This is a genomic window from Sinomicrobium soli (genome assembly GCF_003285545.1).
Lineage (GTDB): Bacteria > Bacteroidota > Bacteroidia > Flavobacteriales > Flavobacteriaceae > Sinomicrobium.
The window spans coordinates 1-57,671 of the sequence record NZ_QLNV01000019.1 but is presented as its reverse complement, the minus strand read 5'-3'; the positions used below and the strand labels follow the sequence as shown (position 1 = coordinate 57,671).

Below are 57,671 nucleotides of genomic sequence, written 5' to 3'. Positions count from 1 at the left end.
CCCGGTAATGAGAACGGCCCCTTGTTGTTCCGGCGCCGGGGTCTGCTGTGCCTGCAGCAGCGACATGCCGCACAGTATAAAGAATATGTTTAGCGTATTGATCGTATTCATGGTTTGGTTTTTTAGTTTGGTTTATTGTCATTCCGGCGCAGGAGAACCCCGAAGGGCTCAACGCAGTTAAATCTCCGGGCTTTCGGTACTGTTGTTGAATTTCCTTTGGGCCGGGGCGGAGATTCATCCCTGCCGGCCGAATGGCCGGACTCCGCTGCGCTCCCCCGATGCCCGGGACAGGCTGTTCTGAATGACAGCCTTGTATTAAAGGCCATACACCTCGGTATCGCAGTGAAAGTGTTTTTCCGCCTTCTGTTCCGGGGCCCGGGTCTTCATGCCCTTGTTTTTGGCCTCGATCATCTGGTTGATAAGTGTATTTCTCTCGCGTACCATATCCTGTTGCGCCTTTTGCATCAGGGAGTAATCGTAATAGGGCACTCCTTCTATATACGTCTTCTCGGCAACGGCATAAACCGAAAGCGGGTGGTCGCTCCACAGTACCAGGTCGGCATCCTTGCCTTCCTTGATACTTCCGGTCCTGTGGTCGAGGTGCAGCATTTTTGCCGGGTTTATGGTAATCATTTTCCAGGCTTCCTCTTCAGGTACCCCGCCGTATTTCACGGTTTTTGCCGCTTCCTGGTTCAGCCTTCTCGACATTTCGGCATCGTCGGAATTGATGGCCACGTTCAGTCCCTGGCTTTCCATAATGGCGGCATTGTAAGGTATCGCATCGTTGACCTCAAATTTATAGCCCCACCAGTCGGAGAAGGTGGAAGCCCCCAGTACCCCGTGGGCCTTCATCTTATCGGCCAGTTTATACCCTTCCAGGATATGGGTAAAGGTATTTACGGTAAAACCGAATCTTTCGGCCACTTTCATCAGCATATTGATCTCGCTTTGTACATAGGAGTGACAGGTGATAAAGCGCTTTCCGTCAAGGATCTCCGCGAGGGTTTCCATTTCATAGTCAAAACGGAAAGGCTTCCCGCTTTCTTTGGCTTCGGCATATTCCCGGGCCCGTTGAAAATAATCGGCATATACCTGTTCGACCCCCATTCTCGACTGTGGGAAACGGACGGTCTGTGCGGAACCCCAGTTCGACTGTTTTACATTTTCCCCGAGGGCAAACTTGATGAATTCCGGGGCGTTTTCATAGATAAGCCTATCGGCCGGAAGTCCCCATTTGAGTTTGATAATGGCCGAGCGTCCGCCTATGGGGTTTGCCGAACCGTGAAGCACCTGTATGGTGGTCACCCCGCCGGACAGGTTGCGGTAGATATTGATGTCGTCGGCATCGATAACATCTTCCATAGACACTTCGGCCGACGAATTATGGCCGGATTCGTTGACCGATGCGGCGGCGATATGGGAATGTTCGTCAATAATTCCCGCCGTAAGGTGTTTTCCGGTCGCATCGATAACCGTGGCTCCGGAAGCCGGAAGGTCTTTGCCGATACGGGCGATCCTGCCGTTTTTTACCAGTACGTCGGTCTGTTCCAGTATCCCCGTATCTTCGCTGGTCCATACCGTAGCATTCTTAAACAATACGGATTGTGTTTCAGGCAGCCTGGTAAAACCGTAGGCCTTGTTCGGGTAAGTTATGGGAAGGCGTTGGGGGATAAAACTGTCTTTTTTGTCCTTGTCCCCGGGAGTATGGGGCTTCTGCCTCGCGGCTGTCCAGCGGCTTTCGGTGCCCCCGGCGGTTATGGCCTTTCCTTCCAGTTGCTTCTCATCTTTTACTTTTCCTGTAAGACGGGTAAACCCTTCCTTGTCTTCCGGGGTAAAAAACAGGTTTATCCAGCCGTTTTTATAGGTTATTTTCGATTTCAGTGCAGTGGTATCCGATTTCAGTTCCGCAGACGGTTCTTCGATACTGCCTTTCAGGGTGAGGGTGTATTCCTCTCCGGCTACCGAAAGCCGGTATTGTCCCCTGATATCCCGGGTGCCCATATCGGTAATGATATGCTTTTGACCGAGTACCCAGTTCTCATACAGGGTGGTCTTTTCATCAAAAATGTCCCCGGAAGTGATCAGGAAATTGGCATAACTCCCTTTGTCCAGCTGCCCGATATGTCCGGCCTGTCCGAGCAGTTGTGCCGGTACGGTGGTCAGCGCTTTGAGGGCTGTAGTCTTGTCCAGGCCGTAATCAATGGCCCTTTTCAGGTTGGTTTTGAACCCGGAGGTGTTTTTAAGCCCGTTTAAGGTAAGGGCAAAGGGAATACCGTGTGCTGCCAGGGCGGCCGGATTTCCCGGGGCCTGGTTCCACAACCGCATATCGGCCAGGGCCACCCGCTGTGCCAGCATGGGATCGGTAACGTCATAGGCATCGGGAAAATTGAGGGGAAGTATAAAGCGCGCACCCGTAGCCTTGATCTCATCGATACGCTGGTATTCGTCAACACCCCCTTTAAGGATGTATTCCAGGCCGAACTCCTTTGCGATTTTTGCGGCCCGAAGGTCGTTCTGGTAACTTCCCGTTTCAAAGATCTGCGGCAGCGTCCTGTTGCGGACCAGGGCTTCGAGTGAGAGGTCCCTGTTATCGGCATGTCCGCCGGCATACCATTCCGCATCCCGGTACAGTTGCCGTATCAGTGCCATGGCGCCCATAAGCGAAGTCGGGTAGTTCTGTGCCGAGGCCACACTCTTGGAAAAGGAGAGGTGCTGTGCAGTGTTCTGTTGCAGGATACGCTGGTCGTAGGCATCGGCAGAATCCAGTGCAACCAGCATTCCCGTGCCCCTTATGATACCGTCGGGAACATGTGTGTTGACCACTCCGAACCCGTATTTGATCAATTCACGTGCCCTGGCATTATCGAAGGTAAAATGATCACCGGCCTCCTTTTCCGGCATTACATGGTCGTTCCAGTAATACCCTTTTCGGGAAGCGTCGTACTGCGGGGTACGCCCCCGGGACGCGGGACGGGAGGGTTTCTGTACCCCGAAATCACTGTAGATATCGATAAAAGAAGGATAAATGTACTTGCCGTCCAGGTCAGTAATCAGGCTGTTATCCGGAACAGATACCTTTTTGCCGGCAGCCACAACCTTTCCGCGGTGGATAAGAAGGGTGCCTCCTTCGATAACCCTGTCGGGGGTTACGTAGATAGTGGCATTGGTAAAAGCCGTATAACTGTTGTCGGTGGTCCTGACACCGTCGTTTTTCGGGAAGTATTCCTGCGCATAAATAGTTATCGAGCACAGCACTGCCATTAAGAAGAGGGGTAATCGTTTTTTCATGGATTACTTGAATTAGTGTTAGTTGCTGCCCTAAAAATACTATAACTCTTACTATTTCCGCAATGAAGGGGGGAATTTAACTTTTTAGTTCTTAGTTCTTAGTTCGTAGTCTGTACTTGTAAGCCGGGGGCTTCGATATACCGATCACTGCGTTCCGGCACTCAGCCACCGGCCACCTCCCTAACATATTCTTAAAACATTATTAACCATAACATCATTTAGTCATTTTTCAGGAGTTATATTTTTGTTTTGATAAGTTTTACTTAATTTAACATCCGGATTCCTAAAATGCTACCTTGAAGAAAACAGATATAAATATAAGCCGGGAGGCCTTTAACGATCTTCTGAAAAAGGATTATAAGAGGGCCTTTGAAATTCTTTTCAGGTTGTATTACGACAAGCTTTACCATCTGGCCGGGGCGTATACGGAAGATCCGGAAGACGCCAGGGAGATCGTACAGGATGTGTTCTGCAAGCTCTGGCAGAAGAGGGAAGATATCCACAGGATAACGAGCAGCTTTTTGTATACCATTACCAGGAACGCATGCCTGGATTACCTGAAACACCGCAAGGTAGTCCTGGAGCAATCAAGAGATATCTACGACAGGGAACTGTCCGACCCGGTGAAATTTGTGCAGAACGAAGCGGCTTCAGAGATACTTCAGCAGGAACTGGAGCACAAGATCCGGCAGAGCATTGCGGCCCTTCCCGACAAACAGCGCCAGGTTTTTGTGAAAAGCCGGTTCGAAGGCATGAAAAACCGGGAAATAGCCGAAGATATGGGAATTTCGAAAAGAACTGTCGATACCCATATTCATCTCGCCATCAAGTTTATGCGGTTCCAGCTGAGGGAATTCATGACTTTATTCTGATTTTTTTTACCCTTCCGTTACGTATCCTCTTCCTTTTAGTCGTTTATTATATATACAGTTCTTAGTTCTTAGTTCTTAGTTCTTAGTTCTTAGTTGTTAGTTGATTCAAACTATAAACCATAAACTACGAACTGCAAAACTGTTAACAGATAGCAGCGTATCGCGATAACGTATGGAAAGAGAAAAGATACTACATTATCTTAGGGGATTGGCTTCTGAAGAAGAAAAGAAGGAGCTACTGCGTTGGGTCAACCGCTCGGAAGCCAACAGGGATTATTTCTATCGCGTAAAGGCGGCATATGTGGCTTCGCGGTTTCCGGATTCTTCCGGAGAGGCGGATATGGACAGGGAATGGCAGGTTCTGCAACGGTCGGTTACCTTTCGCAAAAGGGCTGCTTTTCATATACTCCGCTATGCGGCTGTTTTTGTCGTCATGCTGGGGCTGGGTGCCCTGGCCTATACACATCTTTCCGGTACCGGTCAGGAACGGCAGCAGGGTGAAGACATCCCGGAAGGGGCCATTACCCTTCGGCTGGATAACGGTAACGTAAAGATCATACGGGAAGACGGCAGTGTCGTGGTAGAAGATCCTGCCGGAAATGTAGTGGGAAAACAACAAGGCAAACAGCTGGTGTATACCGGTGGCCCTTCTGCGGGTGCAGATCACAGGCCCCGTTTAAATACCCTTACGGTGCCTTATGCCAAAACGTTTGATCTCGTGCTTTCAGACGGCACACGGATCACCCTGAACTCGGGGACTTCCATCACCTATCCGGATCGTTTTGCTCCGGGAGGAAAACGGGAGGTGACCCTTGAGGGAGAGGCCTATTTCAGGGTGGCAAAGGACAGTTTACACCCTTTTGTGGTAAATTCGGGAGATATGAATATCAGGGTGCTGGGCACCGAATTCAACGTGTCGTCTTACCCGGAAGACAAGAGTATCAATACCGTACTTGTAGAAGGGGCCGTAAGTATATACGAAGCCAGGACAAAATACAGTACGGCCAGGGCCGTAGTATTGCAACCGGGACAGATCGCCGTATGGGATAAGGCGCGTAAAAGGGCAGAGGTGGGGGAGGCCGATGCCGATCTGCATACCGCGTGGATCAATGGCCGGATCATTTTCAGGCATACTCCTTTCGAGGATATCGTCAAAAAGCTGGAACGGCATTACGACGTGGTGATCGTCAATGAGAATACTGCGTTTGAAGACAAAAACTTTACCGCCAGTTTTGATGTGGAGACCATTGAGCAGGTGATGGAAGCTTTTGGTTCCGGTTACGGACTGAAATACCGTATGGAGGGAAATAAAATAATTATTGAATAAAACCAAACCGACAATTGCCTATGTAAATAACCGCCTGCCATTTTAGGGATAGTAAGAAAACTATCGTTACCAATGATCATAAAAAAATCGGAAAATGCGCCAACATTTTCCGATCGATAAACAGTGTGATCAAAACCAATTAATCACTTAAAGCACTTCAAAAGTATGAAAAAACTGTGTAAGCCTGAAAAGTATTCTCTTTTCAGGCTAAAGAGCCATTTGAAAATGAAACTTACCCTGTTGTTACTGACCGTCTCCCTGTGTCAGATCCACGCCAATTCCACCTATGGGCAGAATACGAAAATTACGCTTCACTATAAGCACGTTGCCCTGGAAAAAATACTCCACCGTATCGAATCGCGTACACCGTATAAGTTTATGTATGACGACAGCGACCTGGACTACACCAGGAAGGTGTCGGTAAAAGCGGATAATGAGGTTCTCTCCGTAGTATTGAAAAGACTTTTTAAGGATTTTGATGTCAGTTACAAGCTGCTTGGCAGCCAGATCATCCTGTATCCCGCACCGTCGGCAACGGTGCCGGCCGTACAACAGGAGATAGAGATCAGGGGGAGTGTAACCGATGCGTCCGGCGTTCCCCTGCCCGGGGCCACCGTTCTGGAAAAAGGGACCAATAACGGGGTAACCACTGATTTTGACGGGAATTTTAGCATTAAGGTATCCGGGGAAGGGTCGGTACTCCAGGTATCCTATCTCGGTTACCAGGAGCAGGAAGTACCTGTCGGGGAACAGCGAAACCTGAGTGTCGCATTGGAGGAAAACAACACCGCCCTGGACGAAGTGGTGGTGGTAGGATACGGCACCCAGCGGAAAGTAAATCTTACTGGTGCTGTAGACCAGGTGGGGGAAGAGGTATTTCAGAACCGTCCCGTTCCCAATGTTTCACAGGGACTGGTAGGGGTGATCCCCAACCTCAATATCCGTATGCTGGACGGAAAACCCACCCAGTCTCCCGAGTTTAACGTTCGCGGAACGACCTCCATAGGACAGGGCGGGAATGCCCTGGTACTGATCGACGGGGTGGAAGGAGACCCCCGTATGCTGAACCCCAATGATATCGAAAGCGTATCGGTATTGAAAGACGCCGCCTCCGCTTCCATATACGGGGCGCGAGCTGCATTTGGTGTGGTACTGATCACTACAAAATCGGTAAAGGAGGGCAGGACCTCCATTAATTATACGACCAATTTTTCGATCAAGTCCCCTACCACCATACCCGATAATATTACGGAATCCTACCCCTGGGCCCGGAATTTCAACGATGCCTGGTCTAACTGGAATGACAACGGGAACACACCGACCGCGATCAACAAGACCATGCCTTTCTCGCCCGAATACCTGGCCGAGATCAAGCGCAGGTGGGAAGACCCGTCGCTTCCCCGGTATGAAATAGACCCGGAAACAGGGGAGTATGTGTATTTTTACAGTACAGACTGGTACGACGTACTGATGAAAGACCGGTTCCTGGCGCAGGACCACAACCTTACCTTTTCAGGGGGGAACGACAAGGCCGCGTTTTACCTGAGCGGAAGGTATAATGACCAGGAGGGGTTGTTCAGGTATAACCCGGATGATTACGAGATGTACAACCTCAGGGCGAAAGGGAGTATCCAGCTTACCGACTGGTTTTCGGTAGAGAACAATATGGAATTCTCGAAGATGAATTACCACCAGCCCCTCAATGTCGGCGAGGGAAGCGGTATCTGGCGTAATATGGCCGATGAAGGACACCCGCTGGCGCCCCTGACGAACCCTGACGGTACGCTGTCGTTTCCCGCGGCATATACCGTAGGGGATTACTATATCGGGCGTAATGGTACGGATACCGACCGGAGGTTTCTGAAGAACCAGATCTCGGCCAAAGCCGAATTCCTGGATAAAAGCCTGGTATTAAGGGGAAATTTCACCTATCAGACTACGGATATCGGGCAGAAACGAATACGGGTACAGGTGCCTTACAGCCGCTATGAGGGTGTTGTCGGTTATACGGGGACCAATACCAACGATATAGAAGAACGAAGACAGACTACCGAATATATAGCCACCAACCTGTATGCCGATTATACCAGGACTTTTTCGGAAGTTCACAACGTACACCTTCTGGCCGGGTTTAATTATGAGCAGTCACTTTACAAAAATCTCCTGGCGCGGCGCAATGGTATTGTCTATGAAGATGCCAATGACATTAACCTCGCCCTGGGACAAAGTGTGGTTACGGAAGGAGGGTATCAGAAATGGAGAATAGCCGGGGGCTTTTTCAGGGTCAATTACAACTACCGGGAGCGTTACCTGCTCGAGGTCAACGGCCGTTATGACGGTTCTTCCAAATTTCCTACCGATCAGCAATGGGCATTTTTTCCGTCGGCTTCCGTGGGATGGCGTATTTCCGAAGAGCCGTTCTGGAAGCTTGACCAGGGAATTATTTCCAACCTGAAACTGAGGGCTTCTTACGGTTCCCTGGGCAACGGGAACATCGATGCGTATTCCTTCCTGGAGAACTTTTCCATCAGTCAGTCCGGCCGTATCATTAACGATGCCCGCCCGCAGCAGACCAGTCAGCCGGGAGTTATTCCCGCCGGCCTTACCTGGGAAACCTCCACTACCGGGAATATAGGTCTGGACTTTTCCATGCTGGACAGTCGCCTGAGTTTTACGGGCGACCTGTACCGCAGGTGGACCAAGGACATGTTTACCGTGGGGCCGACCCTGCCGGCCGTTTTCGGGACCGACGTACCCAAAGGGAACTATGCCGATCTCGAAACTACAGGCTGGGAAATTGCCGTCAACTGGAAAGACCGTTTTTATGTCAATGCCAAACCGTTTAATTATGGCATAGGGGTCAATATGTCCGATTCCCGGGCCATTATCACCAAATACAATAACGAGCGTAAGATCCTTACCGATTATTATGAAGGGCAACGGGTCGGTGAAATATGGGGGTATCGTGTAGAAGGGCTTTTCCGTACGGAAGAGGAAATAGCCAATGCCCCGAGCCAGTCGAACCTGCAAAGTACCAATACCCGGAAAAATTATGTAGGTGACCTCAGGTATAAAAACCTGGACGGGGACGATATTATCTATCACGGGGAAAATACGGTGGATAATCCCGGGGATAAAACGATTATCGGTAATTCCGAACCGCGATATATTTACGGGATCAACCTGGATGCCGACTGGAACGGTATTTTCTTCTCCGCATTTTTCCAGGGCGTGCTTAAACAGGACTGGTTCCCTTCCAACGAATCGCGTTTCTGGGGGCAGTACAACCGGCCTTATAACCCGTATCCGGCCTGGCATGAAAATAATATGTTCCGCGAGGAACTGGGGAATTTTGATGCCTACCTTCCGCGGCTGGTGGGGTACAGCCAGCTCAATGATCACCCCAATGACCGCTATTTGCAGAATGTGTCCTATATCCGGCTGAGAAATATTCAGCTGGGATATACCCTGCCGGAACATTTCGTGTCCAGGTTCGGGGCGTCGGAGGCCAAGATATATATATCCGGAGAAAACCTGTGGACCTGGTCTTCCCTGTACAAATGGACCAGGGATACCGATGTGACCAATATTTACGGTTCAGACCGTGACCTGAGCGGAGGGAACAGCGGGGACGGGTATAATTACCCGATGCTGAAAGCCATTTCTTTCGGATTATCAGTCAACTTTTAATAATGAAAATATGATGAAGTTATATATATACACAGTCATTGCATTCATCCTGCTATCATTTTCAGCCTGTAACCTGGATGAAGCCCCCGTGGCTACTGCCGACAGGGATGCCATATTCGGGTCTGCCGGCGGGATGGAACTGTATGCCAATTCGTTCTACGATAACCTGCCCGGAACCGATACCGGGATATTCGCTATAGATAATACCTCAGACTATGTGGCCCGTAACGGGGTGGGGGATTACCTGGTGCCCAATGCCCTGAACCCGATAACCAGTAGTGGCTGGGGCTGGGATGAGTTGAGAAATATCAATTATTTTATAGAAAATGCGGAGACCAGCGAAGTAGAGGAAAAAGATCATTATATCGGGCTGGCCCGGTTTTTTCGAGCCCTGTTCTATTTTGATAAGGTAAAGCGTTTCGGAGATGTTCCCTGGATAGACCGTACCATCGATGTCAATGATTCCACTTCCCTTAACGCTCCGAGAGACAGCAGGTTTGATGTGATGGAAAATGTGCTGGAGGATTTGAACTATGCCATTGAAAATATTACACTGACCACCGATCCTTCCTGTACCCGTATTACCCGGAATGTGGCCAGGGCGTATAAAACGAGGATCTGTCTTTACGAGGCTTCTTTCAGGAAATATCATACCGGGTACGGCCAGCAGGGTACGGCCGGTGTGTGGTACCAGGAGGTGATAGACGAAGCCAACAATATCAATGGTTTTACTCTGCACGAAGCTGCTGATAAGGAACGGTCGTACCGGGAAATATTCATCACGCCCGCCCCTTTTGCCGACGAGACCATACTCGCCGTGGCGCTGGATCCTTCTTTACAGGTATTCAGTTCGGCAAACCGGCGTTTTATAAGCCCTACCTATGGCGACCGTCCTTCGCTGACCCGCAGGTTTGTGAATACTTATCTGAAACTGGACGGAACCCCCTTTACTGCAGATGCCGGCTATGAGACCACGACTTTCCGGGAAGAGGTAAAGGACCGGGACCTGCGTCTGAAGCAGACGATCCGCCTGGGTGATTACCACCGTACTGAGAACGGGGTACCCGTGATAGCTCCCCCCAGCCTCAGCCAGTCCTATACAGGATATCAACCCATCAAATGGTGTTATGACGAACGTTTTCCGTACGACGACGAAAGCCGTAATGACAACGCCCATATTGTCATGCGCTGGGGAGAGGTGCTGCTCAATAAGGCAGAAGCCCTTGCCGAACTGGGCAAGATGAACGATGCCGAATGGGCGGCGACTATCGGGGCACTGCGTGCCAGGGCGGGAATTACCGGTCCTTCTCTGACAACAATGCCCACTGAAGCCGATCCGTACCTGGTGGATTATTACCTCGGGAAGTTTACAGACCCGGTACTGCTGGAGGTGATGCGGGAAAGGGCCGTGGAAATGACTTTTGAAGGACTGCGCCCCGACGACCTGAGGCGCTGGCATATCGGCGAACTTTTTGAAGAAGCTTCCATGAACGGGATCTATGTTCCCGAACTGGGGGAACAGGACCTGAATGGCGATGGTATTATGGACGTGTGTTTCTACCAGGGAAACAGGCCCGAGCCTTCCAATTCGTCGGTGGTCATGATAGATGTTTCCCCGGATTCGTCATCAGGCAGGCGCAGGCTTTCGGAAGGGACTCATGGCGAGTTGATCTACAATCCGGGCGAACGGCAATGGGAAGACAGGAAATACCTCTATCCCATCCCCCAGTCCGACCTGGAACAAAACCCCGGACTGGGACAAAATCCTGACTGGGAGTAAAAGGAGCCACCTGCAACTTTTAACCTGTAAACCACAAACCATAAAAAATTTATCCACATGAAACATAAACTAACAGCTTTTTTTCTCTGTTTAATGATCCTTCCCGTGTTTGCACAGCACAGGGAAGATATCCGGGTGGCCAGCTATAACCTGCGTATGGATACCGCCCGCGACAGCCTGAATGCATGGAACTATCGCAAGGAGAACGTAAGGGGACTTATACGCTATCACGATTTTGATATCATCGGTACCCAGGAAGGTTTTTTGCATCAGTTGAAAGACCTCCTCGAACTGCAGGAATACGATTATTCCGGGGCCGGACGGGATGACGGGAAGGAAGCGGGAGAGCATTCCGCCATTTTCTACAAAAAGGACCGTTTTGAAAAAGAGGATTCCGGTGATTTCTGGTTGAGCGAGACCCCGGATGTTCCGGGAAAGGGATGGGATGCCACCTGTTGTAACCGTATCTGTTCCTGGGTAAAGCTGAAAGACAAAAAGACCCGGAAAACCTTCTATGTATTTAATGTACATTTCGATCACCAGGGTGTTGTGGCCCGAAAGGAGTCGGGCAAACTGATGGTGGATAAGATAGCGGAAATTGCGGGGGATGCACCTGTGATCTGTACCGGAGATTTTAATTCCACCCCGGAAACGGAGCAGATCGGGCGTATGAGTGCCGTTTTGCAGGATGCGTTTTCTGCTACGGAAACCCCTCCTTACGGCCCCGTAGGGACTACCAACGGGTTCCGGTTCAACGCTCCCATGAAAAACCGTATAGACTATGTGTTTGTAAGTAAGGATTTTAAAGTAGCGCAATATGCCGTCCTTACGGATTTCAGGGAGCAACGGTATCCCTCCGACCACCTGCCTGTTGTGGCCCGTGTTTATTTCCGGGAATAGGCTGTAATCAGGTTACCTGCATAACCGGTTGTAATTCGAATTGCAGCCGGTTTTTTTGCTTTCCCTGTCGAGCCCTGATAAAGAACAGGCCGCAAATGCGCTGTAGATGCCCGAAGCCGGTGTCAGTCGGTGACGACCTTTTCAGTGACGTTCCGGCCGGACTTGAAATCCCGGCCTTCGAAGAGCACATAGTCGGCTTTGGCGTTGATGTCGGAGGTCTTGTCCCTGAGTTGTACAAACATCCGGTCGAGGTACATTTTCCGGTCGTTGACGGTAAGGTAAACTTCCGGTTTTTTACCGGCATCCAGGGTGAGGTAAAACCTGGGTTTTTTAGAAGCCGCCAGGTGCAACTCAAAAAGCCCGGGCTCCAGGAGATCGGCAACCATGCCATAGGCGAGCTTTTTCTGAATGAGGTTAAGCGGCTTTTTTATGCCTCCCTGGGTATAGACGATCCGGTATTCCTCTACGGGGTCGCTGTTATCAAGCCTGTTACCATCCATCCTGGCATCGTAGACATAAGTGTTGTGATTGTTGCTGTGCTGGATATAGAAAAGCCGGGTAGGAGTGGCTTCGGGAACAGGATAATCGGCCTGGGCATGTGCCGGGAGTATGGAAATAAAGAGAAAAAGGGAATACAGGAAAAGCGGTATTTTCATAATTCGACCCGGTTTTATCGATTCCATATGTCTTATAAATTTTTGACAAATGAAAGTGATCCTTTTCAAATGTACGAATATTTTGAGTATAAATTTAACTTCTCCCGATACGGTTTGTCAGGTCTTATTTTTATAAATTACGGGCCGTTACGGAACATTTAATTCTACTTATAATTTATAAAACCAATATTGATGATTACATTAAAGAAAAGCTTATTGCCTGTTCTGCTGTTTTGCCTGAGTCTTACCGCTTTCTCGCAGGAACTCCGTGTGGCGAGTTACAACCTGCGCTACGACAGTCCCGGTGATTCCCTGGACAACTGGAAATACCGCGAAAAAACGGTGGCCGGGCTGATCCGGTTTCACGATTTTGAAATATTCGGTACCCAGGAAGGGCTCAAACACCAGCTGGAACAACTCAAATCCGACCTTCCCGGGTATGAGTATACCGGGGTGGGACGCGACGACGGAAAGGATGCCGGGGAACATTCGGCCATTTTTTACAAAACGGATAAATTCGAACTGCTGGACAAGGGCGATTTCTGGCTGTCTGAAGATACACGCTTGTAGACATTCCCACATATATTTGTTTTTCATTTTTTGTACAAGCTGAAAAAAAATACGTTCTTTACGGTACCTGCCAAATCTTTCCTGTTAATACCCGGAACGAATTATGAATAGTATCTGTACAACCCGGAACGGATTACTTTTTTTCACCGTATTTCTTTTGATAGCCTGGAAGATTCCGGGGGCTAATGGCCTATTAATTAATGGTGTTGAAGCAGATACGACCATCTGGCATAAGGATTCGCCCGACATACATTACAGGGTTATGGCAATGGATAATTCTATGGGATTGTCAAACAGTTCCGTAAACTGTATATTCCGGGATTCAGATGGTCTGCTATGGCTGGGAACCTGGGACGGACTCAATATTTTCAACGGCCGTGAATTAAGGATATTCGTTCCCTCTCTCCAAAACCGGGATGCTATCAGTAATCAGGTTATTCTCAAAATCGGGGAAGATGAGAAAGGCAATCTGTGGATACTTACCATGTATGGCATCAACCATTATATAAAAAAAGAGGACCGGTTTCAGCACTTTTTCTTTCAGCAGGAAGATACCTTACCGCACTCCCGTCCAGAATATAATTTTGCCATAAACAGTGAAAAACAGATAGTTTGTGCTGCCAAAGGCTGGGGACTGGGATATTTTTCGGGAACCCGTTTTGTCCGGATTCGGGATGAGAGGGGAAGTTTCCAGCATGAGCTGTTGCAGCACTATTCCGTGAAAAAAATGGAATTTGTACAGGAAGGAATGCTGGCTTTGCTACTGGACAACGGCAGCTTATACCTTTTATCAGTTCACAAAAATGCTTCCGGGGAGATGGAAATTTCACAAAGCCTTTCCGTAGGAGAACACATAAAGGAGTTTGAACGCTCTGGAAATGACATGTTGCTGCTGGAAGAAGACGGCATGGTACGGCATTTCAGAATATCCGGAAGGAAACCAGAAAAGGTACTTAACGGTATATCAGGTTTTAAGGGAAGGATATCAGAAGGGGTGGTCATGCAGGGAGATGAGGGATACCTGCTTTTTACTGATGACAGGAGAATGGTTATCCCTGCATGGCTGAAGTTACTCGACAAGTATAATGTCAATACCATTTATCGGGATAAAGACAATATATTATGGATTGGGACCGATGGAGACGGCGTTCTGAAGGTACGTGAAGAATATGAGGTTTTTCATAAGGTGGACACCCAGGGCATCAGCCAGTTAAAACGATCTATCGTAAGGGCTTTTGAGAGGGATATGCAGAATAATTTATGTATAGGAACTAAGGGAGAAGGACTGATTGTAGTCCCGGAAAGTGATTTCCGGAAACTGCCGGGAGGCAGCTATAGGACTTTCAATAACAAAAATAGCGGGGCAAACAATTTTATCTATGCACTTAAGGCCATAGATGAGGGTTTGATCCTGATCGGTTCTGACGGAGAAGGTATCCAGGTATACGACATCCGAAGGGGGAAGGTGATTCCATGGAAAGAGATATCCGGAGATAGACAGGGATATTATTTTGGGTCGGTATACGCTATATATCAGGATGATGAAGGGTATATATGGTTGGGAACCAACGGATACGGTCTGGTAAAGTTAAGTCTTTCCAGGCAAGGAAACGGTGTCGTTGCAGATGTGCTCCGGGTTTTTAATACGCAGAACAACAGTCGGCTCAAGAGTAATATCATTTATGCCCTGACGGAACGGAACGAAGACCAGTTATGGGTAGGGACCCGTCTGGGCGGATTGCACCTTTTTGATAAAAACAGGGAAACTTTTAAGGTGTATACCCACGACCCCGGAAATGACAATACCATATCCAGCAATGACATCCTTTATCTTTATAACGATCGTCGGGGAAAGCTTTGGATAGGTACCAGTCTGGGACTAAACGGCCTCGGTTTTCAGGAAGGGGCCCCGGTATTTGAAAAATATACCATCAGGGATGGCCTGGCCAATAATACAGTGCATGGTATCGTACCGGATACTGATGATAACCTCTGGATTACAACGAATTTCGGATTGTCTCATTTTATAAAAGAAGAGGAAAAGTTCGTGAACTATTACCAGGGAGACGGACTTCAGAATAACGAATTTGCAGACGGAGCCGTATTTTATGACCGCTACTCCGGTCAAATATTTGCTGGGGGTATCAGAGGATTCAATTATTTTGATCCTTCCGAGATACTCCCCCTTTCTGCCACGATACCCGATCTGTATATCGAAAAGATCGCAGGGCCCAATACATCCATACCTTATTACCGTTCGCTCCTTGTAAAACCGGGAACACAAAATGTTGCCGACCTCGACCTTAAATACAATCAGAATTTCTTGAATATATATTTATCTGCCCTGAGCTATATCCGGAATGATAAGATACAGTACGCCTATCGCCTAAATGAATTCGATATGGACTGGAACCATATCGAAAATACCGGGAAGATATCCTTTACCAATATCCCTGCAGGGACTTATGGTTTATGGTTAAAATGGACCAACGAGGATGGAATATGGTCTGAGCCTGTGGAAGCCATACGGCTAAAGATTCACCCCCCCCTGTGGAAAACCGATGTGGCCTATGTCTTTTACGTTCTGCTGATATCTGCTTTTTTGTGGTTTTTGTACAGTTACAACCAAAAAAAGCAAAGGTTGAAACAAAACATACTGTTCCAGAAAAGAGAAGAGGAGATCCATCAGAACAGGCTGACCTTCTTTACCAATATAGCGCATGAACTTCAGACTCCACTTACCCTGATGATGGGGCCTGCCCATAAGCTTACCGGGATTATCAAAGGGGCAAAAGCTCACAGCTATCTGGATATGATCAGGAATAATGCTTCAAGGATGTTGTTCCTCATACAGCAATTGCTGGAGTTCCGTAAGGCAGAATACGGCCACTTGGAGGTCATGGTTCGCAGATTTGATACAGCCGGCCTGTTGTCACAGCTTGTCGGGCTCTTTGATGAATGGGCAAAACAGAAAGATATCCGTTATCAGGTCAATATACTCGAGCCATTGAAAGGATGGTATGATAAAGACAAGATGGAAAAGATCATTTTCAATCTCCTTTCCAATGCTTTCAAATATACCCCGGAAGGAGGTGATGTACAGTTTGCAGTACGAATGATAGACGAAGGAGAAAAAAGGATAAGGATCAAGGTCTCGAATTCGGGAAAGGGTATCCCCGGGGATAAGCTGGACTCCCTGTTTGACCGTTTTGCGTCTACTGATATTGTAAAAAAACAGGATATTTATCCCGGTGCCGAAAATGAAATTGTCCGTACGGGAATAGGCCTGGCTTACATCAAAAAGCTGACAGACGCCCTGAAGGGGACAATCCGGGTTAAAAGTGTCAGAGATAAAAAAACAACCTTTACCATAGAACTGCCTTGTGCAGGGAGTTCCTTTACCCCCCTGCAGCGACAGGTTTCTTCCGAAGCGGTGTATATTTCCTCTCATCTTAAAAACTTATTTGACACCAATATAGATTTTCCCGATGCTACCAGACCCGTTACCTTGAAACCCGGAGAAGAGAACCGGAAAACGGTAATGCTGGTGGAAGACCAGTACAACGTTCATCACTTTATCCGGTCGCTCCTCCGGGAGAAATATGATGTGATTTCTGCCTATAGTGGTGAAGATGCCCTGCTGAAATTAAAGGAAGCATCCCATCCCGATCTTATCGTAAGCGATATCTCGATGGCCGAAATGTCCGGTATTACATTATGCCGTATGGTAAAAAGTGAAGTGGAGACCTGTCAGATCCCTTTTGTATTGCTTACTGCAAGGGATTCTTACGCCACCATGGCAGAAGGTCTGGAAAGTGGGGCAGACGCCTATATCCCCAAACCTTTTCATCCCGATTACCTGATGGAACAAATTGAGAAACTACTCAGCAGGAACAAACTGATACGGGACCATTTTCTCAACAATCCTTCCGTAATTACCAGCATAAAGGTACCGGATGATGAAACTGAAAAGTCTAGGGCAGAACGGATTGTTGAACTAATCCGGGAAAACATGGCCAGGGAAGACCTTGCGGAAATCCTGGAGCAGGAACTTGGCATGAGTTCTTCTACCTATTACAGGACAGTAAGGGAATTGTTCGACCAAACTCCTGGGACACTGATCCGGACCGTAAGACTTAAATATGCAGCTACCCTGTTGCGTGAAAGTTCCTTGAATATTTCGGAGATATGTTATCGCACCGGTTTTAACAACAGGTCCTATTTCTTCAGGGAATTTAAGAAAATGTACAATACATCGCCTAAAAATTATAAAATCAGGAATAAATAAGTGTTTAAAATGCTGTAATACATGTTTTTGCATTGTTAGTGTACATTCTTGAAGAAATAGTATATTCTTTTTTTTGCTCAAAAATATATGTTTGTTAAGAACTTTTTAACAACTACAAATCAATCTAACCTGAGCAAAATGAAAACTGAAAATTTATTCTTTCCATTCCTCGACTGTTTGTCTTCGATAAACTGTTCCGGGATTATATAATACCGGTATCATCCGGGGATTCATGTAAACACCGGATTTGTCAGAAATACTTAATGACTAATTAAAATCATCAATGAGAACTACAAAAGACAGTGAATGCATGCGTTTGGGGTGCATTCTGAACACACCTTATGTCAGACCGGGGCTTTTGCTTGGGCTTGTATTGATTGCGTTTTCTGTGCATTTACGGGCGCAGCAGGACGCTACACCTTCACAGCTTCTTGCTGTTTCGGGAATCGTAACAGACTCTGTAGGGGTACCTCTGCCGGGGGTGACCGTAATGTTGAAGGAAAGTCCTGAAAAGGGAACGGTAACCGATATGGACGGGCATTATTCCATAAGTGATGTAAATGCCCGAAGTACGCTGGTTTTTTCTTATATAGGATTCGAAACCCGCGAGTATGCTGTAAATAGCCGTGAAGCCATCGATATTGTAATGCAGGAGAGCGTTACGGCGCTCAACGAGATCGTGGTAGTGGGATACGGTGTACAGAAAAAAGCTTCGGTGACAGGGTCGGTGGCCTCTATCAGGTCGGAAGAACTCAAGCGGGTAAAAGTACCCAATGTAACCAATATGCTGGCCGGGAGATTACCTGGTTTACGGGCTGTACAGCGCAGCGGGGCGCCCGGAGATGACGGGGCTTCTATCGATATCAGGGGATACGGTGGCATGCTGGTCATTGTCGATGGGGTACAGCGCGATTTTTCTCAACTTGACCCTAATGATATCGAGTCGATCTCCATTCTTAAGGATGCATCGGCAGCCGTTTACGGGTTTAAGGGCTCTAACGGAGTCTTGCTGGTTACCACTAAAAAAGGGAATCCTGGAAAACCCAGGATTGAATATAACGGTTATGCCGGTTTGCAGGAAGTAACCCGTTATCCGGGAATGATGAACGCCTATGAATACGCTTCTCTTTATAATGAAGCTATATACAATACCAATCCGTGGACGGGCATTCCGGCTTACACCGTGGAACAGCTTGAATCTTACCGGAACGGGCATACGGGTACACGGTGGTGGGATGCCATGACCAGAGATTATGCCCCCCAGACTGCTCATAATCTCAGTGTAACCGGAGGGACAGAAAAAGTGAAATATTTTACTTCTGCCGGATTTTTGGACCAGGAAGGAATCCTTAAGTCGGAAGACTGGAATTACAGGCGGTATAATGTGCGTTCCAACATAGATATGGAAGTAGCCAAAGGACTTACCGTTTCACTAAAACTGAGCGGGCAATTCGATAAGCGCGAACGTCCCTATGACGCGGATAATCTTTTCCGCCAGGCCCAGATGGCTGTTCCTACCTACAGTGTATATGCCAACGGTAACCCGAACTACTGGCAGGCTGTGGGAGACATGGCTAACCCCGTGCATACATCTTATAGCTCCAATTCCGGGTATGAGAACAGGATGAGGAGAGAATTTAACGGTTCCCTGGCCCTCGATTGGAATATTCCCTGGGTGGAAGGGTTTAAAGCCAGGGCCATGATGGCTTATGACTACCGCAACAAGGAATGGAAAACCTGGCAGAAAGAGCTTTCGGAATACACATATGATGCAGCAGCAGATATCTATGAAGAAAAAATACTTCGTGCCAGGGCCCGTCTGGAATCTAAATTTGAAAATTATTATAAGCCTACCTACCAGTTTTCCCTGAATTACAACAGGAATTTTGAGGAGATTCACGATGTGGGAGCCATGGTACTCTGGGAGATGTACGATGATAGGTTGACATGGCTTTCGGGGGCCAAAGATTTTACTATGGGATTGATTGATGATCTGGATTACGGTGATACCGAAAACCAGGCTACCGGAGGGCGTTCAGTAGAAACCGCCCACGCCGGATTAGTGGGAAAATTTAATTATGCCTTTAATAACCGTTACCTGCTCGAACTCAGTTTCCGGTATGACGGGTCGTACAAATTCATGACAGAAAAACGCTGGGGGTTTTTCCCTGGGATTTCTGCCGGATGGAGGCTTTCTGAAGAGTCGTTTTTCCGGGAACTCATGCCTGATATGGATAACCTGAAGATCAGGGGATCTTATGCAAAAGTAGGAGATGAAGGAGATTTCGATGCTTACCAGTACCTAAGCGGTTATGAGTATTCCGGGTCGTATGTGCTGGGGAGCAACGGGCTGTCTACAGGATTGCGCAACAGTGGTATGCCCAATACATGGCTTACCTGGTATGAATCGGAGATTGTGAATTTCGGCTTTGAATTCTCGTACAAGAGAGGCTTGGTCAGCGCTGAATTTGATTGGTTCAGGAGGCATCGAACGGGACTTCCGGCTTCCAGACAGGGGTCGTTACCTACTACTTTCGGAGAATCATTCCCCCAGGAAAATCTGAATTCCGACATCAATACCGGCTTTGAGTTCAGGCTGGGCCATAAAAATGAAATAGGTGCGCTTAAATATAATGTTTCTGCAAATTTCTCCGTGACTCGTATTAAAAATGACTACATCGAGAGAGCATTGCCCACCAATAGTTTTGATAACTGGCGCAATAATACCAATGACAGGTATAAAGACATCCGCTGGGGGAAACAGGTTATAGGACAATTCGGTTCTTACGAAGAAATTCTCAATGCGCCTATTCAGGATAATAACGGAAATAAATCGCTCCTTCCCGGCGACCTCCGGTTTGCCGATATCAACGGGGATGGGGTCATTGACGGGAAAGACGATACGGTAATCGGTCATGGCAGTACACCCCGGATGTACTATGGTTTAAACCTGGGAGCAACCTATAAGGGATTCGACATGAACATGTTCTTCCAGGGAGCAGCCGGGCATGATATGTATATCAACGGGGATATCCTGGATCCTTTCATACAACAGGGGCTGGGTAACGGATTGGCATTGATGACTGATCGCTGGCATCGGGCTGATCCGTCAGATCCCTATAGTGAGTGGATCCCCGGACAGATGCCTGCTGCCCGGGTTACGGGGCTGGAAGCCAATCGATCGGGAAATACCTGGTCGTTGCACAAGGCAGATTATCTGCGCCTGAAATCCATAGAAATAGGATACACCCTTCCGGGAGACCTGGTAAAATCGTTCGGACTGCAGGGCCTACGATTCTATTTCAACGGAAATAATGTACTCACCTTTACCAAAAGAGAGGGCCTTATGCAATATATAGACCCGGAAAACAGCAGCAGTATGGTGAGGTACTATCCGCAGCTTAGAACATTCAACTTGGGAGTAAATATAACGATGTAAATACTGGAATATGAAATTTCGATCTTACATAAAACCGTTTTTCTGTATGCTGATACTGTCGTTGAGCAGTGCCTGTGACAACTATCTTGATCGCGAAGACACCAGCGGTATTATAACACCGGATAAAATATGGGATAATCCCGTGGCCATAGAAGCCGTGCTGGTAAACCTTTACGACGGACTTAAACTGGATGATTTCGATACGTGGTTCAGCAGTCGTTGGAGGCTCATAAACGCTACCAGTCTCTCCGATGAGGCCCAGGGGTCGTACCAGAAAGACTGGCTGTTCAGTAACGCAGCCGAGGTGTGGACTTATAGTGAATATGTGTTTGAAGACAAGTTTTCCGACCGTTACGTACACATACGCCGCAATAATGACTTCCTCTACCAGCTGGAACAGGCCGTAGTGCTTACGGAAGAGGAAAAAAATGTATTGTCTGCAGAAGTACGCTTCCTGAGAGCCCTTCAATACTTTTCCCTGGCCAAACGCTACGGGGGGGTGCCACTGATTACCGAACCACAGGAGTTTACGGGGGATACGGAGGCTTTGCAGGTCCCGAGGAACACAGAAGCGGAGACCTATGACTTTATCATTGACGAATGCCGGGAAATTGCAGAAATACTGCCTTCTGTACGGGGTGCAGAGGGAGAATACAGGGCTACCCGGGGCGCTGCCCTGGCCCTGATGTCGAGAGCCGCTCTTTATGCCGGTACCATAGCCAGGTATTCTCCCGGTGCTGGCCTGTCGGGCGAAGCGGTATCCAGGGGCCTGGTATGTATTCCGCAATCTGAGGCAGAGCGGTTTTTTACTACGTGTTATGAGGCTTCCACAACATTGATCACGGATGGTGTTTATAAACTGTACGACAGCAACCCGGATAAGGTAGAGAACTTTTACGAGTTGTTTTCCAATAAGCTGAACGGTAATAACGGAGAGTATATTTTTCAGAAACAATACAATGTTGCCGGAGGAAAGGGACATGCCTGGGATAAACTGAATGCCCCCTTCTCATACCGCGGTGATGGCTGGGGATGCGGGATGGCCCCGACACTGGAGCTGGTGGAAGCCTTTGAATATACCGATGACAGTGACGGAACACTCCGGATCAGAGATAATCATGGTATTCCCATAAGTTATGACAGTCCGTACGATATTTTTGAAAATAAGGACCCCCGGCTTTTCGGGTCGGTATACCTTCCCGGATCTCCCCTGAAAGGCAGTACTGTACAATGGATTCGGGGCATTATTGACGGACAGAATGGCTCCGGGCAGAAATACCAGGCGCAGAACCAGCCGGACAAGGACAATACGGTAATTATAGACGGGGAAAACTATAATGCTTCCGGAAAAGACGGGGGGGCAGATGTGGGAGATGCTTCGAAAACCGGGTTCTACCAGAGAAAATTCTTTGATGAAACCCTGGATGACATGACCAATATAGATGCGAACCGTTCACAGACACCCTGGGTAGTTTTCCGGCTGGGAGAGATTTATCTGAACCTGGCGGAGGCATGTATGGAACTCGGAGGAAAGGAAGGAGAGGCGCTCGAAGCTGTCAATGCCATCAGAAGGCGCGCGGGGATACAGGAACTGGGAAGCGTTTCGCTGGAACAGGTGCGGCATGAGCGCAGGGTGGAACTGGCTTTTGAAAAGCACCGTATCTGGGACATGATCCGTTGGAGAATAGCGCATCGGGATGTCTCGGAAGGCGGATTGTCTAATTTCAGGGGAACTGCACTTTATCCCTGGTATAATCTGCAAAGTGGGAAGTACACTTTTGAGATCGGTACCGAACCGCCAAAACAGAAAAGATTGTTTCTGGAACGAAGCTATTACACCAGGCTTAACCCCAGTGATCTGAGTACTAATTCTAAACTCATTCAAAATCCCGGATATGGTAACTAAAAGATATTTTAAACAGGTACGACGGTTTTTGTTCATGACTGTACTTTTATGTCTGGTAGTTTCCTGCGAAAACCAGCTGGACAACTATGACGCTCCCGACGGAGGTATTCACGGAACGGTGTACGACAAGCAGACGGAAGAGCCTATTCCACTGCCGGTAGAAGGAAACAGCGGTGCAATGGTTAGTCTTTACGAAAAGAATGTAAACGCTACCGAGTCTGTGGATTTCAGGGCCCGGCAGGACGGAACTTTTGTAAACGGCAGGGTCTTTAACGGGGACTACAGGGTAGTGGTGGCCGGTCCTTTCGTGGGAGTATGCGAAGGAGATGTTCGTGTAAGCGGCCAGACGGAGGTAGCCCTGTATGCCATTCCGCTATCCAGGATCACTACAGAAGCCCTTATTGCGGAAAGTAATAAACTGACAGTGGCCTATAAGGTAGATAAGGCCGATGAATCTCTTGATCTTTCAGAAATACAATTACTTTGGAATATAACCCGGGGTGTGGATATCAATACTTCCAACTATGCGGGAAAAAGATCGATGGGAGATGAGGAAGAAGGAAGCTATGTATTTGACCTGGAAAGCGATAAGGCCTTTATAGAGAACCATTATAAAATACGGAACAACGGAGGAAAACTCTATGTAAGGGTGGCAGCTACCGTAAACGGAATAGTGAACTACAGCAAGGTGATGGAAATTACCCTGAACATAGATGGGTAGGCGAACGGAAAAAATAACCAGAGAGAAAAAGCTTCAGGCTTCCGGTTTTCTTCCGGGGCGTGGGGTATATCGTAAAAACAAACCAATGAAATCAACAATGTATTATCTTTTCATATCCCTGATCATGACTGTCCTTACCGGATGTAAGTCAGATGATGACCAAACCGTACAGAACCCTGAAGTGGTTTCGGAAGGTGTAATGATAAAGGCCATGTCCTATAATATTTATAGTGGACAATTAAAAGGGATTCCTGCTATAGCAGAAGTTATCAATAAGGCAGATCCGGATATCGTAGGATTGCAGGAAGTGGAATCCGTGTCGGGGAAGGTACCTTTTGACGTAGTAGATCGTTTTCTCGAACTCACGGATATGGAATATGCATATTATGCCAGAACCCATGACCTGAACCCGGGAGAATACGGAAATCTCATACTGTCTAAATATCCCGTGAAAAAGGGAGTTACCCACCAGCTCGGTGTATTGGTGGAAGAAGGTTCCTATCCACGGGTTATCGGGATAGTGGAAGTGGAAAAGGAAGGGAAAACCTTTTATTTTGCAGATACTCATCTCGATCACCTGTCTGATGATACCAACCGCAATCACCAGGTAGGGAAAATACTGGAGTACACTTCCGGGCTGGATGCTCCGATGATCATGGCTGGTGATTTTAATGCCTTGCAGGGGAGTGACCCCCTCAATTCCCTGTTACAGACGTTCACACTCGGATGTATAGAGGGAAACTGCGGGCTTACCACGGGAACACCCCAACCTTCAAAAGCCATAGATTACCTGATGTATGCACCGGAAGGCAGGATAACACCTGTAGAATACGGAGTGTTTTATGACGCTTTTTCAGAATCCGATCACTTTCCGGTGGTGGCCACGTTTGTAATGCACGATAGTCAATGAACAGATATAGGACTTAAAATACAATATTATGAATACACTTCAAGAACAAATAGTACGGTATGTTACCCTGGTAGTGTGCTGTCTTGTGATATTTTCATGTTCAGATGACGAGCATGTCGATGTGACACCGGAGATTACGGAGGGGATTCCTTCCATTACTTATTACACTCCGACAGAAGGAGGAAAATCGACGGTGCTGTCGTTGTACGGAAGCCATTTCGGAACGGATATCAGCCGGATCAGGGTTACTGTTAACGGGGTTTTGGCAGAAGTGACCAATACTACCGGGAATCTTATAACTGCCAGAATAGCCGAAGGATCGGGGTCAGGAGAGGTGAAGGTGATCGTGGGAGAGGGAGAAGAGGCTGTTGAGTTTACCTATGGTAACGGTTTTAACTATAAGACCAGGATGATGGTGGCCACCTATCTCGGGGTGCCGGGTGATGAAGCCGTGGGAGGTAAGGAGGACGGTTCTTTTGAGGAAGCCTCGTTCACCAAACCCAGGTATCTTTTGTGGAACAGGAATGGGGGGCTGTATATTATTGAGGAAGGAAACAGTTCTGCCACCGGGTATTCAAGCATCCGTTACGCTTCCGGTAACCAGGTATCTACCTTGCTGAAAGGTTCGCAGTCTTCCCTGGTACAGCGTATCCGTGCGGTGGCACTTTCCGGCACTGAAGACAGTCTGTTTATTGCCAATGACACCAATGCAGGTGGCTCTATGGGAGTCGGTATCATGACCGGTAGTGGCGGAGCAGATTTTTCCGGACTTACCTCCCTTTGGGATCAGAGTGGGATTACCTCGGTAGTGAGCCATCCCGTAACGGGAGAAATATTTGTCGGATATCATTCCGATGCGTGGATATACCGTTATGAAAACGGCAGTTTTAATCCCGTAGTCCGTCTTCCCGCTGATACGGAAGGTACCTTTTCGGATAAGGGAAATATAAACAGTATCGTGTTTGATACATCGGGAACCGGGGTATATATAGTATCCAAAGCAAAAAATGTCATCTATAAGGGAAATTACGATATGTTATCCGGAACGTTTTCAGGGATATCTATACTGGCCGGTACCTATGAGCAAGCAGGATATGCCGATGGTATGGGAACTGCTGCCAGCTTTGACGAACCTTCTCAGGCTGATCTGGATCGGGAAGGGAACCTGTATGTGGCCGACAGGAAAAATCACTGTATCCGGAAAATCACACCTGATGGCGTGGTGACAACCTATGCCGGAAAGGGAGGTGGATTATCCGGACTTGTTGACGGCCCTATAGAAACAGCAGAGTTCAACCATCCTGAAGGGCTGCAGTTTGGTCTGGACGGGGCACTGTACGTAGCGGATTACTGGAACCATCGCATTCGTAAGATTTACGAGCAATAGAAAAGGAAATTGAGGTATTATGAAGATCAGATTATTTTATTATGCCCTTGTGGTTGCTCTGGCAGGCTTTTTATTCGGGTTCGACACTGTAGTGATTTCCGGAGCGAATATGCCAATCAAGGCATTGTGGCCCATGTCGGACTGGTTCCACGGTACTTTTATCATGTCTATGGCACTGTGGGGGACTGTTGCCGGGGCCTTACTGGGCGGATATCCGACAGATATCCTGGGGCGTAAAAACACCCTTATTGTTATCGGGGTGCTTTATTTCGTATCGGCCTTAGGTTCTGCCATAGCCGCAGAGCCATATATTTTTTCATTCTACCGTTTTATCGGCGGATTGGGAGTAGGGGCATCCTCTATTGCTGCCCCGGCCTATATTTCGGAGATATCCCGTCCTGATAACCGGGGAAAGCTGGGAGTGCTATACCAATTCAATATTGTACTGGGTATTCTTATAGCATACCTGTCCAATTACTTCCTCAAGGGATTTGACGGTGCCAACGACTGGCGGTGGATGCTCGGTGTTGAGGCCATACCTGCCTTGTGTTATACGGTACTTATGTTCGGGGTGCCCAGAAGCCCCAGGTGGCTGGCTATTCATAAGGGCAATGAAAAACAGGCCCTGAAAGCGCTGGAGAAGACATGTGGAAGAGAGGAAGCGGTCAGAATGTTGGGTGTCATGCATGATGATCATGTCAGAAATACCGGAACTACGGAGACGATCTTTGCAAAAAAATACCGTTTTCCCCTGGTCCTGGCATTTCTTATTGCCGTGTTTAACCAGTTCTCAGGAATTAATTTTATACTGTACTATGCTCCTGAAATATTGCAAAAGGCCGGGTTCGGTTCGTCAGAGTCTCTGTTCAGTTCTGTATCCATAGGAGTGGTAAATCTGGTTTTTACTTTCCTGGGTATGTATTTAATAGATCGCATGGGTAGGAGGCAGCTTATGCTTTTCGGTTCTGCCGGTTATATTATCAGCCTGTTTTCGGTGGCTCTGTGTTTTTATACGGGGGCTTCAGCTATTTACAAGCTCGTTTTTATACTCTTGTTCATAGCATCTCATGCCGTAGGGCAGGGCAGCGTCATATGGGTATTTATCTCTGAAATTTTTCCCAGCAAAGTTCGGGCCTACGGACAGTCGTGGGGAAGTGCAACACATTGGGTATGTGCCTCGCTGGTCACACTTTTCGGAGCGGTATTGATCAACAAGTTTTCCCCGGAAGTGGTGTTTTCCGTGTTCGGGGGACTGATGGTATTGCAATTGTTGTTCGTAATACGCCTTATGCCCGAGACCAAAGGGAAAAGCCTGGAGGAGCTGGAAGAACAATTTATCAAATAATAATACATAATTTTTTAATTGAATGAATGCTATGAAACGCAACCGAATTTTATGGGCAGTCGCCTGTGTAGCTGTGATGACCTCATGTGGGAATAGGCCCGAAATTAAGGAAAAAAAGCCCGGTTATCTCGTTCCTTTTACCAAAAAACTGACAGAAAATCCCGTACTACTTCCTGAAAGTGGTACAGTGTTTTACTGTCCGGTGCGTCAGGATACGGTGTACTGGGAAGAAAAGGACGTATTCAATCCTGCCACTGTCGTCAGGAATGATTCCCTTTTCCTGCTGTATCGTGCTGAAGACAGTGTAGGGAAATATAAGGGTACATCACGTATAGGATTGGCATACAGTACCGATGGATATCATTTTGAAAAACGGGACACTCCGGTATTGTACCCTGATAACGACCGTTTTAAAAAATATGAATGGGAAGGCGGATGTGAAGACCCCAGGATAGTGGAAGATGAGACAGGTACATATTATATGACCTATACTGCTTATGACGGTGATAAAGCCAGGCTGTTTGTAGCTACATCAGAAGACCTGTTGAACTGGGAAAAGCACGGTTCTGTATTTGAAAAGGCCGGGGAGGAATATGTGGATATGTGGTCTAAATCGGGCTCTGTGGTCTGTAAGGAAAAAGATGGTAGAATGGTAGCCACTCGTATCGATGGCAAATATTGGATGTACTGGGGAGAATCGAATATTTACATGGCCACTTCCGATAACCTTATCAACTGGACGCCCATACTGGAAGAAGATGAAAGTAAACAGGAACTGGATACCATGAGAGGATATACAACTGCATTTAAAATACTGTTTTCTACCCGCAAGGGTAAGTTTGACAGTGCTCTTGTCGAACCCGGTCCCCCCGCCATATTGACAGAGAGCGGGATAGTATTTGTCTACAACAGCAAGAATGATGCTAAGACAGGAGATAGCTCCCTGGCAGAAGGGACATATGCAGCCGGACAGGTGATCACGGATAGTAATGATCCTTCTAAATTACTTTACCGTACCGACAACTGGTTTATGACCCCGGATCAATCGTATGAAGTTACAGGTCAGGTTAATAATGTTTGTTTCCTGGAGGGATTGGCCCGTTTTAAGGGAAAATGGTTAATGTATTACGGAACCGCCGATTCGAAAATTGCCGTGGCAGAGTCGGATAAAGTGCTGAAGTAATATATCTTTGTGATATATCTAAAAAACCTTGTATGTCCTTTTGTAGTGTTCCGGAAATAGCATTATAATCAGGCTTCATGTTAAAACAAACATCATGATACGATTAAAAAATATTACCGTGTTAATAGTGTTGTTACTGGCGGGGGCCGTAGTGTCTGCCCAGGAACTCCGTGTAGGGAGCTACAACCTGCGAAACGACAATCCTGGTGATTCCCTGGACAACTGGAAATACCGCGAAAAAACAGTGGCCGGACTGATCCGGTTTCACGATTTTGAAATATTCGGTACCCAGGAAGGGCTCAAACACCAGCTGGAACAACTCAAATCCGACCTTCCCGGGTATGAGTATACCGGGGTGGGACGCGATGACGGAAAGGATGCCGGGGAACATTCGGCCATTTTTTACAAAACGGATAAATTCGAACTGCTGGACAAGGGCGATTTCTGGCTGTCTGAAGATACGGGCAAACCCAATAAGGGCTGGGATGCGGTATTGCCGCGTATCTGCTCCTGGGGCCATTTTAAGGTAAAGGATACCGGTTTTGAATTTTATTTCTTTAACATCCACTTCGACCATGTGGGCAAGATAGCCCGGAAGGAAAGTTCAAAACTTATCCTGGACAAGATCAGGGAATTCGGCGATGATATTCCCGCCATCCTTACGGGCGATTTCAATGTAGACCAGGACAGTCCCAGCTATAAGGTACTGCACGATTCCGATAAACTTTCCGACACTTATGAACTGGCGGCATTGCGCTACGGGTCTTCGGGCACTTATAACGGCTTTAAGCACGACAGCCGCTCCGACAGCCGTATAGACCATATCTTTGTTACCGGGGATTTCAAGGTGGAGAAACACGGGGTGCTGACCGATTCCTATAAGACGGATAAAAAGGAACTGGACAAACTGGCCAATACCGGTAACTATCCGAAGGAAATAGCCCTCTACGCCACCGAAACCAGGCTGCCGTCTGACCATTACCCGGTGTTGGTGGTACTTGGTTATTAGAATGTGTTAATGTGTTAATGAGATAATGGGATAATGAGATAATGGGATAATTAGGGGGTAAAATCTAAAAACCCCCGCAGGAAAATATTTCTGCGGGGGTTTTTAAAAATATATAATGGATGGGCTATGCCCTGTTATTTTTGAATCCATTCACCGTTTTCATTGGCATAGAGTACCCCGGTTTGTTCTCCCATGGTAATCTCCAGCTTGTATTCCTTGGCCTCATTAGTATAGGCCTTGTCTATGGTTGCACCTGCAAAATCCCTTTCGAGAGCCTCGGTAACAGCCTCAGGAACTTCGTCTACTGTAATTTCAGTGAACTCTTCCTGGTTGATCACAACAACTGCATCATTGCTTTCTACTGTAGTAACCGCATGTGCAGCAAATCCTCCTAAAATCAGGGCCGAAGCCAACAATATCTTTTTCATGACTAATAATGTTTTAATGTTTAACTTTTGTTTCTGTCTTATATACAGAAAACTTTATGCCATGAACCATGTTTTTTTTTAAACTGCTGTAATACAGTGTTTTAATATATTTCACAAACCGATTAACTGTGTAATTTATCAGGTAAACGGTATTTTATGTGTAAGAATTATACAAAAAATGTCTGACGGGACTTCCTTCTGAATGATATTTGATTACCGACTGCTACCGGCAAAAACATCCTCGTTCCCGGAAAAATCCAGGATCTCTGCTTCGGCAATCTGTTCCGTTACGTTCTCGATGGCCTTGGACAGCCTGAGCAGGGTGGTGAATTTGCGGCTTGTGGCCAATACCAGGCCGCCCCTGGACAGGCGGAAAAAATACCGCCCCGAAGGAGTGTGCTTGCGGGTTACGGTAAACAGGCCGATATGTTCCTTCATCGCAGCAATGATGGCTTCGCAATCCGGTTTTTCCCTGCAGCTGATGCCGGTGAGCACCGGGTTTCCCTTTCTGAGGGTAAAAGTAAATCTGTAATTTCCGCTCTCCTGTTTACTGATGACGAACAGTGCCATAAAGAATTCCGTTTATTGTTTCAGCTTAAAGACTAAGTTGCCGGGTATTACCTGTGGTCCGGGTCGCCCCGTAATCCATTGGCAGATTTCCCGAAAGGGCGCAAACATAACACAAAATATATGGAATATAAACTTGGACTTTTAACAGACTTTGAGTATGGAACGGTGAATATCGGCAATAAGAACCCCGGGACTATGCAGGTAAAAATATATTTCTTATATTAGTGCCAAAACCTTTTAGCTATCATTTTTGACTACAATCAAATCAATTTATACAAGCTCTGAGATATTCAATAAGAAAACACCATGATCAGAAAAACAGCGACCTTGTTTTGTGTATTCCTTTCGGCAGTGCTGGGAGCACAGCAACCGGCCCCGGAAACCCCGGCATTTACCGAAACCCCTGTAGATTATGTAAATCCCCTTATGGGAACCGATTCCGACTTCGACCTGTCTACCGGTAATGTATACCCGGCCATAGCCCTGCCCTGGGGTATGAATTTCTGGACTCCCCAGACCGGGGAGATGGGAAGCGGGTGGACCTATACCTATAATGCCCGTAAAATAAGGGGTTTCAAACAGACCCATCAACCTTCGCCCTGGATGAACGATTACGGGCAGTTTTCCATCATGCCCGTGTCCGACAGCCTGCGGTTTACCGAAGAAGAGCGGGCAAGCTGGTTCTCGCATAAGGCCGAGGTCTCAACACCTTACTATTACAAGGTATTCCTTGCCGACCACAATATTACTACGGAAATAACGCCCACGGAGCGGGCGGCGTGTTTCCGCATTCATTACAGGAATACCGATGCGGCTTACCTCGTACTGGATGCCTTCGACAAGGGGTCTTATGTAAAGGTGATCCCGGAGGAGCGCAGGATTATCGGGTATACTACAAAGAACAGCGGGGGCGTACCGGAAAATTTCAGGAATTATTTTGTCCTTGAATTTGATCGCGATATCGCATCGGCACAGACTTTTGACGGAGACAGCCTACAGTCCGGGCTTTCGTTTGAGGGCAACCACGCCGGGGCGGTGGTCAGGTTCAGGACCTCAGGAAAGAGCAATGTGGTAGCCTTAAAGGTCGCTTCTTCCTTTATCAGTGCCGAACAGGCGGAAAGAAACCTGGAAGAGGTAAAAGACCTTTCGTTCGACCAGGTGGCGGACAAGGGGAAGGAGGAATGGAACAGGGTCCTCGGAAAAATACAGGTTTCCGGCGGTTCGGAAGACCAGGTGAAAACCTTCTATTCATGCCTGTACCGCAGCCTGCTGTTCCCGAGGAAGTTTTACGAATACGACGGGAACGGAGATCCCATCCATTATAGCCCGTATAACGGAAAAGTGCTTCCGGGATATATGTTTACCGATACCGGGTTCTGGGATACCTTCCGCGCCCTGTTTCCCATGATGAACCTCGTCTATGCCGACATGGCTGCGAAAATGCAGCAAGGGCTGGTCAATGCCTATAAGGAATCGGGATGGTTGCCGGAATGGGCCAGCCCGGGATTGCGGAATATCATGATCGGGAACAATTCGGCTTCCGTAGTGGCCGATGGTTATTACAAGCTGCACGAGGATCATACCTATGATATCAATACCCTGTTCGAGGCGCTGGAAAACGGTGCCCATAACGAGGGGCCCCTGGATGCCGTGGGCAGGAAAGGTGCCCCGTATTACAACGACCTGGGATATCTGCCTTACGATTCGGGTATTAACCAGAACGTGTCGCGTACCCTCGAATACGCCTATAATGATTTTACGATCTACCGGCTGGCCAGGGCCCTGAACAAGCCGGACAGCATTGTGGAACACTACAGGCAAAGAAGCCTGAACTACAGGAACCTCTTCGATCCTGAAACCGGCTTTATGCGGCCCAGGGCCAAAGACGGCCGTTTTCGCAGGGAATTTAACCCCATCGACTGGAGCCGCGATTTTACCGAGGGGAACAGTATGCACTACTCCTGGTCCGTCTTTCACGATATACAGGGGTATATAGACCTTCTCGGGGGAGAAGAAGCCTTTGCCAGGCAGCTGGACACCGTATTCCATTCGCCCTCAACCATTCTTCCCCGGAAGAGCGGAAGGCCTATTATTCACGAAATGCGGGAAATGCAGGTTGCCGATATGGGGCAGTATGCCCACGGCAACCAGCCGGCACAACACATGATCTACCTGTACAATTACGTAGGACAGCCCTGGAAAACCCAGTACTGGATAAGGGAAACACTCAACCGCATGTATACGCCCGCACCGGACGGGTATTGCGGTGACGAGGATAACGGGCAGACCTCGGCCTGGTATGTGTTCTCCGCACTCGGCTTTTACCCCGTATGCCCCGGCGTAGACGAATATGTACTGGGAGCACCGCTGTTCCGGAATGCCTGGATACACCTCGATAACGGAAAGACCATAACGATCACAGCTCCGGAAAACAGTGACGAAAACCGCTATATATCCGGCTTGAAGGTAAACGGCAGAAAACACACTGCAAACTACCTGGATTTCGGATTGCTGAAAAAAGGGGCACGGCTGGATTTTGAAATGTCTCCCGACCCGGATACCCGGAGGGGAACCCGGAAAAAGGATTATCCTTATTCCCTGTCTAACCGGGAATAGTGGCTTTGAAGGTTGAAGTCGGAAGTTGCTGTGGTGGGGATAATCAGACCTTCAACGCGGTGGCTTTGGTATATTCCGGGCTTCGGGGTCAGGGCCTTAGTTGTCCCGGGGAATATCCGTATACATTTTTAAAGGCGATACTGAAATTGGAGGCGTTCTGGTAACCGACTTTCAGGCTTACTTCCTGTATGGTCAGGGAAGTGCCCAGCAGGTATTTCCTGGCCTGGTGCATCCGTATCTCCTGCAGGTACCCGAAAAGGGTTTTGCCGAAAACCTGTTTAAAGAGATGCTTCAGTTTGGTCTGGTTCATGCCGACGGTCCTGGAAAGGGCTATAATGGTGAGGGGACATTCGAGGTTTTCCCGGATCAGGAAAGCGGCGTGGTGTATGCGTTCCAGGTCACTTGCATGCAATTTCACCCCCGTTTTTTTACTTTCGGCACTTTCGTAGAGCAGTGCAAGCAGTTCGTAAACCTTGGCCTCCAGGAATATTTTTCGCGTAAGCCCGTCAAACGTACAGTTTTTAATGTCCTGAACCGCATTGTAGATACCGGGATTTATCCCTATGGGATTTTCCGAGAGTTTACTGCTATGTCCGCGAAATATATCCCGGATAAAACCATCCAGTTTTGGTGAGATGCCTGCGTATTTTTCAAGAAAAGACAACGGAAGATGAATATCAAAAGTCTGATAGGCGGTATTGCGGTTAAAGAAAATCTCGGCCTGGTTCTCATCGGCAGACAGGTAGGCTATATTTCCGGTCATGGCCGGTGCGGTATGTATTTTTTTTAATTTGTCCCGGTATGCAATACCGGTTCCGGAAAGATTCAGTTGTATCTCGAGCAGGGCTGTTGTTCCTTCCCCCGAAATAATCACGTCCTCCTCCATGTGATATGACCCCTGGAGTATGGAGACATACCTCACCGGCAACAGCTCCCGGTACCGGATATCCCCTTTCGGGGTCTGCAGCCGTATGCTGCTGGCATTCTTGTCCGTGGCTGTAAGGCCATCGGGGCCGGCAGCTATGAAATCGCTGAAGTCCGAACTGTGAATCCTGAATGCCATCGTGATGCTTTTGTTTAATCGTGAAATGAGGGACTTCCGGGTATTACCGATTTATAAGTCCCTGATTTACTACGGGTCAAATATAATTTATAATTGTAATAAATAAAAAAATAACATCGGAAATAGAGGTGCGGGACTATTTCTGCATTTGTTTTTGTGGTGGTTCAGCATGTATATAAATCCTTTTGCAGACGTGCATTACACGATCCTAAACCTGGTACCGCCTGCAAGAGATAATCGCGGAAGGAGGTGTGTTATTACAAGGCCTCTTTCCTGTGATAATTGACCAGCAGGGCCACCACATAGCTGTAGGTCTTTATCCCGCCTGCCTGGTTGTTGGCTTCGAGATAGGCGTTGAAGGTGTTCTTGAAAATCGGTTCCAGCGGGTTTTCATATTTTTTCCAGAAAAGGGCGGCTTCCCGGTAGTTTTCGAGGACTCCCTTGTGCAGGGTGGCTACCAGGCGGGCATAGGTATCCCGGTCTCTGCGGTACGTTTCGTTAAGGCAGTAACGCAGCATATAGGCATAGCCCGAATACCGGAAATAAGGGTCCGGGTTGGCCGTAGCGGCCAGGTAACCGATAAAATTGGCCTCGTTCTCCGCCGAGTACCCGATCTGGTGGGCTTCTTCGTGGCAGGTGACCAGCGGATAGCGGTAATCGACCTGCATGCTGTTTACCTGGGCCTCGTTGGTAAACGGGTTCAGGTAGCCCCCGTACCCCATATAGCTGAGGGGCAGGGAAAAAAGAGAGCTTTTAATGCTTGCGGGGCTATAGGCCAGGTGCGGACTTCTCTCCGCCAGCCGGGCGTAGCCTTCTATTGACCTTTGATAGATCTCCCTGCGGGAATACGGGATGTTTACGGCAGAAGAATCGCTGGCAGCCAGTGTGGTATGCAGGGTATTGGTACGCTCTATAAGCTTTTCGGTAAAGGATACCAGCTCCTCCGTGGTGTATTCGGCACCGATCCCCAGGCTGCGGTGCAGGGGCAGGCGGTAATAATTGAGCCCCCAGGACAGGTAGAAAAAAAGGTATGCCAAAGACAGGGTTTGGAGTATTTCCCTGAAAAAAGGCCAGGGTTTTCGGGATACAGATCTTACTTTACGCCATATAAAACGGAGGATCATGATACCGGCAAGCGCATAGAAAATATCTCCTACGGAAAAGGGGACCCACCCGAAGGCATAGCGGTACCCGGAAGCTATAAAACGATAGATTCCGTTACTGTAATACGCTTCTACAACCTCCGGGAACCCGGCCAGGACCTTGACCAGTAATACCTGCGGCACAATGGAAAGCGCCAGCAGGTTCTTCGCTTTTTCCGACATGGGTCAAAATTAGGAAAATATACGGTATATACGGCAGTAAGGCCCCGGAAGTTGTTAGGTGCAGGTTGCAGGTTTCAATCCCGGGTGCAGTGGCTTTGTCATCCGACGATAGGAGAACCCCGAAGGGCTCAACGCAGTTAAATCTCCGGGCTCTCCGTTATGCTGTTGAAGTTCCTTTGGGCCGGGATGGAGATTCTTCCCTCCGCTGCGCTCCGCTCTGAATGACAGGGCTTTGTCATTCCGACGATAGGAGGAATCTCCGGGCTCTCCGTTATGTTGTTGAAGTTCCTTTGGGCCGGGATGGAGATTCTTCCCTCCGCTGCGCTCCGCTCTGAATGACATTTGCTAACTAAGAACTAACAACTAAGAACTAATAAACTAAACTATGCCAAAACAAAAGTTTGTGGTAATTTTGTAACAAACAACTAAGCACGACACCATGAATACAGAAATACACACCCTGGAGCCGAAGGAAGTATGGAGTAATTTTGCTGCGCTCAATGCCGTTCCCCGCGCTTCGAAGAAGGAAGAAAAAGTGATTGCCTTTATACTGGATTTCGGTAAAGAACTGGGCCTGGAAACCTATAAGGACAAAACCGGGAATGTGATTATCCGGAAACCGGCTACTCCGGGTATGGAGAGCAGAAAGACCGTAGTGCTGCAATCGCACCTGGATATGGTACACCAGAAGAATACCGATACCGATTTTGATTTTGATACCCAGGGCATACAGATGTATTTGGATGCCGACTGGGTCAAGGCACGCGGTACTACCCTCGGGGCCGATAACGGCCTGGGAGTGGCGGCCATCATGGGCCTGCTGCAAAGTACCGGGATCCCTCACCCGGCGCTGGAAGCCCTGTTTACCGTAGATGAAGAAACGGGGATGACCGGGGCACAGGGACTGGAAGGCGGGATTTTGCAGGGAGAAATACTGCTGAATCTCGATACCGAAGAAGATACCGAAATAGGAATAGGCTGCGCCGGAGGCATCGATGTTACGGCTCACAGGGCCTATAAGGAAAAAGATGTGCCGGAAGGGGTGGAAGCCTATCGTATTGTTGTAAAAGGATTACAAGGCGGACACAGCGGAATGGATATTCACAAGGGGCTGGCCAATGCCAATAAGATCATGAACCGCCTGTTGTTTGACGGTTTTGAAAGTTACGGATTGCGCATCGCTTCCCTGAGCGGAGGAGGCCTGCGCAATGCCATACCCAGGGAGAGCGTAGCCCTGGTGGTGGTAGATAAAACCCATAAGGATGCCTTTATCTATGAGTTCGGCGAAATGGGCAGGGATATCAAGAAGGAATTCCAGACCATGGAACCGTCTATGGAAATTGTGGCTGAGCCCGCTGAAATGCCACAACGGGTGATGGAACTGGGGGTACAGGAGGGTATACTGCGTTCGGTATATGCGGCCCATAACGGGGTATATCGTATGAGTGCCGAAATGAAGGGGCTCACCCAGACTTCCAACAATATAGCCCGTGTGGAAATAGGGGAAGGACAGATAAAAGTGTCCTGTCTTACCCGCTCGTCGGTGGAAAGTTCCAAGATGGACCTCGCCCATGCGCTAAGGGCTGCTTTTGAACTTTCCGGTTGCGAAGTGGAATTCTCCGGAAGTTATCCCGGCTGGAGACCTTACCTGGATTCGCCCGTGCTTAAGATACTCCGGGAAAAATATGAGGCACTCTTCGGGGAAAAACCGGAGGTGGCCGCCTGCCATGCCGGACTGGAATGCGGCATCCTGGGGCAGCATTACCCGAAAATGGACATGATCAGTTTCGGTCCCACCATCCGCGGGGCCCATTCGCCCGATGAGCGGGCCAGCGTTACCTCGGTAAAGAAATTCTGGAAATTCCTGCGCGCCATCCTCGAAGATATCCCGGAGAAGCAGTAGCCTTGGTTGCAGGTTTGTACCTCGGGCTTCCGGCCTCTGTTCCATTAAAAACCCGGCTGACGGAATTATAATTCAAAATTTTCCCCCATCGCGATGTCCCTCATAAAAACATATGCCAGTGTAAATCCTTCGGATAGCCGTATGGAGTTCCGTATACAGGATATGGGACAAATGTATAAGGACAGGGAGGGAAGAGCCGGAATGCCCCACCGGCACGATTATTATATCGTTATGCTCGTACTCCGGGGAAAAGGAGTGCATACCGTAGACTTTAACCGATATTCCCTTTCGGGCGGCCAGGTTTATTTTATCAGTCCAGGACAGGTACACCAGGTAAGGGATGACGAAAAACCCGAAGGGTACGTATTGAGTTTTTCCTCCCGGTTTATGGCAGAAAACCAGATAGAGCCCTGTTTTATCGACGATATAAACCTCTTTCACGATTACGGGGAATCCCCGCCGCTGCCGTTGGAGAAGGCGCAGGAACAGCAGCTTGAGAGCTATTGCCGGCAGATGAATGAGTGGAGTCATACCCCGGTCAGGTTCCGGTTGCAGGGCCTGGCTTCCCTGCTGCGGTTGTTCCTGATAAGCTGTAACAATGTATGTAGTCTGCACGGGGATAACCTGCAGGAATTACAGGGCGGCGGCAGCCTGCTGCGCGATTATAAGTCACTGGTGGAAGCTCATTTTAAAGAATGGCACCAGGTATCCCGTTATGCCGGAGCCCTTCATATAACGCCAGACCACCTGAACCGTACCGTAAAGGCCCTTATAGGAAAAACGGCCAAGGAGTACCTGCAATCGCGTATTACTACCGAGGCCAGGCGCATGTTGTATTTTTCCGATACTTCACAAAAAGAGATCGCCTATGCCCTGGGATTTGCCGAACCGGCACATTTCAGCAGCTTCTTTAAAAAATGTACCGGAGATTCCCCTTCGCACTTCAGAAGATAAGGCATATCGTATTTTTATAAGGCTTTCCCGTATTCTCGTATGTTCCCGTACTGTTTTTATGGTCAATTTTGTATGGACAAAGGAAGAAGGGTGAAGTACGGGGCAGACAGGTTGAACATTTGCACGCAACCTGTAACCTGTAACCCTATACGGGAATAACTTTTAAATTTATTCGTATGAAAACAATCGTTCACAGGGCAGACAGCAGGGGCCATGCCGACCACGGGTGGCTCAACGCCCATCACAGTTTCAGTTTTGCCAATTACTACAATCCGCAACGTATGAATTTCGGGGTGCTTCGTGTACTTAACGACGATATCATAAGTGGTGGTATGGGGTTCGGGATGCACCCCCACGACAATATGGAGATCATTACCATACCGCTCAGGGGCGACCTGGAACACAAAGACAGCATGGGAAATACGGGCCGTATAAAGAGTGGTGAAATACAGGTTATGAGCGCCGGGACAGGAGTATTTCACAGTGAGTACAACCCTGATCCCGACCGGGAAACAAACCTGTTGCAGATATGGGTAATGCCGGATAAGAGAAATGTAACACCGAGATATGACCAGATATCCATAAGAGAATATCACCGGAAGAACGAACTCTACCAGGTGGTGTCTCCCGATGCAGGGGCACAGGGTACCTGGATACACCAGGACGCCTGGTTTTTTCTCGGTGATTTTGACGGGGGTACCACCTCCTCCTATACCCTCAGGAAAAAAGGTAACGGTGTCTATCTCTTTGTGATGGAAGGCAGTGTGAGTGTCGACGGAGAAGTACTCGAAAAAAGGGATGCCATAGGAATTTCGGATACCGGTGCATTTACCGTAAAGGCGGAGAGCGAAGCCCGTTTTCTGCTGATGGAAGTGCCGATGACCCTTTAAGGATATTCCGCCCCGGGCAGCTTGCCCGGGGGATGGGGGAGCAGGGGTGTATTATTTTGCTTCCGGGATTTAAAGCATTTTTAACAGTAAAGAAACTGAGGTTTCTTAAATTTATACAAAACATTATGACCATGGGAGAAATAAAGCATATCCACAACAATAGCAAAGGGGCTTTTACTTATACAGAAGACGGGAAGCGCCTGGCGGAAATGGCCTATGTCATGGCCGGTGGGGAGAAAATGATTATCGAGCATACCGGTGTGGACGAGTCGCTCAAGGGGCAGGGTGTCGGTAAAAAACTACAGGCGGCCCTGGTGGATCATGTACGGGAAAACGGTATAAAGGTGGTGCCGCTCTGTCCTTTTGCCAAGGCGATGTTTGAAAGGAATACGGACTGGCAGGACGTTCTGGCCTGAAGCCCGAAGAACCTTTCTCCGAGCTTCGAGTAAAAAACTAATTAATCACATTAAAAACAGCAACAATGTCCAATACCAGTCTGATTATCGCAGAACGAAGCCGGGATATCGGGGATTTCCTGGTGGGGAGGCTAATTCCTTTCCGCAAGAAACGCATGGTGGGCCCTTTTATCTTTATCGACCATATGGGCCCGGAAAAAGTAGGCCCGGAAAAATATATGGATGTCGACCAGCATCCGCACATAGGGCTGTCTACACTGACCTACCTGCTCGAAGGAGAGATCATGCACCGGGACAGTATGGGGACGGCTCAGAAAATAACCCCCGGGTCGGTAAACCTGATGGTGGCCGGAAAAGGAGTGGCCCATACCGAACGTACCCCTGAAGCACTTCGGGGAGGAAAAGAATCGCTCGTGCACGGGTACCAGATATGGATAGCCCTGCCTCGGGAGCTGGAAGACATGGCTCCGGAATTTTATCACATAGACCGCAAAGACCTCCCTTCCTGGACCGAAGACGGGGCTTCCTTTACCCTGGTGGCCGGAAAGGGATTCGGGAAAACCTCACCGGTACCGGCGCATTCCGAACTCTTTATGGTATCGGTGGAAACCGGGAAGGACTATGCCCTGGATATTGCCGGGAACCTCGAAGGAGAGATCGGGATCTGTGTGGTGGAAGGCAAGGTCAACGCCTGCGGGGAAGAGGTCGGTAAAGGGAATATGCTGGTCTCCAAGCTGAATGACCAATGTGCATTACAGGTGGCCGGAGGGTCGCATCTGCTGCTCTTCGGGGGGCAGCCCCTGGAAGAGGAACGGCATATTTACTGGAATTTCGTATCTTCTGATCCGGTAAAAATAGAAAAGGCCAGGGACGACTGGAAGGCCCGCCGTTTTCCGGAAGTGCCGGGAGATGATACCTATATTCCGCTGCCCTGAATGGCAGGCTGGTATTCCGCAGGCATACACGAACAAATTACTGAAAAATAACATCATATAAATCTGAAAGAACATGGAAACAAGAAAAACAAGCTGGAGCATAGACCCGGCACATTCCGAAGTACAGTTTAAAGTAAAGCACCTGGTGATCTCAACGGTAACCGGGCAATTTACCTCCTTTTCGGGTGGGCTTGAGACGGATGGCGATGGTTTTGAACATGCAAAAGCCGTATTCGAAGCCGAGGTAAACAGTGTCAATACCAATAATGCCGACCGGGACAACCACCTGAAATCGGCCGATTTCTTTGATGCGGAAAACCACCCTAAACTTACTTTTGTCTCTACGGGTTTCAGGAAAACCGGCGATGACACCTTCGAAGTGACGGGCGACATCACTATTCGCGGAAATACAAAATCCATAGTACTGGAGGCAGAATACGGTGGTACCGCAGAAGATCCCTATGGCAATACCAAGGCCGGATTTGAGGTTAGCGGTAAACTGAACCGGAAGGACTTCGGACTGGAATGGAACGGACTTACCGAAGCCGGGGGTGTCGTGGTAGGCGATGAGGTAAAACTGATCCTCAACCTGCAATACACCAGGAATTAAAGTAAGGTTAAAGTACGGTATGCCTCACCGTACTTTCCCTGTTTTTGAGTATCTTTAATACACAAAAGACGTAAAAAACCAAACCCATGAAAAAAATACTTTTGCTTACCGGTGATTATGCCGAGGATTACGAGACTATGGTGCCCTACCAGATGTTGCTTATGGTAGGATATGACGTACATGCCGTTTGTCCCGGCAAGAAGAAAGGAGACACGGTAAAAACCGCGATTCACGATTTTGAAGGCGATCAGACCTATTCGGAGAAACCCGGGCACCGGTTTCAGCTCACCTATACCTTCGACCTGGTAAATCCCGAAGATTATGCCGGGCTGGTCATTGTGGGCGGCCGGGCGCCGGAATATCTGCGCCTCAATGAAAAAGTACTGGAAATCGTCAGGTATTTCTTTGATAAAGACCTTCCCGTAGCCGCCATTTGTCACGGGATACAGATACTGACCACCGCAGGAGTTGTAAAAGGGCGCACCCTTACGGCCTATGCTGCCGTAGGACCGGAAGTAACACTGGCAGGAGGGAATTACAGGGAGGTGCCTCCCACAGAGGCCGTAGTAGACGGCAACCTGGTCACTTCCCCGGCATGGCCCGGACACCCGGCGTGGATACGGGAATTTTTAAGGGTTATAGGGATCAGGATCTCACAGTAGCATCGTTACCGTTGTTATAAGTAGTTTATTTTCGGGTGAACCAATTTTCAAGTCTCAGGTTTTTGATAAACCGGAAATCTTTTGTGTTGTCGGTTACTAAAGTCAGTTTGTTGGCAAGAGCTGTAACACCTATGATTAAGTCAAATTCGTCGTGAAGCGGTGTTCCGTTTTTTCTCAAATAGACTTTGGTTTCGGCATATTCCTTTACTATCCCGAAAATAGGGATTACGGTCAATCCTTTGATAAATTTGTCTACGGCTTGATGAGACCTTTTCGGGTTGTCGCTGTTTTCCGCTCCATATTTGAGTTCAAAAACCGTAAGTTCCGATATAAAACAGTTATCAAGACCTTTTTGCCTGATGATGTCGTCAAAGTCCAACATTCCACGAAGAAAAAATATGCAGATATTTGTATCGAGCAAATATTGCATTAGCTAAAGTTTAAGGTCTCTTTTTCTGAACTTTCTGCTTTCCCGGATTTCTTTGGCGATTTCTTCGGCCGGTCTTTCAGAAGCAAATGCCCCGAACGAACTGAAAAATTCTTTTTCTTTTGACTTTTTACCTTTTTTGATCGACTTTACAAGCCGTTCGAGTAATTCTAATTTACTGACTGCGCTCAAGCCCTCGAAAAGTCCCGAATATGTTTCTACGATATGTCGCTCTGCGTGTGTCATTTCTTTGATCTTTTTACAAAGGTACTGATAATTCTTTTGTTTAGTTTTCCTAATGGTATTTTTTGGATTTTGCCGTATCTTGTACCTGCTTTTCAATAAAATAATATGCTGAAATATACGTTGAAATACGGTCTTGTGGCCCTGTGCCTTACGGTATCATTACACATTTTTTCCCAGGACCTCCATTTGCGGAAAGGGACGGTAAACGATTCGGTTGCGGTACCCGGAACCGAGCTGCTGAGTTATTCGGTCTATCTGCCCGACGATTACAGCACAGCGAAGAAATGGCCGTTATTTTTTGTCTTTGATCTGGAAGGAGGAAGTACAGGAGCCATCAATGCTCTTTTAGAGGCTCCGGGGGCGGGACAGGCGATACTTATAGCTCCTGACCAGCTTACGGAGGAGTCTTACGAAGCTAATTTTTATGTGGCCAAAAAACTGTTCGACCTGGTTTTCCGGAGTTTTTCGGTGGATAAGGGAAGAATATACACGGCCGGATTCGGGGAAGGAGGCCGGCTGGCCACGGCGGTGGCCGTGCTGTCTGATGATGTAGACGGGGTACTGGCCGTTGGTGGTGCCATACCGGGACATTCGTCATATGTTCCTGTCAAGAATGATTTTGTCTTTGTAGGGATGGCCGGAGACGAATCGACCTATTACCGGGAAATGCAGGGCACAATAAGCCTGCTTGAATCGCGGAAATTCCAGGCCCGGATGGTGGTTTACGATGGAAACGGGCATTACCCGGACGCCCGTTATACCGACCGGGCGCTGCGGATACTGACCCTGCAGTCGATGGCCAAAGGGGCGGTGCCCTCGGTACTTAAGGACTCTCTCTTTGAAGCGGATATGGTTTACAATAAATGGCTGGAGGGGCAGGGCAGGGCCCTGAATGCCTTTGATGAACTCGGCAGCATGCGGGAGCATTACCCGGAAGACAGGTTTAAGGATGTGCTGAAGGAACGGAAAAAAACACTCCGGAAAAATGATACTTTCCGCAAACAACGCAGGGACAGTTACGGGATTGAAGAAGAAGAGACGTTCTATATGGAAGATTACATCTCTTTTCTATCGGCAGATATACTCACCGGGGATACCGGGCAATTGCCTTCATGGGAAGGAGAACTGAACGCCCTTGACAAACCCGGTAAAGAGGGTAATATCCCCAGGCGTAAAATGGCCAGGAGGATAAGGAATATGCTGGAAGCAGCGATAGAAGCTACCATAGCGAAAGGGGAGCTGAAAGATAATCAGCTGCTGTTTGCCAATGCTTTCCTGGTATTGCTGGACCCGGAAGCGGAGGATGCCTGCCTGGAAGTGATCAGGTACAGCACAAAAAACAGTGAATATGGAATGGCCCTGTTTTACCTGGAACAGTTATTGAAAAACGGCTTTACCGATGTGGCCCGGCTCAATGCCATGGAAGATATCGCCCTCCTCCGTATTCTGCCCGAATACAGCGATATCCTGGAAGAGAACGGACTTAAAACCCTGTATTGACATCCCGAAAGCCCGACCAGGGGTCGGGACAGCGACTACGGTCGGACATTCCCCTGTCATTCAGAGCGAAGCGAACCCGCCTGTCCGGCCGGCAGGCAGGGAATCTCCACCCACGACCTAAGCACTTTCAACCTGTAACCCTAAATAACCCCTTCAATAGCTTCCGGCGGCCGTCCGATAACGGCTTTTTTGCCTGAAACCACGATGGGCCGCTCTATCAGTTTCGGATGTGCGACCATGGCCCTGATCACTTCATCGTCAGACAGGTCCTTGCCCCTGTACTGTTCTTTCCAGATGCTCTCGCCGGTACGCACCAGTTCTGCAGGGCGTATCCCGAGGAGTCTGATGATCCCTCGCAATTCCTCTTCCGAAGGCACATCTTCCAGGTACCTGACCACCTCGAAATCCTTCCCTGAGGCTTCCAGGATGGCAAGCCCCTGCCGGGATTTGCTGCAACGCGGATTGTGATATATCTTGATCATTGTTATGCATTTAAACAGTTATGAGTTCAACCGGCAACCTTCAACCTGCACTCCCGTCCTATTCTTCCTCTTTCTGCCCCATCATCATGAGATAAGCTTTGAGGAAGGGATCTATCTCTCCGTTCATCACGCCGTCTACATCGGTAGATTCCTTCGATGTTCTCACGTCCTTGACCAGTTTGTAAGGGTGCATTACATAGTTGCGTATCTGTGAGCCCCATTCGATCTTCATCTTTCCGGCCTCGATCTCTGCACGTTTTTCCTGCCGTTTTTTCAACTCGATCTCATAGAGCTGGGATTTGAGAAGCTGCATGGCCTTGGTCTTGTTGTCGAGCTGCGAGCGGGTTTCGGAGTTTTCGATCACGATACCGGTAGGGTGGTGGCGCAGCCGCACGGCGGTTTCCACCTTGTTGACATTCTGTCCGCCCGCCCCGCTGGACCGCATGGTCTCGAAGCTGATGTCGGCAGGGTTGATATCGATCTCTATACTGTCGTCCGCCAGCGGGTACACATATACCGAGACAAAAGAGGTATGCCGTTTGGCATTGCTGTCGAACGGGGATATACGCACCAGGCGGTGTACCCCGTTTTCTCCCTTGAGCCATCCGAAGGCAAACTCTCCCTCGATCTCCAGTGTTACCGTCTTTATCCCGGCCACATCGCCTGCCTGGTAGTTGAGTTCCTTTACCTTGTAGTGCTGCGACTGTGCCCACATCAGGTACATACGCATCAGCATGGAGGCCCAGTCACAACTCTCGGTGCCCCCGGCCCCGGCAGTGATCTGCAGTACGGCGCTCATGGCGTCACCCTCTTCAGACAGCATGTTTTTAAATTCCAGCTGCTCTATATGAGAAAGTGCCTGTGCGTATTGTGCTTCCAGTTCGTCACCTTCGGCTTCGCCCTCCTTGTAAAAATCGTACAGCACCTCCAGGTCGGCCACAAGGGTCTTGCCCTCTTCATAGCCCTCTACCCATTTTTTCTTACTCCGGAGCGATTGCATCAGCTTTTCCGCCTCCCTGGGATTGTCCCAGAAATCGGGGGCAAAGGTCTTTTCTTCCTCGTTCTGTATTTCTATGCGTTTGGCATCTATGTCAAAGATACCTCCTTAACGCGCCAAGGCGTTCAAAAAGGTCTTTGACCTGTTCTGTTGTGATCATATATTATAAGGTCTTCCGGGTGTAAGCCCCGTATTAAGTTTAACCGCAAAAATACTATTTAAGGGCAGTCCGTAAAACTTATTTACAGTATTTTTTTCCGGCTCTGGTGCTCGTTTGCAACGAGTACCTATTGTAATATTGTCATTCCGACCTTGGGAGGAATCTCTTTTGAGCTGTTATGCTGTTGAATTTGCTTTGCGCCGGGTTGGAGATTCTTCCCTCCGCTGCGCTTCGCTCTGAATGACAGGATATTGTCATTCCGACGATAGGAGGAATCTCCGGCCTTCCGGTTATGCTGTTGAAGATTCTTTGGTCCGGGGTCGAGATTCTTCGCTTCGCTCTGAATGACATTGTTGTCATTCCGACCTTGGGAGGAATCTCTTTTTAGCCATTATGTTGTTGAAGTCCCTTTGGTCCGGTTTAGGCGGCTATTTACTCCTGTACGAATTCCGACGGCCCTTTTTTGTGGTCTTCAGCCATCTGGGCAGGATATTGGAAAGCACGGCCGAGCTTGTACGTATACCGTCTTCCTCAAGCTTCAGGACCACATCCTTTGCAGAACGGGAAGTGTCGAAATATCCTTCCCGGATATATTCCCGGATGCGCAGGGTCAGTTTCTTCTTGTTTTTCCGTTCGGGAGAGAGCTCGAACCTCGGTTTCATCTCCAGCTCCATATCAAAGAGATCTTTCGGGTGCAGCCCTACCGCTATACATACTTCCACCAGGTAAGAAACCGTAGTATCCTTGCCGGCTTCGACATTCCGGACGGTATTATCCGAAAAACCGGTCATGTAGGCTACGTCTGAAACATCGAGCTTTTTCTTCTCTCTTTGCTCCTCTATCCTCTGCCCGATAAGCTTTAATACTTTCCTGTTAACATATAGCGACATATACCAAATAGAAAGATAAAACGGACAACGGTAAATAGTTTAACATTAATTTTTGTTGTTCACAAGTTTGTTTTATATATTTGTCTGGCAGTTGTTGTAGCATACGACATATTGCTATATTTGCGATACTTCTGAAAGCAAAAAATATTGGAAGCTATTCGCTTGAGGTCTCGATCTGAAAACTGGCACTTTTCATACGCACGGGACATAAGTGAAGACAGCTCACGACCCGGGCGTGGGCTCACTTATTCGTGCGTGGGTATGCCAGTACCTCAGATCGATGGGTGAGTACCGCGCCCACCCTTTTTGGGGCGTGTGTTTTTATTGTGCTGATATACAGGGGCATGTAATCCGACCGGAATACTGTAACGATCATTCGGGAAAAGAAGGGGAAAAGCGGATTTCAAAACATCCGCCGTTCAAATATTTTTTTGTATTTTGTTCATCGAAATTGCTAAATTTGAATCCAGGCGTGTTCGTCTTTTTTGTCCGGAACAACCAGGTTTGCGCAAACACCCTTCACCGATGTCGCATCCGTCAATGTCCCCTATATCTTTTCTGTTCATGACCTTACCGGCTGAGGTTTTATACGCGGGACAATGTGTTCCGCATCTAATTTATTTGGCACTATGACGGATAAAAAAAAGGACAACCGTACCTTCAGTGATCTGGACAACGGCGGGGCCCCGGCAGAACATCGCGATATAAGGCTCTGGGAAGAATTCCAGCGGGGCAATACAGATGCTTTCCGCGATATTTATGTGGAGCATATAGACGGACTTTTCAGTTACGGTATCACCCTGGTCAGGGACCCCGAATTTGTCCGTGATATTATCCAGGAACTCTTCCGCGAAAGCTGGGACAGGCGTAAAAACCTGGGACAGGTACGCAATATCCGGTCTTATTTTTACAGTGCGCTGCGCTTCAAATTGCTTCGCGCCGCGGTCAGGGAGCGGAAACTGCTCTATATGGTGGACGAAGACCTGCAGCAGCTGGAGAGTGACGAACTGGTCACACACGACAGCCGCTTTGAGGATGAGCAGCAGGACGACCAGCTGCGCAGCCATATAAGAACTGCCCTCGCCCGGCTGAGCCCTGCACAGCGGCAGATCATCCACCTCCGTTTCTACGAAGGACTGCCTGTCAGGGAGATCGTCACCATTACCGGCGTCAAAAAGAAAACCGTCTATTATCACCTGAACCGCGCCATCGACCTGCTTAAGGTACTGAAAAAGGAACTGTTTATGTTTACCCTCTTCCGCAGGTGCCTGGGGAGAATGAGAGTTTGTTGATTGCAACCTGTAACCTGTGACTCTCAATAATTTGTTTCCCAGTGTTTTAAAAATATTTTCAAAAAAAACTTCATTTTTTTCCTGGAATAAAGTTCCCGCGGTGTCACTTATATAACAGAGGCTTATTAAACCGACTCCCCCAAAACAAAGTCATTGATATGAAAAACCGTTTGAGAAGGTATAAGGCATACGATGTGGAGCAATTGCTTCGGGACGACTACTTTATACAGTGGTGTTGCAGGCCGGACAGGGACTCCGATATTTTTTGGGAAAAATTACAGCGCGAGTATCCCCATATGGAGGATACTGTTACGGCAGCCATGGAATGTGTGTGGTATCTCGGTGGGGAGCCCGGCAGGCTGTCGAAGGAACACAGGACCGGAATGTTGCATAAACTGCGTCACCATGCCGGGGCGGGAAAGACATCGGGGAGTGATAAGCCCGGAGTACGTCATCTGTCTTTTTCCCGTATCGGGATGGCTGCCGGTTTTTCAGCAATAGCCCTGTTTATGGTACTCGGGGCGTGGTATATGGGATGGTTCGGCGGCGAACCATCCGATAGCGGCGTCCCGCAGGTCACCCTGCAATTGCAGGATGGCAGTGAACAGGTGATCGACGGGAGCCGTACTGCCGAGATCACCACGGAAAAAGGGCAGCGGGTAGGAAGCCAGCAGCAACAGATGCTGGTGTATGACCGCGGGGAAGAGCCGGAAGGCAAGCCGGATTATAACCTGCTTAAGGTACCCTATGGAAAAAGGTTCGGGATTACCCTGTCTGACGGTTCCCGGGTGTTTCTCAACGCGGGTTCCTCCTTGCACTACCCGGTGGCTTTCAGCCGGGGCACGCCCCGTAATGTCTATCTCGACGGCGAGGCGTTCTTTGAGGTGAGCAGGGATACCTCCCGCCCTTTTACCGTGATCACACAGGAGATGGAGACCCGGGTGCTGGGCACCCGGTTTAATGTTACCTCCTATAAAAACGAACAACAGGCCTATACGGTACTGGAGGAAGGCAGCGTAGGAGTGTATTCCGGGGAGGATGCCGGGAACGGCATGGTAACCATAGCGCCCGGCCAGCGTGCCCTGTACGACCAGGGGCATATAGAAGTAGAGACGGTGAATGTCGAGAAGTATACCGCCTGGACCCGCGGGGAACTCTATTTTCAGAATGATCCCTTCGGCCTGGTCATGCGAAAACTCGAACGGCATTTTAACGTTGCCATAGAAAGCCGCTATCCCGAACTCGACCATATCCCCTTTACCGCAACCTTCCGTGGAGAAACCCTCGAACAAATACTGAATGCCTACCGGTTACACACCCCGTTCCGGTATACCCGCAATGGTAATACCATCGTGATTACTGCCCCCTGACATAATATGAACAAAAAAACACTGGTACATGAAGTAGACATTTACACTTGATGACAGGGTATATACATTTTTATTTTTACGGTTAACCGTAAAAATAAAGAAAATGACGGAAATACGGTAAAAAAAGTTTTAGATATGATTTTAATATGCTGTTTTTCAATATTTAAAAAAATGTATTTACCCTGGTTTTACAACTTTTCGCCCATAACCGGCTAACTCATATTAATCAACCGAAATACCATTTATTTATGATGAAAAGTATCTCAATCCTTCGAATACCCGCCCCTGTGGAATTACGGGGACCGGCAATACGGCTTACCGGTTTTGTATTGCTGTTCCTTATGGCCATATTCCGGGTACAGGCCCATGACCATATCCGCCAGAACGCAAAGCTTACCCTGAACATGGAATCCGTTACGGTACTGGCCGTGATGGAAGCGATAGAGTCACGGACCGACTTCCGTTTCCTCTATTCCGAAAAAGACCTCGACCTGCAGCGCAAGGTGACCATCCGGGCCCGTAAACAGTCACTGGAAACCATCCTGGCCACCTTATTCGAAAATACCCCCATCACCTTCAGGCTGCTGGACCGGCAGATCGTACTCTCCGCAAAACCCGAAACGGTTAAGGGCAAGGCCCATATCGTCCCGGCAGCAAAGGCCGATGAACTACCACCCCAGCAATTGGTCAGCGGTACGGTAACCACCACCGAAGGCCAGCCCCTGCCCGGGGTAAATATCATCGTAAAAGACCGGGGCCACGGCACCATGTCGGACGAAAACGGGGCGTGGAGCATCCGGGCCGCAGTTGGGGAGATCCTGGTGTTTTCGTTTGTGGGGTTTAAAACCCGGGAATATATGGTGGAACAAAGCAATACCCTGGACGTGGTGATGGAGGAGGATGTGAATACGCTGGATGAGGTGGTGGTGAATGCGGGGTATTATAAGGTTAAGGATAGGGAAAGGACGGGGAGTATAGCGAGGGTTAGTGGGGAGGACATAGAGTTACAACCAATTGTGAGTCCGTTGGAAACTCTATATGGGCGAATGGCCGGAGTAGAGATCTCCCAGCAGGACGGTATGCCGGGAAGTGCCCCTATTATAAGAATAAGAGGGCGGAACAGCTTAAGGGATGATGGTAATTATCCCTTGTATATTATCGACGGTGTTCCTGTAAATTCAAAACCTATTGAAACGGATATAGGGGTTCGTCAAGGTAATTTACTAATGAATAATTTGGACCCCCTAAGCACATTAAATATATCAGATATAGAGAGTGTAGAGGTTTTGAAAGATGCAGATGCTACTGCCATCTATGGTTCAAGGGGAGCGAACGGAGTGATTTTGATTACTACCCGAAGAGGAATAGGATGGAATAAAAAAACACAGATTGAAGCCAGGTGGTATACTGGGATTGGACAGGTAGAAAGGAAGATGAAATTGTTGAATACAGAGCAATATGTGGAAATAAGAGAAGCAGCTATGACAAACGCTGAAAAGATACCTGATGGAACAAATGCTCCTGATATAATATTATGGAATACCAACCGTTACACAGATTGGCAGGAAGAATTATTAGGAGGAACAGCCTCTATTAATAATGTTAATCTTTCTGCTTACGGAGGAAACTCTACTACCTCTTTTCGTATAAATGGATCTCTGCAATCACAAGGAAATGTCTTTCCTGAAGAAATGCGTAATAAAAGGCTCACTGTAGGGGCTAGTATCAGTCAACGTTCTGAAAACAAGAAATTGGGCTTGGATTTAAAAATCAATTATGGTATTGGATTAAATGAATCTATGGCTGTAAATGATATAGTAAATGCTGCTTATAAATTACTGCCGAATGCGCCTCCCTTATATAATGAAGATGGTAGTTTGCATTGGGAAGAATGGCTATTGTTGAACATGGATAATCCGCTGGCTGGAAAACATTCTCCTGTCAATACGGAAACACATAATATAATAAGTAATCTAATGGTTTCATATAAGTTATTCCAAGGATTTATTGTTAAGAGTAGTTTTGGATATACCCGAATGACAAATGAAATTTTAGGTAAGAACTTCATAGACCGTTTAGCTCCACCATTAAGAGAAGGTGCAGACCATGTAATGAGAAAAGGTTTTCAAAAAAGATTATCATGGATCATTGAACCGCAAATTACTTATGGAACAACATTGGGAGAGGGAACTCTTAACACTTTGGTAGGTGTTACATTCCAGAAGAATGAAAGTGATCGTTTCGGAGTCGTGGGAACAGGATTTGCTTCGGAATCTTTAGTAGGTGATTTGAGATCTGCAGAATCTTATATGATTACGGGGGTCGGTTCAAATGAATATAAATATAATGCTATTTTTGGACGTATTGGTTATGATTATCAAAAGAAATATTTGATCAATTTTACAGGTCGTCGAGATGGCTCTTCCCGTTTTGGTCCAGGCAGACGCTTTTCTAACTTCTGGGCTATAGGGGGCGCGTGGATATTTACTGAAGAACCGTTTGTAAAAAACTATTTGCCGTTTTTGAGTTTTGGAAAACTACGTGGTAGTTATGGGACGACGGGGAGTGACAATGTCGGAGATTATCAATATCTGGATGCATACCAATCTACTGATGGCCCTGGAGGACTATACCCAACAAGATTATTTAATCCAGATTTTGTTTGGGAAGAAAATCGTAAGCTTGAAGCTGCTATTGAATTGGGTTTTTTCAAAGATCATATTAATATTGGTTTAAGTTGGTATCGCAATCGCTCTTCTAATCAATTAATCAATTACCCTTTACCAGCAATGACAGGTTTTACGTCGGTAACTGCCAATTCACCTGCAACTGTCCAGAACACAGGTTGGGAAATGGAAGTATCCACTTTAAATATCCAAAATAAAAACTTAAGGTGGCATACTGCATTTAATATCAGCTTTTCTAAAAATAGGTTAATTAGTTTTCCAAATATAGAACAGTCTTCTTATGCTTCTTTATATATGGTTGGTTATCCGTTAGAAACTACTCCTCGTTTCAAATTTATAGGAACAAATCCGGAAACCGGTTTTTATGAGGTTGAAGATGTCAATCAAGATGGAAGATATGATCAGGAAGATATGATAATAAGGAAAACGAGGGGAAGACAATATTATGGAGGGATAAGTAATAGTATTTCTTATAAAGGATTTCAATGTAATTTCTTAATAGATTTTATTAAGCAAAAAAATCATAAAGGTTTACCATTCACAGATGGTGCTCCCGGTGTTTCTGGTTGGTACAACAACCGCTCTATACAGGAATATGAGGCTTGGAAGAATGGAGAAATGTATATAGAAGATTCACCAGCCTTTTATTCTACTTATTTAATAGCAAATAGGAGTGATGTTTTAGGATGGGTAGATTCATCATTTATAAGACTTAAAACTTTGTCTTTAAGTTATGATTTACCCAAGATTTGGTTAGACAATTCTGGAATAAGTGCCTTAAGAATATTTATCTCAGCACAAAACCTGATAACAATAACGTCATATCCGGGAGTGAACCTGGAGTCTCCTCCACTTATAGCATTACCACCTTTACGGATGGTCACAGGAGGTGTGCAACTAACACTTTAACTGATTTATTATGAAAAGATATATATATATACCGGTATTAGCATATAGTTTTTTTTTATGCTCTTGTGAGGATTTTGTAGAAATAGATACACCTAATTTCGAAATGGTAAGTACTGATATATTTGCTAATGAAGAGACAGCCCGTGTAGCAATCAAAGGAATATACAACCAATTACGTCCTTCATTTTTTATAGGAGGAATAAGTGTATATGCAGGTTTTTCAGGGAATTTAATTCGTCCGAGAATATCACATGAGATCTATGATGCATTTTGGCAGCATGAGCTAAGCGCTACAAATAGTCCGGATGCTACCACAAACTTGAATATTTGGAGTAGTGCGTATAATATAATTTACCTCTGTAATAGTCTTATGGAAGGAATAAACAATTCGGAAAATTTATCAGAGAAATTTAAAGATAGCCTGAGGGGACAAGCCATGTTTATTAGGGCATTTACGTACTTTTATTTAGTAAATATCTATGGAGATGTCCCTCTGTTACTTACTACAAATTACAAGATAAATGCATTGGCGTCTATAGATAATCAGGAGATCGTCTGGGATCAGATCGAAACAGATCTGCTAGAGAGCATGAACCTTCTGAAAAATGAGACAGCATATCCCGAAGAAGAAAGATTTTATGTTACACACCACGCAGTTCTGGCACTATTGTCTCGAGTATACCTATATAGGCAGCTTTGGGACAAGGCTGAAGAATATAGTAGTATGCTTATTGAACAAACAACTGATTTTGAAATTCTGGACGATTTGGACCAGGTTTTTATGGCACACAACCGGGAAGCTATTTGGCAGATCGATCCAATGGGAGGGTATGCAACAAATATTGTTACCGCTGAAGGAAAGGCATTCGCAATATTAGTATTGACATTTCCCGGATTTACCCATGTTCAGGGAATAGCGTTGCTTGCAGATCATTTTATATTGAATTTTGAACATGATGATCAGCGTTTAGAGAAATGGATAGGAGCGTATGAACAGGGAGGGGAGGAATACAATTATATTTATAAGTATAAGGAAAACCTTTCTTCTGTGAATAACAAAGAAGCTACGGTAGTTCTCAGATTAGCTGAACAATATCTTATCCGTGCGGAGGCACGTACTCATTTAAAAAAAATTGATTTAGCCATATCTGATCTTGATGTAATTCGAAGTAGGGCTAATATCAATCTACTTAGTGCGTATCCCGGAGAATTGAATCAGGAGGAATTATTGGATAGTATAATGCTAGAGCGTAAACGGGAGTTTTTCGGAGAGTTCGGACACAGATGGTTTGACTTAAAAAGGATAGGAGCTATCGAAGAAGAATTTTCTAATTCACCGACCTGGCAGGCAATAGATGCATGGTATCCTATTCCGGATGAAGAACGACAGAAAAACCCCAATTTGGGGCAAAACCAAGGATATTAAAATAGCGTTGTCTCATTATATGGCAACGCTCTCGTCGATATATAAATTTTAACACTCATTATATTATGAAATTTTACCGCATTGTAATATCACTCTTTTTTTTGGGGTTTGTTAATTATACATTCGCTATATCATTAAGAATTAACAAATCACATGGAGATTCCCTTCCGCTAAATTCCACTGTTGTACATGACATTTTACCCAATGGTTTTACCTACTATATAAAACCTGTACCGGAGGCTCCCAATATTACGATCTATCTATGGGTAAAGGCCGGAGGGGCTAATCAATTAAAGGGGGAATCTCTTGCAGCACATTTAATAGAGCATTTACCTCATAATGGAACCAAGAATTTTCCGGGGGGCTTTATTGAATACCACCCTGCATTTAAACCATATGGTGTAAAAAGCGAGGCAGGGACTGGTTATTATCGAACTGAATATCAATTGAGTATATCTGATGATAATCTGAATCAAGAGTTGTTGGATTCCTTATTGTTATGGTTTCGGGATATTAGCGATCTAGATATTTCTCCCTCCGATGTCCGAAAAGAAGCAAACATTCTCAAACAGGAATTTAAAAGAGTAACACGTAAACCTTCTTCTTCATATTTTTTTGCAGAATATAAACGTCGTTCTATTGTATTTCCATGTTTGAATGAGGTTCTTAATGATTTTTCTGATTTTTTCGACAATATATCTTCAGAGGGAGTTACTAAGTTTTACCAGAAATGGTATCGTCCTGATTTAATGGGGTTAGCTGTAATTGGAAATATAAAAAAGACTGAAATAATTGAAAGGAAAGTGAGGAATACCTTTTCAGATATACCACTGCCTTCCTCCCCGCTACCTATTAATATTTGTACGGAATCCTATCTGAATAGTTCTTCTAATTTTGGTATTGTAGAAATAAAGTGGGAGGGAAACGTAATCCCTGAAGATAAAAGACCATTGGAAGTATTCTTAAATTACAGAATAAAAGATAGTAACCTGAAAAAAGGATATGGCAAAGATAAAATTCAAGCCGACTTATTACAAGAAAGTTTGCAGAATCTTTTGAAGTATAGGTTAAATCATGATGAAATTGCAGCAAGCTTTATACAATCAAACTGGTTGGATAAAGGACTGCCATATTATGAAATACATTTTAAAGAAGGAAAAAATAAGGAGAAACAAAGAATTCAGCGGATTACACAATTATTGTCAAGCATAAAAAACAAAGGTTTTACTTCAGAGGAATGGATAAAGGTAAGAAACAGCCTGATCGAACAACTTGAAAGTAAGGACACAACTTCGGGAAGGTATTGGTACTATCAAATTGAACAACATTTTGTTTTAGGAAGGGCTTTTCCAGATAACAAGGAAGATTTTCTAAAACAAATACTTATGTCTTTGACTATAGAAGACATTAATAGATATGTCAAAAATAATATGGGTATAATACCAGATGATATTACAATGGTTGCACCGTCAGGGCATAAGGCCTTTTCTTACTCAGAGAAGGAGGTGAGGGAGTGGATTCAAAATGTTCTATCAAAACCAATTGACGATTATAAGCCTGATGCTAAAAAAGCAAATTTTGAAGAAAAAAAAGTGACTCCAACTATAATGTCACGGCAGCAAGCTGAACAATTGAAGCCGGTTAGTATTGAAAGAAAAGCTTTTGACTCTATAACTAAATCTGAAATTATCACCCTTCAAAATGGAATAAAACTGATTTTAAATGGAGAGGAATCTAAAACAAATACTAAAGGCTATATCAGTATACATGGATATAGGCATGGTGGTGCGGATCTCTTCAAAGAATCAAGCTATTATTCTGCTTTGAATGCTCCAAGTTTGGTACATTACGCAGGTATAGGAAATATGAGTAATGAAGAACTAGGTCAGAATTTGTTTCGTGTTGGCCGTCAAAAACAAGAAATAACTTATATCAATAACAATACATCAGGTATAAAAATTACGGGTAGAGAAATAAGTGCAGAAGAAATAATGCAGTTGATCTACCTATACATATCTCAACCCAGAGAAATAACAATGGAAGCTGAACAGAATTGGATAGAGCAATCTAATTTTAACTATTTTGATTCTTATGTTCCGGTAAGTTATCGTGACTTTATTGAAGCCCAGAAAGACTTTTTAGGTGATAGAATTAAAAGAGGTACGGTTTACCCCAGTATATTTTCGACTAAACGTTTTTATGGAATCGGAAAAACAGACAAAAAGAAATCATATGACATTTATAATCAACTTTTTGGTCATGCCGCTGAATTTACTTTTATAATTAATGGAGTTTATTCCAAAAAGGCCATCCTTCCTTTATTGCAGAAATATCTTGGAAATCTTCCGAACAAAAACAAAATTGTCAAACAGATGGGCCGGATACAAAGACTAGTTCCCTCTGGTCCTGTATATAAGGAGTTTTTTCTGGAAGATTTAAATCCTGGTTATAAGATGTATGGCCCACAATATGAGCTGGTTTATAGATGTAAGGTTGATGATATGAATGATTGGTGGAAAGACAATGAAAGACTTAAAATGATTAGTGAATTTATAAGTTCCAGAGTTGATCAGTTGAGATTTAAGAACAGATTTGCATTGTATGATATTTATGTTTATTCAATCTTTAATCCAGCTTTAAAAGTTTGCGAACTCAGGATTAATTTTGATACAGAGGCAGAAGAGTTAGAGGGGCTAAGAAAGGAATGTGAAAATATTATTCAAGAGCTTATAGACAAACCAATTGGTAAGAAAGAGTTTAAGATAGTCTGTAAAAATGATATTTACCCGAGATATATAACTGAAAAAAGTGAACAGCTCTCCGATGACGAAATATTTGATTATTACAGGTATAATATCCCCCTATTTGATAAAAGGGAAAGAAATCGTTTTATCCATTCCTTAACTCCAGAAAATATGCAGGAAACAGCAAGAAAATACTTTGTAAAGGAAAACAAATATGAGTTTGTGTTAAAGAATAACAAATAAATATAGAATGTTGCCAATGGCAGCATTAGTTCAAAATAAAAAACTTTTTTAAAATTTTAAAGGCCGTCCATTAATAAGATAGGACGGCCTAATAAATTAATCTACTCTGTGTGTGTAAATTTATTAAAATCAATATGTTAATTAGCTATAGCTACAAATTCAAGATCAGATTCCCGGAACTTTTTAGGAATGCCGCTTGAATCTAGTGCAGGAACTGTATTACCGGTTGCAGTGTCATAAATGAAGACAGGGTATAATTCACCTGGTAAATCAACACCGGAGTCATCTGTAAGCTGAACTTGACAATCAGGCACGATATCGTTACACTGAACGTCAACCTGCCAATATGCACCACCTCTTTCTATGACTTCAATTAAGGCAACATTTTCACTAACTTTCACATATGCAAAAGACATTCCAATAGCCATTACAAAGGCCACAACAGGTAAAATAAACTTAAATTTTTTCATGATTTCTAAGTATTAAGGTTTATACTTGCTTACTCTGTTACATCAGGTTTTCAGCTTTCCCTGCTTTTGTTGCGCAACAAAATATTTTGGTTATCGCAGAAGTCCGGTGTATCCGTCCGGGCAATTACACCTGGTTACTCTTCTTCGTATTGGGTTGTAAAAGCAATGTCTTTACCTTCAGCTCT

At 46.7% G+C, this 57,671-nt stretch carries 42 protein-coding genes (1 of these 42 running past the window's edge); 29 read left to right on the top strand and 13 right to left on the bottom strand.

Annotated elements, in window-relative coordinates; all coding sequences use genetic code 11:
• Positions 1-111 carry the beginning of an amidohydrolase family protein gene (locus DN748_RS17190; RefSeq protein ID WP_112373070.1) on the bottom strand. It extends 1,197 nt beyond the left edge of the window, so only the first 111 of its 1,308 coding nucleotides appear in the window; its start codon is at positions 109-111; the stop codon falls past the left edge of the window.
• Between the two features lie 204 nt (positions 112-315).
• Positions 316-3,288, bottom strand: coding sequence for an amidohydrolase family protein (locus DN748_RS17185; RefSeq protein ID WP_112373069.1), 2,973 nt, complete (start codon positions 3,286-3,288; stop codon positions 316-318).
• A 296-nt stretch (positions 3,289-3,584) separates the two neighbouring features.
• Between DN748_RS17185 and DN748_RS17180 the strand changes: the two genes are divergently transcribed.
• From DN748_RS17180 to DN748_RS17160, 5 genes are all read left to right on the top strand, one after another.
• The gene (locus tag DN748_RS17180) at positions 3,585-4,160 is read left to right on the top strand and encodes an RNA polymerase sigma-70 factor (protein WP_112373068.1); all 576 of its coding nucleotides are present in this window, start codon (positions 3,585-3,587) and stop codon (positions 4,158-4,160) included.
• Positions 4,161-4,332: 172 nt separating this feature from the next.
• Positions 4,333-5,487, top strand: a complete 1,155-nt coding sequence (locus DN748_RS17175; RefSeq protein ID WP_112373067.1) for a FecR family protein — start codon at positions 4,333-4,335, stop codon at positions 5,485-5,487.
• A gap of 165 nt (positions 5,488-5,652) precedes the next feature.
• Positions 5,653-9,177, top strand: coding sequence for a SusC/RagA family TonB-linked outer membrane protein (locus DN748_RS17170; RefSeq protein ID WP_201741517.1), 3,525 nt, complete (start codon positions 5,653-5,655; stop codon positions 9,175-9,177).
• Between the two features lie 10 nt (positions 9,178-9,187).
• The gene (locus DN748_RS17165) at positions 9,188-10,957 is read left to right on the top strand and encodes a RagB/SusD family nutrient uptake outer membrane protein (protein ID WP_201741516.1); all 1,770 of its coding nucleotides are present in this window, start codon (positions 9,188-9,190) and stop codon (positions 10,955-10,957) included.
• Positions 10,958-11,014: 57 nt separating this feature from the next.
• Positions 11,015-11,857: an endonuclease/exonuclease/phosphatase family protein gene (locus DN748_RS17160; RefSeq protein ID WP_112373066.1), complete on the top strand. Its 843-nt coding sequence runs from the start codon at positions 11,015-11,017 to the stop codon at positions 11,855-11,857.
• A 122-nt stretch (positions 11,858-11,979) separates the two neighbouring features.
• On the opposite strand, the gene DN748_RS17155 is transcribed toward DN748_RS17160, so the two are convergent.
• Complete coding sequence (locus DN748_RS17155; RefSeq protein WP_112373065.1) at positions 11,980-12,513, bottom strand: DUF4833 domain-containing protein; 534 nt, start codon at positions 12,511-12,513, stop codon at positions 11,980-11,982.
• A gap of 192 nt (positions 12,514-12,705) precedes the next feature.
• On the opposite strand from DN748_RS17155, the gene DN748_RS17150 reads away from it, so the two are divergent.
• The 10 genes from DN748_RS17150 (at position 12,706) to DN748_RS17105 (ending at position 29,271) form a co-directional block, all read left to right on the top strand.
• A complete protein-coding gene (locus DN748_RS17150) occupies positions 12,706-13,083 on the top strand; it encodes an exonuclease/endonuclease/phosphatase family protein (protein ID WP_112373064.1) in 378 nt (125 codons plus the stop codon).
• 103 nt (positions 13,084-13,186) lie between these two features.
• A complete protein-coding gene (locus DN748_RS17145) occupies positions 13,187-17,371 on the top strand; it encodes a hybrid sensor histidine kinase/response regulator transcription factor (RefSeq protein WP_112373063.1) in 4,185 nt (1,394 codons plus the stop codon).
• A 283-nt stretch (positions 17,372-17,654) separates the two neighbouring features.
• Complete coding sequence (locus DN748_RS17140; protein ID WP_112373062.1) at positions 17,655-20,810, top strand: SusC/RagA family TonB-linked outer membrane protein; 3,156 nt, start codon at positions 17,655-17,657, stop codon at positions 20,808-20,810.
• A 10-nt stretch (positions 20,811-20,820) separates the two neighbouring features.
• Positions 20,821-22,716 (top strand): RagB/SusD family nutrient uptake outer membrane protein, encoded by a 1,896-nt coding sequence (locus DN748_RS17135; RefSeq protein WP_112373061.1) that lies wholly within the window; start codon positions 20,821-20,823, stop codon positions 22,714-22,716.
• Complete coding sequence (locus DN748_RS17130) at positions 22,706-23,437, top strand: DUF3823 domain-containing protein (RefSeq protein ID WP_201741515.1); 732 nt, start codon at positions 22,706-22,708, stop codon at positions 23,435-23,437. The genes DN748_RS17135 and DN748_RS17130 overlap by 11 nt, the downstream gene beginning before the upstream one ends.
• 85 nt (positions 23,438-23,522) lie before the next feature.
• Entirely contained in the window at positions 23,523-24,347 is an 825-nt protein-coding gene (locus tag DN748_RS17125) for an endonuclease/exonuclease/phosphatase family protein (RefSeq protein ID WP_161554597.1), read from the top strand.
• Positions 24,348-24,375: 28 nt separating this feature from the next.
• Positions 24,376-25,734: an IPT/TIG domain-containing protein gene (locus DN748_RS17120; RefSeq protein WP_112373059.1), complete on the top strand. Its 1,359-nt coding sequence runs from the start codon at positions 24,376-24,378 to the stop codon at positions 25,732-25,734.
• 19 nt (positions 25,735-25,753) lie between these two features.
• The gene (locus tag DN748_RS17115) at positions 25,754-27,079 is read left to right on the top strand and encodes a sugar porter family MFS transporter (protein ID WP_112373058.1); all 1,326 of its coding nucleotides are present in this window, start codon (positions 25,754-25,756) and stop codon (positions 27,077-27,079) included.
• 31 nt (positions 27,080-27,110) lie between these two features.
• On the top strand, positions 27,111-28,262 hold the full coding sequence (locus DN748_RS17110; RefSeq protein ID WP_112373080.1) for a glycoside hydrolase family 130 protein: 1,152 nt from the start codon (positions 27,111-27,113) through the stop codon (positions 28,260-28,262).
• A gap of 94 nt (positions 28,263-28,356) precedes the next feature.
• Positions 28,357-29,271, top strand: a complete 915-nt coding sequence (locus DN748_RS17105) for an endonuclease/exonuclease/phosphatase family protein (protein ID WP_112373057.1) — start codon at positions 28,357-28,359, stop codon at positions 29,269-29,271.
• A 134-nt stretch (positions 29,272-29,405) separates the two neighbouring features.
• Here the strand turns inward: DN748_RS17105 and DN748_RS17100 are convergent, their stop codons facing one another.
• Positions 29,406-29,699 (bottom strand): hypothetical protein, encoded by a 294-nt coding sequence (locus DN748_RS17100; RefSeq protein WP_112373056.1) that lies wholly within the window; start codon positions 29,697-29,699, stop codon positions 29,406-29,408.
• Positions 29,700-29,912: 213 nt separating this feature from the next.
• Positions 29,913-30,269 carry a DUF1508 domain-containing protein gene (locus DN748_RS17095; RefSeq protein ID WP_112373055.1) on the bottom strand — a complete coding sequence of 119 codons (357 nt, stop codon included), beginning with the start codon at positions 30,267-30,269 and terminating at the stop codon, positions 29,913-29,915.
• A gap of 306 nt (positions 30,270-30,575) precedes the next feature.
• Between DN748_RS17095 and DN748_RS17090 the strand changes: the two genes are divergently transcribed.
• The gene (locus DN748_RS17090; protein ID WP_112373054.1) at positions 30,576-32,885 is read left to right on the top strand and encodes a GH92 family glycosyl hydrolase; all 2,310 of its coding nucleotides are present in this window, start codon (positions 30,576-30,578) and stop codon (positions 32,883-32,885) included.
• Positions 32,886-32,973: 88 nt separating this feature from the next.
• Here the strand turns inward: DN748_RS17090 and DN748_RS17085 are convergent, their stop codons facing one another.
• Together DN748_RS17085 and DN748_RS17080 are read right to left on the bottom strand one after the other, a co-directional pair.
• Complete coding sequence (locus DN748_RS17085; protein ID WP_112373053.1) at positions 32,974-33,948, bottom strand: helix-turn-helix transcriptional regulator; 975 nt, start codon at positions 33,946-33,948, stop codon at positions 32,974-32,976.
• A gap of 257 nt (positions 33,949-34,205) precedes the next feature.
• Positions 34,206-35,273 (bottom strand): DUF3810 domain-containing protein, encoded by a 1,068-nt coding sequence (locus tag DN748_RS17080; RefSeq protein ID WP_112373052.1) that lies wholly within the window; start codon positions 35,271-35,273, stop codon positions 34,206-34,208.
• 439 nt (positions 35,274-35,712) lie between these two features.
• Here DN748_RS17080 and DN748_RS17075 point away from each other — a divergent pair, with 439 nt between their 5' ends.
• The 7 genes from DN748_RS17075 (at position 35,713) to DN748_RS17045 (ending at position 41,643) form a co-directional block, all read left to right on the top strand.
• The gene (locus DN748_RS17075; protein ID WP_112373051.1) at positions 35,713-37,176 is read left to right on the top strand and encodes an aminoacyl-histidine dipeptidase; all 1,464 of its coding nucleotides are present in this window, start codon (positions 35,713-35,715) and stop codon (positions 37,174-37,176) included.
• 93 nt (positions 37,177-37,269) lie between these two features.
• Positions 37,270-38,130, top strand: coding sequence for a helix-turn-helix domain-containing protein (locus DN748_RS17070; RefSeq protein ID WP_112373050.1), 861 nt, complete (start codon positions 37,270-37,272; stop codon positions 38,128-38,130).
• A 176-nt stretch (positions 38,131-38,306) separates the two neighbouring features.
• Positions 38,307-39,020 (top strand): pirin family protein, encoded by a 714-nt coding sequence (locus DN748_RS17065; protein ID WP_112373049.1) that lies wholly within the window; start codon positions 38,307-38,309, stop codon positions 39,018-39,020.
• 131 nt (positions 39,021-39,151) lie between these two features.
• A complete protein-coding gene (locus tag DN748_RS17060; RefSeq protein WP_112373079.1) occupies positions 39,152-39,436 on the top strand; it encodes a GNAT family N-acetyltransferase in 285 nt (94 codons plus the stop codon).
• Positions 39,437-39,501: 65 nt separating this feature from the next.
• Positions 39,502-40,371: a pirin family protein gene (locus tag DN748_RS17055; RefSeq protein WP_112373048.1), complete on the top strand. Its 870-nt coding sequence runs from the start codon at positions 39,502-39,504 to the stop codon at positions 40,369-40,371.
• Positions 40,372-40,444: 73 nt separating this feature from the next.
• On the top strand, positions 40,445-40,981 hold the full coding sequence (locus DN748_RS17050) for a YceI family protein (RefSeq protein ID WP_112373047.1): 537 nt from the start codon (positions 40,445-40,447) through the stop codon (positions 40,979-40,981).
• Positions 40,982-41,067: 86 nt separating this feature from the next.
• On the top strand, positions 41,068-41,643 hold the full coding sequence (locus DN748_RS17045; RefSeq protein WP_112373046.1) for a DJ-1/PfpI family protein: 576 nt from the start codon (positions 41,068-41,070) through the stop codon (positions 41,641-41,643).
• Between the two features lie 25 nt (positions 41,644-41,668).
• Here the strand turns inward: DN748_RS17045 and DN748_RS17040 are convergent, their stop codons facing one another.
• Complete coding sequence (locus tag DN748_RS17040; RefSeq protein WP_112373045.1) at positions 41,669-42,073, bottom strand: type II toxin-antitoxin system VapC family toxin; 405 nt, start codon at positions 42,071-42,073, stop codon at positions 41,669-41,671.
• A gap of 3 nt (positions 42,074-42,076) precedes the next feature.
• Positions 42,077-42,316 (bottom strand): hypothetical protein, encoded by a 240-nt coding sequence (locus tag DN748_RS17035; protein ID WP_112373044.1) that lies wholly within the window; start codon positions 42,314-42,316, stop codon positions 42,077-42,079.
• 105 nt (positions 42,317-42,421) lie between these two features.
• Here DN748_RS17035 and DN748_RS17030 point away from each other — a divergent pair, with 105 nt between their 5' ends.
• Complete coding sequence (locus DN748_RS17030; protein WP_112373043.1) at positions 42,422-43,816, top strand: dienelactone hydrolase family protein; 1,395 nt, start codon at positions 42,422-42,424, stop codon at positions 43,814-43,816.
• 140 nt (positions 43,817-43,956) lie between these two features.
• Here DN748_RS17030 and arsC read toward each other — a convergent pair whose 3' ends face one another.
• The 3 genes from arsC to DN748_RS17015 form a co-directional block, all read right to left on the bottom strand.
• The gene (gene arsC / locus DN748_RS17025; protein WP_112373042.1) at positions 43,957-44,298 is read right to left on the bottom strand and encodes an arsenate reductase (glutaredoxin); all 342 of its coding nucleotides are present in this window, start codon (positions 44,296-44,298) and stop codon (positions 43,957-43,959) included.
• Positions 44,299-44,356: 58 nt separating this feature from the next.
• A protein-coding gene (gene prfB / locus DN748_RS17020; protein ID WP_112373041.1) for a peptide chain release factor 2 occupies positions 44,357-45,455 on the bottom strand; the annotation gives its coding sequence in 2 pieces (ribosomal slippage) (positions 44,357-45,391 and positions 45,393-45,455; 1,098 coding nt in all).
• 428 nt (positions 45,456-45,883) lie between these two features.
• Positions 45,884-46,345, bottom strand: a complete 462-nt coding sequence (locus tag DN748_RS17015; RefSeq protein ID WP_146746638.1) for a helix-turn-helix domain-containing protein — start codon at positions 46,343-46,345, stop codon at positions 45,884-45,886.
• A gap of 629 nt (positions 46,346-46,974) precedes the next feature.
• On the opposite strand from DN748_RS17015, the gene DN748_RS17010 reads away from it, so the two are divergent.
• From DN748_RS17010 to DN748_RS16990, 5 genes are all read left to right on the top strand, one after another.
• Positions 46,975-47,637, top strand: coding sequence for an RNA polymerase sigma factor (locus tag DN748_RS17010; protein WP_161554596.1), 663 nt, complete (start codon positions 46,975-46,977; stop codon positions 47,635-47,637).
• 158 nt (positions 47,638-47,795) lie between these two features.
• Positions 47,796-49,007, top strand: a complete 1,212-nt coding sequence (locus DN748_RS17005) for a FecR family protein (RefSeq protein ID WP_112373038.1) — start codon at positions 47,796-47,798, stop codon at positions 49,005-49,007.
• Positions 49,008-49,255: 248 nt separating this feature from the next.
• Entirely contained in the window at positions 49,256-52,603 is a 3,348-nt protein-coding gene (locus DN748_RS17000) for a SusC/RagA family TonB-linked outer membrane protein (RefSeq protein ID WP_112373037.1), read from the top strand.
• 10 nt (positions 52,604-52,613) lie between these two features.
• Complete coding sequence (locus DN748_RS16995) at positions 52,614-54,029, top strand: RagB/SusD family nutrient uptake outer membrane protein (RefSeq protein ID WP_112373036.1); 1,416 nt, start codon at positions 52,614-52,616, stop codon at positions 54,027-54,029.
• Between the two features lie 65 nt (positions 54,030-54,094).
• A complete protein-coding gene (locus tag DN748_RS16990; protein ID WP_112373035.1) occupies positions 54,095-57,016 on the top strand; it encodes a M16 family metallopeptidase in 2,922 nt (973 codons plus the stop codon).
• Positions 57,017-57,153: 137 nt separating this feature from the next.
• On the opposite strand, the gene DN748_RS16985 is transcribed toward DN748_RS16990, so the two are convergent.
• A complete protein-coding gene (locus DN748_RS16985; protein ID WP_112373034.1) occupies positions 57,154-57,486 on the bottom strand; it encodes a DUF6520 family protein in 333 nt (110 codons plus the stop codon).
• Between the last annotated feature and the right edge of the window lie 185 nt (positions 57,487-57,671).

Excerpts from the sequence above, each read along its gene's own strand:
- DN748_RS17120 (WP_112373059.1), top strand. The coding sequence starts at position 24,376 with ATGAATACACTTCAAGAACAAATAGTACGGTATGTTACCCTGGTAGTG.
- DN748_RS17095 (WP_112373055.1), bottom strand. The coding sequence starts at position 30,269 with ATGGCACTGTTCGTCATCAGTAAACAGGAGAGCGGAAATTACAGATTT.
- DN748_RS17140 (WP_112373062.1), top strand. The coding sequence starts at position 17,655 with ATGAGAACTACAAAAGACAGTGAATGCATGCGTTTGGGGTGCATTCTG.
- DN748_RS17150 (WP_112373064.1), top strand. The coding sequence starts at position 12,706 with ATGATTACATTAAAGAAAAGCTTATTGCCTGTTCTGCTGTTTTGCCTG.
- DN748_RS17085 (WP_112373053.1), bottom strand. The coding sequence starts at position 33,948 with ATGGCATTCAGGATTCACAGTTCGGACTTCAGCGATTTCATAGCTGCC.
- DN748_RS16995 (WP_112373036.1), top strand. The coding sequence starts at position 52,614 with ATGAAAAGATATATATATATACCGGTATTAGCATATAGTTTTTTTTTA.
- DN748_RS17045 (WP_112373046.1), top strand. The coding sequence starts at position 41,068 with ATGAAAAAAATACTTTTGCTTACCGGTGATTATGCCGAGGATTACGAG.
- DN748_RS17165 (WP_201741516.1), top strand. The coding sequence starts at position 9,188 with ATGATGAAGTTATATATATACACAGTCATTGCATTCATCCTGCTATCA.
- DN748_RS17060 (WP_112373079.1), top strand. The coding sequence starts at position 39,152 with ATGGGAGAAATAAAGCATATCCACAACAATAGCAAAGGGGCTTTTACT.
- DN748_RS17065 (WP_112373049.1), top strand. The coding sequence starts at position 38,307 with ATGAAAACAATCGTTCACAGGGCAGACAGCAGGGGCCATGCCGACCAC.
- DN748_RS17055 (WP_112373048.1), top strand. The coding sequence starts at position 39,502 with ATGTCCAATACCAGTCTGATTATCGCAGAACGAAGCCGGGATATCGGG.
- DN748_RS17010 (WP_161554596.1), top strand. The coding sequence starts at position 46,975 with ATGACGGATAAAAAAAAGGACAACCGTACCTTCAGTGATCTGGACAAC.
- DN748_RS17145 (WP_112373063.1), top strand. The coding sequence starts at position 13,187 with ATGAATAGTATCTGTACAACCCGGAACGGATTACTTTTTTTCACCGTA.
- DN748_RS17155 (WP_112373065.1), bottom strand. The coding sequence starts at position 12,513 with ATGAAAATACCGCTTTTCCTGTATTCCCTTTTTCTCTTTATTTCCATA.
- DN748_RS17080 (WP_112373052.1), bottom strand. The coding sequence starts at position 35,273 with ATGTCGGAAAAAGCGAAGAACCTGCTGGCGCTTTCCATTGTGCCGCAG.
- DN748_RS17175 (WP_112373067.1), top strand. The coding sequence starts at position 4,333 with ATGGAAAGAGAAAAGATACTACATTATCTTAGGGGATTGGCTTCTGAA.
- DN748_RS17005 (WP_112373038.1), top strand. The coding sequence starts at position 47,796 with ATGAAAAACCGTTTGAGAAGGTATAAGGCATACGATGTGGAGCAATTG.
- DN748_RS17105 (WP_112373057.1), top strand. The coding sequence starts at position 28,357 with ATGATACGATTAAAAAATATTACCGTGTTAATAGTGTTGTTACTGGCG.
- DN748_RS17030 (WP_112373043.1), top strand. The coding sequence starts at position 42,422 with ATGCTGAAATATACGTTGAAATACGGTCTTGTGGCCCTGTGCCTTACG.
- DN748_RS17070 (WP_112373050.1), top strand. The coding sequence starts at position 37,270 with ATGTCCCTCATAAAAACATATGCCAGTGTAAATCCTTCGGATAGCCGT.
- DN748_RS17115 (WP_112373058.1), top strand. The coding sequence starts at position 25,754 with ATGAAGATCAGATTATTTTATTATGCCCTTGTGGTTGCTCTGGCAGGC.
- DN748_RS17110 (WP_112373080.1), top strand. The coding sequence starts at position 27,111 with ATGAAACGCAACCGAATTTTATGGGCAGTCGCCTGTGTAGCTGTGATG.
- DN748_RS17100 (WP_112373056.1), bottom strand. The coding sequence starts at position 29,699 with ATGAAAAAGATATTGTTGGCTTCGGCCCTGATTTTAGGAGGATTTGCT.
- DN748_RS17090 (WP_112373054.1), top strand. The coding sequence starts at position 30,576 with ATGATCAGAAAAACAGCGACCTTGTTTTGTGTATTCCTTTCGGCAGTG.
- DN748_RS17040 (WP_112373045.1), bottom strand. The coding sequence starts at position 42,073 with ATGCAATATTTGCTCGATACAAATATCTGCATATTTTTTCTTCGTGGA.
- DN748_RS17185 (WP_112373069.1), bottom strand. The coding sequence starts at position 3,288 with ATGAAAAAACGATTACCCCTCTTCTTAATGGCAGTGCTGTGCTCGATA.
- DN748_RS16985 (WP_112373034.1), bottom strand. The coding sequence starts at position 57,486 with ATGAAAAAATTTAAGTTTATTTTACCTGTTGTGGCCTTTGTAATGGCT.
- DN748_RS17050 (WP_112373047.1), top strand. The coding sequence starts at position 40,445 with ATGGAAACAAGAAAAACAAGCTGGAGCATAGACCCGGCACATTCCGAA.
- DN748_RS17130 (WP_201741515.1), top strand. The coding sequence starts at position 22,706 with ATGGTAACTAAAAGATATTTTAAACAGGTACGACGGTTTTTGTTCATG.
- DN748_RS17135 (WP_112373061.1), top strand. The coding sequence starts at position 20,821 with ATGAAATTTCGATCTTACATAAAACCGTTTTTCTGTATGCTGATACTG.
- arsC (WP_112373042.1), bottom strand. The coding sequence starts at position 44,298 with ATGATCAAGATATATCACAATCCGCGTTGCAGCAAATCCCGGCAGGGG.
- DN748_RS17160 (WP_112373066.1), top strand. The coding sequence starts at position 11,015 with ATGAAACATAAACTAACAGCTTTTTTTCTCTGTTTAATGATCCTTCCC.
- DN748_RS17125 (WP_161554597.1), top strand. The coding sequence starts at position 23,523 with ATGAAATCAACAATGTATTATCTTTTCATATCCCTGATCATGACTGTC.
- DN748_RS16990 (WP_112373035.1), top strand. The coding sequence starts at position 54,095 with ATGAAATTTTACCGCATTGTAATATCACTCTTTTTTTTGGGGTTTGTT.
- DN748_RS17075 (WP_112373051.1), top strand. The coding sequence starts at position 35,713 with ATGAATACAGAAATACACACCCTGGAGCCGAAGGAAGTATGGAGTAAT.
- DN748_RS17000 (WP_112373037.1), top strand. The coding sequence starts at position 49,256 with ATGATGAAAAGTATCTCAATCCTTCGAATACCCGCCCCTGTGGAATTA.
- DN748_RS17015 (WP_146746638.1), bottom strand. The coding sequence starts at position 46,345 with ATGTCGCTATATGTTAACAGGAAAGTATTAAAGCTTATCGGGCAGAGG.
- DN748_RS17035 (WP_112373044.1), bottom strand. The coding sequence starts at position 42,316 with ATGACACACGCAGAGCGACATATCGTAGAAACATATTCGGGACTTTTC.
- DN748_RS17170 (WP_201741517.1), top strand. The coding sequence starts at position 5,653 with ATGAAAAAACTGTGTAAGCCTGAAAAGTATTCTCTTTTCAGGCTAAAG.